Source organism: Roseateles sp. GW821-FHT09H10 (assembly GCF_059415865.1).
In genome coordinates, this window is record NZ_JBWKOB010000002.1 from 1 (window position 1) to 56,048 (window position 56,048).

Below are 56,048 nucleotides of genomic sequence, written 5' to 3' on the forward strand. Positions count from 1 at the left end.
GCCGTGGCGGCGCCCACGCCGGTTGCCGCCGCGCCTCAGGCCGCCCCTGAACCCGAGCCCGAGCGCGCACCCGTCGTGCTCGCCTCAGCGGCACCCACGCCGGCACCCGCCCCCGCGGCGCCGCTGGCCGTCGCCGCCCGAGCCGCCGAGCCGCCGCCCAAGCCCGCCGAGGAAGAGACCGAGGAGCCGCTGCGGCTGCTGGCCAAGGTCGAGCCGGCCATCCCGCGCCAGATGACGCAGGCGGGCAACTTCCGCAACGGCTTCGCGCAGGTGCAGTTCACCGTCGGCACCGATGGCTCGGTCCAGCAGGCCTCGGTCATCAAGGCCAGCCACTCACGCCTGGGCACGGCGGCCGTGGACGCGGTGAAGCAATGGCGCTTCGCGCCCATCCGCAAATCACGCGATGCCGCCGTCGAAGTCGCCTTCAAAAGCGACAGCGACTGACTTCAACTTCAGGCGTCCACGGGTTGACGCCGGGCCCAGGGCCGGGGATGCTGCTGCAGAGCCGTTAGAAGTCCTGCGGCCACCATAAGGGAGTCCCCATGTCCATCCGTTTGCTGGCCCGCATGCTTGCGGGCATTGGTCTTTGCGCTGCCGCTTTCGCAGCCTCGGCCGCCGGCCCCTATTCCAGCCTGGTCGTCTTCGGAGACAGCCTCTCCGACAGCGGCAACAACTATCTGCTGTTGTCTCAGGCCCCCGGCGGGCTGCCGCCGGTGGACATCACGGGCGACGGCTACTACAGCAAGATCCCGTCGCTGGCCGGCACCTACTCCAACGGCCCGGTCTGGACCCAGTACTTCGCCCAATCGCTGGGCCTGACCCTGGCACCTGCGCTGGCGGGCGGCACCAACTTCGCCTTCGGCGGCGCGCAGACCGGCGTGAACGGCGGCGAGATCCCGCAGCTGCCGGGCTTCCCGTACAGCATGACCACCCAGCTCGGCATGTATCTGGGTGCCACCGGCAACCACGCCGACCCCAACGCCCTCTACATCGTCGCCGGCGGCGGCAACAACATCCGTGAGGCGCTGGAAGCCATTGGCGAGGGCGCCGATCCCAACGCGACGGCGGCCGCCACGGTGGCCAGCTATGCCGCCGACATGGCCGGCATCGTCGGCAGCCTGAAGCTGGCCGGCGCCCAGCATGTGCTGGTGCTGAACACGCCCAACTTCGGCCTCACGCCGCTGGCCAACGCCATGGGCGTCGGCGTCCAGGCCTCGCAGCTGAGCTTCGCGATGGACGCAGCGCTCACCAGCGCGCTGGCCGGCAGCGGCGCGCAGATCTTCGACATGTACGGCTTCATGACGAATGCCGTGGGCAATGCCGCGCAGCTGGGCTTCAGCAACTGGACCAATGCCTGCGGCGCCACCGGCAGCAGCTGCGACCTGAACACCGCCTTGTTCTGGGACGGCATCCACCCCACCGCCATGGCCCATCAGCAGCTCGCCGCCGCCGTCTTCGCGGCGGCCGTGCCCGAGCCGGACATCGTGGCGCTGTTCGCTGTCGGCCTGGCCATCGTCGCCCTAGGCGCTCGGCGTCGGGCAGGCCTCCAGCAGGGCTGACATTGCTTCCAGGAACACCCGGGTGCGCAGCGGCATCAGCCGCCGCTCCGGGAAGACGGCCCAGGCCGTCGAGCCGGGCAGGTGCCAGTCCGGCAGCAGGCGCTGCAGGCGGCCGAACTCCAGCGAGTGCTGCACCAGCAGCCGGTCGACACCGGCGATGCCGACGCCGCGCAAGGCCATCTGCGCCAGCACGCTGGGCGAGTTGGCCTGGGTGCGCTGCACCGGCTTGACGACGACGGCCTCGCCGCTGTCCTCGCCCAGGCGGCTCAGGCGCCAGGGCACGGCCTCGCCGGTGCGGCTCATCAGCATCAGCCCGTGCATGCTCTCCAGCGCCTGCGGCAGCAGCGGCTCGCCGACACGCGCCAGATAGCCCGGCGAGGCATACAGCCCCCAATACGTCGTCGCCAGCCGCCGCGCGGCCAGCTGGCTGTCCTCGTCCAGCGCCCCCATGCGGATGGCGAGGTCGAAGCCCTCGCCGATGATGTCCACGCGGCGCGGCGTCAGGTCCAGCTCCAGCTGCACCTCGGGGTAGTTCAACGCGAACTCGGCCAGCATGCCGCCGGCCACCTGCTCGGCGAAGTCCGCCGGCATGCTGACGCGCAGCCGGCCGCTGGGCTTGCGCTGGCGGTGCAGGGCCAGGGCCAGAGCGCCATCCACCTCGGCCGCCACGACACGGGCATGCTCCAGCACGCCCGCGCCGAAATCCGTCAGCGCCAGCTTGCGCGTGGAGCGCTGCAGCAGCTTCTCGCCCAGGCGCGTCTCCAGCGCCGCAATGCGCCGCGACACCGTGCTCTTGGGCCAGTGCACGCGCTCGGCGGCGCGGCTGAAGCTGCCGGCTTCCATGACGCGGGCAAACAGCAGCAGATCATCGGCATCAGGTTCCATCTGAGTTCTCCTTGAGTCGTGGCCGTGGTGCCTGAGCTGCGGGACGAGCGACGGGCCTGCCATGGGCCAGAGGCCCATGGCCTTCCGTAGGCACAAGCAGTCCGCAGGGACTGCTTGTGTCCGACTTCAGTTCACCCAGCCGGCCCGCCTGGGGCGATGTGCTTGCCGGTCAATCCGGCAAGCATCGCCATCCCCTCGGGGGATCGGCCAAAGTCCTCCTTGGACGAGGGGCGGCGTTCCATCAGTGGAACAATCTTATGCAAATCAGCGGCTTCTGGTGCTGAGCGAGCAATCCTAGAGTTCATCCCATCGCAACCGACCCTTACCGGAGCCCCAGATGAACATCCTGCAAATCAACGCCAGCGCCCGCCGTGCCACCGACGACCAAGGTTCGGTCTCGACCCGCCTGGCCAATGAACTGACCGCCGGCCTGCGCGCCGCGACGCCCGCCGCCACCGTCACGGTGCGCGACCTGACGCTGACGCCCCAGCCCGTGCTGGACGAGGTCGCCCTGGGCGCCCTGTTCACGCCGGCCGACCAGCGCACGCCCGAGCAGGCTGCCCGCGTCGCCCTGGACGACACCCTGATCGCCGAGCTGCAGGCCGCCGACACCGTCGTCATCGGCGTGCCCATGTACAACTTCAACGTCACGGCCCAGTTCAAGAACTGGATCGACGCCGTGGCCCGCGCCGGCGTCACCTTCAAGTACACCGAGAAGGGCCCCGTCGGCCTGCTGACCGGCAAGAAGGTCTACATCGTCACCAGCCGCGGCGGCATCCACCGCGATCAGCCCAGCGACCAGATGACGCCCTATCTGCGCACCGTGCTGGCCTTCCTGGGCATGACCGATGTCGAGTTCGTCTACGCTGAAGGCATGGCCTTTGCCGCCGAACAAGGTCTGGCCAACGCCCGCGCACAAATCACCGAACTGCTTGCAGCCTGAACCTGAGGCCCCTCGTCCAAGGAGTAGCTTGGCCGGGACGGCCCGAATCAACTGAAAGGAACACCGTGAACACCGTCGCCACTTCCCTGTTGAACCAACCGCGCGAGGTCGAACGCCTTGTCGCCGGTCAGCCGACCAGCGACGGTGCCGGCGTCAAGCTCAATCGCGTGCTGACGCAGAACCTGCAGCGCCGCCTCGATCCCTTCCTGATGCTGGACGCCTTCGGCACGGACAACCCCGACGACTACATCGCCGGCTTTCCCGACCACCCGCACCGGGGCTTCGAGACCATCACCTACATGCTCAACGGCCGCATGCGCCACCGCGACTCGGCCGGCAACGAAGGCCTGATCAGCGATGGCGGCGTGCAATGGATGACGGCCGGCCGCGGCGTCATCCACAGCGAGACGCCCGAGCAGAACGCGGGCCGCATGGCCGGCTTCCAGCTCTGGCTCAACCTGCCCGCCAAGGACAAGATGCAGGCACCCTGGTACCGCGACGTCGCGAGCCACGAGGTGCCCGAGTTCGAGCGTGAAGGCGTGAAGGCCCGCGTCATCGCCGGTGCCAGCCATGGCGTGGCGGGCGCCGTGCAGCGTGACCACACCGAGCCCCTCTACCTGGACCTGCACTTCGCGCCGGGTGCGCGCTTCGAGCAGCTGCTGCCGCCCGAGTTCAATGCCTTCGTCTATGTCTACGAAGGCGCCTTGAAGTTCGACAGCGGCTGCCTGCAGCCCGAGGGCCGCATGGCCATCCTGGCCAACACGCCGGGCAGCGACGGCGTGCGCCTGCAGGCCGGTGACAAGCCCACCCGCGCCCTGCTGATCGCCGGCAAGCCGCTGGGCGAGCCCATCGCCCAGTACGGCCCCTTCGTCATGAACAGCGAAGCCGAACTGGTGCAGGCCGTGCGCGACTTCCAGGCCGGGCGGCTGGCCTGAGCGGTCCTAGCCGGCCTTGCGGGCTCCGCGCCGCGCGAGGCCGGCCAGCCCGAGTGCCAAGGGCGTCAGCAGCAGCGCGGCCGGCTCGGGGACGGCGAGCGTCGCGTTGAGGCGGAAGTCGTCCATGTGGATGCGGTCGTTGCCGCCATTCGGGAACACGCCCACCAGGATGGCCCCGTAGAAGGCCGTGTCGCTGACCAGGCCGATGAAGCCGTTGGCGGCCGAGGTGTCGATGGCCTGCAGGGCCAGGGACGTGCTGACCAGATTGATCGAATCCACATCGCCGCTCAGGTAGTTGAAGCTGAGGGCGAACACGTCGGACACGTTGAGGCGCCAGGCGAGGCTGGCCACGCCGTTGGAAGCCGAAGAGCCACCCAGGTCGGTGATGGTGTCGATGGCGTGCAGCACCGAGGTGCCGCAGCTGCCCGGCGACGACGCATCGGTGCAGCTGCCGAAGGTGGCCTCCGGCATGAAGCTCGCGCCGGAGACCGTGGCATTGGCGCCGCCCGAGAAGTCGGTGTAGGCCCGCGTGGCGCCCACGGCGGCGAGGTAGGCAGCCTCGTTGGTGTAGACCACGACGCCCGCCTGGGCGACCAGCCATGAGGCCAGCAAGGCAAGGCCCGCCAGCAGCTTGGAGAGGAAGGGCATACGGACTCCCGGTGCACGCCACGAAGGCGGCGCGTCGCCGCGATGCTCAAGGCGCTGCCCGAGAGGGTCAATCCCAAGCCAGCCAGCAACTTGACCACCCATTCAGGTGGGGCGCCGAACTTGAATCCTGCCGCTGCGTCGCCTGCGCCCCGGCGGCCACAATGCCCGGCATGGACCGTCTGCAAGCCATGGAAGTCTTCGTCGCCGTCGTCGACAACGGCGGCTTCGCCAGCGCGGCGCGCAAGCTGGACCTGTCCGCTCCCGTCGTCACGCGTGCCGTGGCCGAGCTGGAGGAGCGCCTGGGCGTGCGGCTGCTGACGCGCACGACCCGCAGCGTCCGCGTGACCGAGGCCGGTGCCCGCTATGCCGAGGACTGCCGGCGCATCCTGGCCGACGTCGGCGACTCCGAAGCCGCCACCAGCGGCAGCCGCAGCCAGCTCAAGGGCCTGCTCAGCGTCACGGCGCCGGTGCTGTTCGGCAATCTGCATGTGACGCCCATCGTGGCGGACTATCTGCAGCGCTACCCCGACGTCGATGCGCAATGCGTCTTCGTCGACCGTGTCGTCAACCTCGTCGATGAGGGCCTGGACGTGGCCGTGCGCATCGGCGAGCTGCCGGACTCGTCGCTGCGGGCCATCGGCGTCGGCCGGGTCAGGCGCATGCTGGTGGCCTCGCCCGCCTACCTGGCCGCGCACGGCCGTCCTGAGCGCCCGGAGGCGCTGGCCGGCCATCAGCTCATCCACCCCATCCAGGTGGCGCCCTATCCCGAGTGGCGGCTCGCGGAAGCCGGCCGCCCGCTGGTGCAGCGCATCCAGCCGCGCCTGCGCACGACGACCAACGATGCGGCCCGCTCCTTCGCGCTGGCGGGCCTGGGCATCGCGCGCCTGCTCAGCTACCAGGCGGCCGATGCGCTGGCGCGCGGCGAGTTGCTGCCCTTGCTCGAAGCCTTCGAGCCCGCGCCCCTGCCCGTGCACATCGTGCATCACGAGGGCCGGCACATGACGCAGAAGGTGCGCGCCTTTGTCGACCTGGCGGTGGACAGCCTGCGCGCGAATCCGGCATTGCGTTAGCGGTTCTGCGGCGCCCAGTCGCGAAAGCGCCAACGCAGGGGCAGCGCGTCGCGCAGCCAATAGCCCTCGTCCAGATGGAAGCGCCAGGCGCGCTCGGCGTTGGCGAGTCCCGCCAGTTCCGGTCCGTCCCAGACGATCTCGGCACGGCCCGTCAGCGTCAGCAGGTCGCCGTTCTCGAAGTCGATGAAGAGCAGGCCGGCGCGGCCGTCGATCTGCAGATTGCCCAGCGTCATGAACATGCGGTTGCCGGAGTAGTCGGGCACGAGCAGCGTGCTCTCATCCTCCTGCATGACAAAGCCCGCCGGACCGCCGCGATGCGACACGTCCGCGCCGGCCGTGTCCGCATGCGTGGCCACGAACAAGGTATCGGCCGCGGCAATGAACCACGCCGCATCGCCGTTCAGGCTGTCCACCCGCTCGATGGCCCGAGGTCGCGTGTCGGCGGCATCCCGCACCCATTCGAACTCGCGGCCCTGGATGTATTGCGGGCAGTTGCCCGTCGTCTGCTGCACACGCAATCGCAGGCCATCGCCACCCGCCTCCTGCAGCTCGCCATTGACGCGGTTGCGCCGCCGCGTGTGCAGCTCGATGCCCAGCAGGCCCAGCGCTGCGCCCGGCTTCATGCCGGCGGTGGCCGGGTCGCCCGCGATGGGTTGCGCGTCGAAGGTCAGGTGCCAGGCGTCCGGCGCCTGCACAAAGCCGGGCTGCCCCACCAGCAGCGTGGCCCAGGGCCGGCCGGCCGCGTCGACACTGCCCGCCAGCATGAAGGGCAGCTGCTCGTAGAAGCGCTGGTGCTGCTCGGGCATGTGGTCGCGCACGACCTTGCGGCCGATCTCGTCCATGCGCTCAGCGACGCCGAGGCGCGACTGCACGGCCACTTCGCCGGCGTGGAAAGGGGCGGTGTCCATGGCGTTCAGGCAGCGGCGCGCAGGCCGGCGGGCGTGGTCTTGAAGGGCACGAAACCCGGCAAGGTTTCGATGCGCGCCAGCCAGGCGCGCAGCGCCGGATAGGGCGCCAGGTCCACATTGCCCTCGGGCGCGTTGACGATATAGCTGTAGCCGGCAATGTCGGCCAGCGTGGCGTGATCGCCAACCAGGAAGGGTCGGCGCGACAGTTCGCCCTCCATGACCTTGAACAGGCCATGGGCACGCGCGATGACTTCGTCGGCGTTGAAGGGCGCCTTGAACACGGTGACCATGCGCGCCGCCGCCGGGCCATAGGCGATCAGGCTGGATGCGACCGACAGCCAGGCCTGCACGGCGGCGCGGCCGGCCGGGTCCTGCGGCAGCCAGCGGCCGCTGGCGTCGTATTTGCTGGCCAGGTAGACCAGGATGGCCGTGCTGTCCCAGACGGGATGGCCGTCATCCTCCAGCAGCGGCAGCTGGCCGAAAGGATGGCGGGCGATGAACTCGGGCGTCTTGTGCGTGCGGGCCGCGAAGTCCACGTCGATCAGCTCATGCGGCAGGCCCAGCAGGGACAGGGCGAGCTCGGCGCGATGGGCGTGGCCAGAGAGGGCGTGACGGTAGAGCTTGAGGGTGGGCATGGAAGGCTCCGTTGAGATGAAGCCACTGTGCCGAGTGGCGCGCCGCGGCGAAACGGCGCGCGCCGCAACTCATTCTTTCCGCCGCGGACGACAGTCCTCAGGCCAGCCGGCGCCCCACCAGCACCAGGTCCTTCTCGACGCCCTCCAGCCGCGCCACGCGCGGCATCAAGCCCCAGCGCTCGAAGCCCATGGACTCGAACAGGCGCGCGCTGGCCGTGTTGGACGAGAAGAGGGTCGCCGTCAGTGTCTCGATGCCGAGCGCGGGAGCGCGCGCGATGGCCTGTTCGAGCAGAAATCGCCCCAGCCCGCGACGCTGATAGTCGGGGTGCAGATAGATGGCCAGGTCGGCCGTGATGAAGTAGCCCGGCCTCTCGTTCATGAAATGGAAGAAGCCGAGGTAGCCGATGGCGCCCTGGCCCGGCAGCTCGCTGTCTTCGGCCACCCACAGCGGCCGGTGATCAGGCGTGTGGGCCTCGAAGGAGGCGCGGCGCTTGTCCACGGTGGTGGGATCCAGGTCGCAGCTGCACGTGCGCGTGGCGACGGCGAAGTTGTAGATCTCGACGATGCGTGGCAGGTCGTCGGCGACCGCGTCCCGGTATTGATAGGCCATCGGCCAAGCCTAGCGGCACCAGGGCAAGATGGCGCCATGGACAACCCGCAACGCCGCCACAGCCCCGCCGCCGAACGCAACGGCCCGCCCATCCTCGCGGCCCTGCAGCGCCTGCTGCCCGCCTCGGGCCTGCTGCTGGAGATTGCCAGCGGCACGGGCCAGCACGCGGCCTTCCTCAGCGCAGGCCTGCCCGGCTGGCAATGGCAGCCCAGCGATTTCGACGCCGCCGCCCCGCCCTCCATCGCCGCCTGGTGCGAAGGTCTGGAACGCGTTCGCCCGCCGGTCACGCTGGACGTGCTCGATGCCGACTGGCCTGGTGTGCCGGCTCAGGTCGATGCGATCTACTGCGCCAACATGATCCACATCGCGCCCTGGGCCTGCACGGCGGGGTTGATGCAGGGCGCCTCGCGGCATCTCGCAGCACAGGGGCTGTTGATCACCTACGGTCCGTATCTGACCGACGGCGAACCCACGGCGCCGAGCAATCTCGCTTTCGATGCCGACCTGCGCGCGCGCAATTCCGCCTGGGGCATCCGGCGCCTGGGCGACGTTGAGGCGGAAGCGGCCAAGGCCGGGCTGAAGCTGCGTGAACGCCTGGACCTGCCGGCCAACAACAAGCTGCTGGCCTGGATACGTGCGCAGCCGTGACTGCGATGTACGTTTGCGGAGCTCGCGCCCTATCGCTGCATTGCCGGGAGTCCGTCCCGGCAGCCGGGTAACTTGCTTCTGCGGAGCCAGAAGAAAGTCACCAAAGAAGATGCCCTGATCCGCACTCTGGCGAGATGGCGCCAACAGCGGCGCGCGAAAACAAGCAGCGCCATTGCGGGCCGACGCGACCCGCTTCGCTCTCGCGTCCGACTTGTCATCAGCGGCGCTCATCGCCGCATCGCACCTGTGAACGCCGGCTGCACGCCGTGCTCACGAGGAGCAGCCAACGCAGCGTCGGGCGGATTCCGGCGGCACTGCATCGGGTCGAGAGGCTCTTCACAGGGCTTCCCAGTGCATTGCATCGTTGGGGTTCACGTGGCTCACCCCAACCTACCTACGACGCAGCCAACAAGCTTCATCTTCCTGACCAGCGACAAGCCCCGCTATCTGACGGGGCAGTCGCTGGCAATGGATGGGGGCATGACGGCGACGTGAGCCGCTGCTAGCCTGTGCCGGCTCGCCGCGGCTTCAGATGCAGCGGCAGGCCGGCTGGCAGGCACAGTTCGGGCCGCATGCGCAGCCGGTGGAAACCGCTGCAGCGGCAGCCAGTTGGGTCGCGAGCGACTGGCAGCCGCAGGTGCAGGAGGCGCCGGGGCAGTTGCTGCAGCGGCAGGCGGGGGTGGTGTTGGTTTGCATGGATAACTCCGTGAGGTGAACAAGATGCGGACCGGTTTGTCCGTGGAAAGAATTCTGCGAATTGCAGGTCTTGGCGGCTTGAACGAAACGGCTGACTTGCGCGGTCGCGGCGGCATACGCTGATGGCGACGAGCAAGCCCATCGTCGGCATCGGCCGCGTGCTGCTGTGGAGTGGTGGCAGCCTGTGGATAGGCCGCGCCGGCGGGCGGGCCGAGGCCCATTCACATCACGCCATCCAGATCTCGATGGCACTCAGCGGGCGGCTTCGTCTATGCACCGGCGACCAAGCTTGGCGGGCGCACATCCTGGCAATGGTTCGCCCTCATGCGCGCCATCAGTTCGATGGCAGCGGCGAAACGGTGGCACAGATATTTGTCGAGCCTGAGACCATGCAGGGCCGGGCATTGCTTCAGCAGCATGACGCGGCGACAGCCATCGTCGATCTGCCCAGCGAGGCCATCCAGTCTCTGCTCGCGGCCTTGCTCCAGGCATTCGAAGGCAATGCGCCCGACGAGGCTCTCATTGCCATCAGTCATCGCATCGTCGCCGCACTGTGCGGGCAGGCTGCGCCTGTGCTCAGCGTGGATCCGCGCATCAGCCGGGCCATCGAGTTCATGCGGGCGCATCTGGCCGAGCGGGTGACGCTTGCGCAAACCGCCGCCGCAGCGCATCTGTCACCCAGCCGTTTCCGCCACCTGTTCGTCGCCCAGACCGGCATGTCGCTGCGCGCCTATCTGCTGTGGGCCCGCGTCGAAGCCGCCGTCGGCGCGGCGATGGCAGGGCAGTCATGGACGGAAGCGGCGCAGGATTGGGGGTTCGCGGACTCGGCCCATCTCAGCCGGACCTGCCGGAGGATGTTCGGCATTGCGCCGACGATGTTGGTCAGGCCGTAAAGGCGAACGATCGCAGCATCGCAGGCCTCACCACTGGCCGTCCGCCGGCGGCTTGATGACGGTTTTCAGGAACTCGAAGTACTTGGGCTTCTCGGCCGCGAAGATGCCCTTCCCGGCGCCCATATAGGCCCTGGTCAGCTCGTCTGCGGCACGCTCGCGGTTGCCAAGTTCAAGCTGTGCCTGCCCCAGGCGCAGGTGAATGAACGGATTGCCGATGGCATCGGGGCAATGCATCGCATCGCTCAGTGCGTTCTTCGCCTTCTCATGGTGGCCGCCCAGGAAGTTCGCATCCCCGATGGCAGCCAACAACCAGGTACAGGCCTTCCACTGCGTCTTGGGTTCGGGCAGCATGTTCCACGCTTCCACATAGCGCCCGACAGCCTCCCGGTACTTCGCTTGCGCCGCCAGCTTGTCCCCTTGATCGGAAAGCGTCGAGACCTTGCCGTGAATCTCGGTCGGCAGCTCCGGTGCGGCTTTCTTGTCGTCAGCCGATCCGAGCATCGGAGCCATCAGGAGCACCAGCGCTCCCAGCGTGCGAGTCGCGATCCCAAGCAGGTGGTTCATGGTTTCCTGGCGTGACGAGACACGCAGCTAGTCCTTGCGGCCCGCACCGAGGTAGGTCTCGATCACCCTCGGATCCGCCGCCAGTTGATCCGCCGGCCCGCTGAGCCCGAACTCGCCGGTCTCCAGCACATGGCCGTGGTCGGCGACGCGCAGGGCCGCGCGGGCGTTTTGTTCGACGAGCAGGATGCTGACGCCGGTGGCGCGCAGGTCCTCGACGATGCTGAAGATCTCGCGCACGATCAGCGGCGCCAGGCCCAGGCTGGGCTCGTCCAGCATCAAGAGCTTGGGCTGGCCCATCAGCGCGCGGCCCAGGGCGAGCATCTGGCGTTCGCCGCCACTCAAGGTGCCGGCCGCCTGCCGGCTGCGTTCCTTGAGCCGCGGGAAGCGGGCATAGACGCTCTCGAGCCCATCGCGCCAGCGCCTGTCGCCCAGCTTCTTGGGCCGCCAGCCGCCGAGCAGCAGGTTGTCCTCGACGGTCATCGTGCCGAAGAGCTCGCGCTTCTCGGGCACCAGGGCCAGGCCGGCCAGCACGCGCTCTTCCAGCGTCAGGCGGGCGATGTCTTCGCCGGCAAAACGCAGGCTCTGGCTGCGCGACGGGATCAGGCCCATCAGGGCGCCGAGCAGCGTGGACTTGCCGGCGCCGTTGGGGCCGATGACGGTGACGACGCTCTTCTCCTGCGCCGCCAGGCTCAGCCCATGCAGCACCTCGGCGCGGCCATAGCCCGCATGCAGGTCCACAACTTCGAGGAGAGCGCTCATTCGTCCGCTCCCAGATAGGCGGCGCGCACGGCCGGGCTGGCCTGCACCTCGGCCGGCGTACCGTCCATCAGATAACGGCCGAACTCCATGACGACGATTCTGTCGGTCAGCTTCATGACGAAGTCCATGTCGTGCTCGACCAGCAGCAGCGACAGGCCCTCGGCCTTCAGCTGCCTCAGCACCTCGGCGAGCGCTTCCTTCTCCTTGTGGCGCAGGCCCGCGGCGGGTTCGTCCAGCAGCAGCAGCGACGGGTCGCTGGCCAGGGCGCGGGCGATCTCGACGAGGCGCTGCGGCCCGAGGGCGAGGTTGCCGGCCAGCTCATGGGCTTGTTCGCCCAAGCCGATGCGGCGCAGCTGGCGCAGGGCCTCAGCGCGGGCCTGCATCTCCTCGGCGCGGTCCAGGCCCAGCATGGCGGCCAGCGTGCCGCTTCGGGTGCGCAGATAGCAGCCCAAGGCGACGTTCTCCAGCACCGTCATGTCGGGCACCAGCTTCACATGCTGGAAGGTGCGGGACAGGCCGGCGCGGGCGATGTCGCGGCTCTCGCGGCCGTCGACGCGCTGTTGCCCAAGCTCGACCTCGCCGCTGGTGAGCGGCAGCACGCCGGAGACGAGGTTGAAGGTCGTGCTCTTGCCCGCGCCATTGGGGCCGATGAGGCCGACGATGTCACCGGCCTTGATGGCGAAGCTGATGTCGTTGACGGCGACCAGGCCGCCGAAGGTCTTCCTGATCTTGCGCACGTCCAGCAGCGGCACACCGGGCTGCGGATGGCTGCGCGCGCTCAGGCGCGGCGCGTTCTCGTCGACCGCCTTGGCGCCACGCGCCGGCAGCCAGCGCGCGATCAGCGGCCACAGGCCATCGGGGGCAAAGCGCAACACCAAGACCAGCACGATGCCGAAGACGATGATCTCGTAGTTGCCCGAGCCGCCGAAGATCATCGGCAGCCAGACCTTGAGCTGGTCCTCGGCGAGCTTGACCAGGGCCGCGCCGGTGAAGGCGCCGCCCACCGTGCCGATGCCGCCGATGACGGCCATGAAGAGGTATTCGATGCCGAACTTGATGCCGAAGGGCGAGGGGTTCACGCTGCGCTGCATGTGCGCATACAGCCAGCCCGACACGGACGCCAGCAGGGCCGCGACGACAAACATGATGAGCTTGTAGCGGAAGGTCGAGGCGCCCATGGCCTCGGGCATGGTCGAGCCGCCGCCGCGGTTGGTATTCAGCGCGCGCATGATGCGGCCCGGCCGCGAGTCCAGCAGCCGCGTGACGCCAACGGCCGCGAGCAGGGCCGCGAGCCAGATCAGCAGATAGATGCGGCGCTCGCTCTGGAAGCTGAAATCGCCGATGGTGAGCGCCGGCAGGCCCAGCAGGCCGTCGTACTTGCCCAAGGCGTCCAGGTTGCCGATCAGGTAGTAGAGCGCCAGGCACCAGCAGATGGTGGCCAGCGGCAGGTAGTGGCCCGACATGCGCAGCGTCAGCACACCGATCAGCAAGGCCAGCACCAGCGTGATGGCGAGGCCCGCCACCAGGCCCAGCCAGGGCGACATTCCCAGCACCGTCGTCAGATAGCCCGTGGCGTAGGCGCCCACGCCGGCAAAGGCGGCCTGGCCGAAGGACGTCAGCCCGCCCACGCCGGTCAGCAGCACCAGGCCGAGCACGACGAGGGAGAACAGGCCGATGTAGTTGAGCTGGGTGATCCAGAAGTCGGGCACCGGCGCGAAGGGCAGCACCAGCATGACGACGGCGGCGACGGCCGCAAGGACGGAGCGATTCATCGTTCAATGCTCCTCGTGGTGCGGGTCCACGAAGGACCGCCAGAGGAGGATGGGCAGGATCACCGTGAAGACGATGACCTCCTTGAAGGCGCTGGCCCAGAAGGAGCCGAAGCTCTCGATGAGGCCGACGCCGAGGGCGCCGGCCAGCGCCATGGGAAAGCTGGCCAGGCCGGCGAAGACCGCGGCGACAAAGCCCTTGAGGCCGATCAGGAAGCCGGTGTCGTAATAGATGGTGGTCGACGGCGAGATCAGCAGGCCCGACAGCGCGCCGATGAAGGCGGCCATCGTGAAGCTCAGGGAGCCGGCGGCATCGCCCGAGATGCCCATCAGCCGTGCGCCGGTGCGGTTGACCGAGGTCGCGCGCAGGGCCTTGCCCACCAGGGTGCGCTCGAAGAAGACGAACAGGGCCACGATGAGAGCGATGGAGGCGCCGAAGATGATCAGCGTCTGGCCGGTGAAGCTCAGCGGGCCGACGTCAAAGCGCGCCTCCCAGAAGGCCGGCGTGCGATAGCCCTCGGCGCCGAAGAAGACCAGGCCGATGCCCGTCAGCGCGAAGTGCACGCCGACGGAGACGATCAAAAGGGTCAGCACGCTGGCCGCCGACAGCGCCCGGTAGGCCACACGGTAGAGCAGCGGCCCCATGGCCGTGACCAGGGCCAGCGTCATCAGCACCTGCACAAGCAGCGGCGCCTGCTGCGGCGCCATCCAGCGCACGAAGGCGGCAATCAGCAGCGGCGGGAGCACACCCGCCAGCAGCCGCGTGGCGATGCGTCGCGCCGGCCAGCGCTCGCGCACCGCCTGGATGCAGTCCAGCACCGCCGCCGCCGCCGCCAGCATCACCAGCAGCCACACCGTGCCCGGCACCTTGCCCATCTGCAGCGCCGCCAGCGTCAGCGCGCCGAAGGCGACGAACTCGCCCTGGGGAATGAAGATGACGCGGGTGACCGAGAACACCAGCACGAGGGCCAGCGCGACGAGGGCGTAGATGGCCCCGTTGGTCAGGCCGTCGAGGCCGAGGATGGCGGCAATGGTCAGGTCCATGGCGGCAGGTCGTGAAAGGCCTGCCCATGGTATCGGCGATTTGCCGACCGAACGGTCGGGAAATCACCCAGTGACGTCAGTCACCCGATTTGTCGGGGTGCTCGCGCGGCGTCTTGGCCAGCGTCCAGCGGCCGCCGCCGGTCAGCTTCAGCACGTGGCGGTGGAAGCCCGCCACGGCGGCACGGTGGGCGATGCTGATCAGCGTCGTGCCGCGCTCGGCCAGGCGCTGGTAGAGGCGCTTCTGGTTGGCGTCGTCCAACGCGCTGGTGGCTTCGTCCAGGATGGCCAGGCGCGGCGCATGCACCAGCAGGCGGGCGAAGGCAAGGCGCTGCTGCTCGCCGCCGCTGAGCAGCTTCTCCCAGTCCGCGCTGCGGTCCAGGCCGGCCTCGGCCTCGGCCAGGTGGCGCAGCTGCACCTCGTCGAGGATCTTCAGCAGGGCTTCGTCGTCGAGCTCGCTCTGGGTGCGGGGGTAGATGAGCTGGCTGCGCAGGCTGCCGGTCTGCAGATAGGGCCGCTGCGGCAGGAAGAAGACGTCCTCGCGCGGCGGATGCGAGACCTGGCCGCTGCCCTGGGTCCACAGGCCCGCGATGGCACGCAGCAGCGAACTCTTGCCGCAGCCGCTGGCGCCGGTGATGAGCAGGGAGCCGCCCTCGGGCACCTTCACCGACAGCTTCTCGACCAGCACGCGGTCACTGCCCGGCGCATGCACGGTGAGGTCCTTGATGTGCAGCTCCTTGCCCTCCTCGCGGGCGATGCCGGCCTCGGGCGGCGCGGCCTCGAGCACCTCGGCCATCACATGCAGGCGGTCGATGCCGGCGACGAAGCGCGACAGGCTCTCGAAGTTGTCGATGATCAGCGACACCGCGCCCAGCACGGCGGCGAAGGCGCCGCCCGCCTGCACGGCCTGGCCCACTTCCAGGCGTCCGCCGAGCACGTCGGCGGCCAGCACGACGGCGGGCACCAGCAGGCTGACCTGGCTGAAGCCGCGCTGGAAGAGATTGAGCGCGAACTGGGCGCGGATGAGCTTGCGCGTGTTCAGCAGGGCGGCACGCAGGCGCTGCTGCAGCTGGTGGCGCTCCTGTTCCTCGCCGCCGTAGAAGGCGATGGACTCGGCGTTCTCGCGCACCCGCATCAACCGGAAGCGGAAGTCGGCCTCGCGCTTGAGCTGCCAGTAGTTGAGGCGGATCAGCGGCCGGCCGAACAGGCCCAGGGACAGCAGGGTCCCAGCCAGCGCATAGACGACGAGGAAGCCGACCAGGGTGTGAGACAGCCCCCACAGCACCGCACTGAATGCCACCAGCTGCATCAGGGAGCCCAGCAGGATGAGCAGGAAGTGCAGGGAGCGGCTGGTGAAGGTGTTGATGTCGTCGGCGATGCGCTGGTCGGGGTTGTCGATCTCGTCGGCGGCCAGATGGAAATAGCGCCGCTCGCGCAGATAGCCGTCCAGGAAACGCTGCGTCAGCCATTTGCGCCAGTCATTGGCATAGGCGTCGCGGGCGTAGTAGTAGATGGCGAAGACGGGAACGGCGAAGGCGATGACCCACAGCATGTTGCGCACCGCGGTCCAGAAGCGGTCTTCATCGCGCGCGGCCAGCGCGGAGGTCAGCTCGCCCGTCTGGTTGTTCAGCAGCACCGCCAGCTGGGTCTCGGCCAGCATCAGCACGATCAGGCCAACGAGGAAGGCCCAGGCCCAGCGGCGCCGGTCGCCCATCCAATAAGGCTTGGCCACGGTCATGAAGCGTTGCAGCGCGGAGACGGGAGCGGCCATGAGAGAAGCTGTGAGTTATGTAATGAAGGCTAGCGAGCGCCAGGGCGCGCCCCTGTCGGACGGCACGCCGCGGCGAGCAAAGCAAAGGCGCTCTTGTGGGAGCGCAAAGCAAAGGCGCCCTCGTGAGGGCGCCTTCTTGCGGGTGTGAGGTCTGCGGCTCTTAGCCGGCGCGCGTCACCACCAGCTGGTTGTTGACCTGCTTCACGCCGTCCACGGCCTGGGCCAGCGTCGTCGCGCGTTCACGCGACTGCGGGTCGGGGGCCTGGCCGGACAAGGTCACCTGGCCGTCGCGGGTATCGACATTGATCTGCGTGGCCTTGAGCTTGTCGTCCACGGCCAGCGCCGCATTGACCTTGGCGGTGATGTTCATGTCCGACGAGACTTGGGCGGTGCGGTCCGCGGCCTGGCGCGCCGACATCTCGGCGTCGGCCACCAACTCGCGGCTTTCGCGCTTGGCATCGGCCACGGCGTTGTCGGCGCGCTGGCCGGCGCTCAGTTCATCGTCGGGCTGGCGGCTGCAGGCGCCCAGGGCGGCAGCCACGGTGAGGGCAGCCAGCAGCGGCAGGCGGGTGGTGAGCTGTTTCATGGCACGTCCTTTCAGTGCAAGGCCAGGAAGGCCGGTCTCCCAACTTTGGGCGCTGCGGGCGCCGCTGGATTTCGGCCCAGGCGCCGAATGCCTGTCGGACCGAGCCGACAAGGCCGGGTGCCAGCCGGTGTCCTACAGGCATGGAGGCCTTCGTCCCACATCGGCCGGCCTACCCCACCGCGAGCATCAGTCCATGAAAGTCGCCGTCAAAGTCGCCGGCGCCGTCGTGCTGGTCGCCGTGGTTGCCGTTGTCGGCATGGATCTCGCCGGTTGGCCCGGCTTGGCACCCTGGTTGGCCAAACGGGCCGACCGCGGCCTGGACATCGACAAGGGCGCCCGCGTTCACCTGCTGTGGAATCCCCGCGCGGAAGCCGGCGAGCTGCGCCTGCAAGGCAGCCGCGGCGAGAAGCTGGCCGAGGCCGGCACCGTTCGCGTGCAATGGTTCTGGCGCGACATCTGGGCTTGGCGCCACGGCGAGCCGCTGCGTCTGCGCCTCGTGCAGGCAGACACCCTGTCGCTGAACTGGCAGCGCGACGACGCCGGCCGCACGGCCTGGCCGGTGCAACCGCGTGGCGGCACCAGCCACGAGCCGGCGCCGCTGCCCAAGATCGACCATCTCGTGATCCGCCAGGGCACGGCCCGCATCGATGACGCCCCGCTGCAGCTGACGGGCGACGCCCGTTTCGCCACCCAGGCCGACGGACACTGGACCGCCGAGCTCAAGGGCAAGCTGCGCAAGCAGCAGCTGGCTCTGAAGGCCCAGGCCAGTGCGGGCCTCGCCCTGCTGGCGCCGGCGGAAGCCGACCAGCCCCCGGTGCGCCTGCGCGCCGAGCTGACGCAGGGCGACGGCCGCATCGCCTTCGACGGCACCGCGTCATCGCTGCTCGACGCCCGCGCGCTGGATGGCCAGTTGCAGGTGCGCGGCAACTCGCTGGCCGACATCGGCCGCCCCTTCGGCGTCACCTTGCCGAACACGCCGCCGGTGGACCTGGCCGGGCGGCTGCAGCATGCCTCTGGCGTCTGGCAGCTGAGCGGCACCAAGGCGCGCGTCGGCCGCAGCAATCTGGGCGGCGACTTCGCCTTCGACACCCGCCCGGCCCGGCCCCAGCTCAGCGGTCTGCTGCGCGGCGGCCCGCTGCGCCTGGCAGACCTGGGCCCGGCCGTCGGCACCGATGCGCCGCCCAGCCGCCCGGGCCGCGTGCTGCCCGACCGCCAGCTGGACATCCCGTCGCTGAAGGTGATGGACGCCCGCGTCGCCATCGCGCTCAGCCAGCTCGACCTCGGCACCGCCAACCTCGCGCCGCTGGCGCCCGTGAATGCCAGCCTGGTGCTGGAAAACGGCGTGCTGAACCTGAGCAACATCAACGCCGGCATCGCGGGCGGTGAGTTGTCCGGCTCCGCGCAACTGGACACGCGCGACAGCCCGCCGCTGTGGACCATAGGCCTGGACGTGCGCAACATGGCCATCGAGCAATGGCTGAAGTTCCAGACCAAGGCCCTCGCCGACAACCCCGTGACGGGGCGCCTGCGCGCCGACATCGACGTGAAGGGCCGCGGCCGCAGCACCGCCGAGCTGCTCGGCAGCCTGAGCGGTCCGGTGCGCCTGGAACTCGCCCGCGGCAGCGTCTCCCACCTGCTGACCGAGGCCGCGGGGCTGGACATCGCCCAAGGCCTGGGCGTGCTGCTGCGCGGCGACAAGAAGCTGGAACTGAACTGCGCGCGGCTGGACGGCAATTTCAAGGCCGGCGTGCTGCGCCCTCGCTCCGCCCTCATCGACAACAAGGACAGCCGCATCGACATCGACGGCCGCCTGAGCCTCAGCGACGAGACCCTGGACCTGCGCGTCGTCGCCAAGCCCAAGGATTTCTCGCTGCTGAGCCTGCGCTCACCAGTGCGCGTGCAGGGCACGCTGGGCGATCCGCGCGTGGCCCTGGAAGGCAAGGCCCTGGGCGGCAAGGCCATCGCCGCCATCGCCCTGGGCGCGCTGACGCCGCCGGCCGCCCTGCTGGCCTTCATCGACCCCGGTGAAGACCTGCCGCCGGTGAGCTGCGACGGGCCGGCGCCCGAAGCGCGGGCCGACGCCGCCCGGCCAGCTGTAACAGCGTCGGCGGCTTCCTACCCGGCAGCGCGGCAGAAGCCGGCACCCCGTCCCCAGGCCGCGCCCTAGATTAGCGATGCCAACAGCCCAAGGAGAAACCTCATGCTGCGTTACGCCATCATCTTCTTCGTCGTCGCCCTCGTGGCGGCCCTGTTCGGCTTTGGCGGCATTGCCGCCAGCGCCGCAGGTATTGCCCAACTGCTGTTCTACGGCTTCATCATCCTGGCCATCATCAGCCTGGTGGTGGGCCTGATCCGAAGGTAGCGAGTGAAGCGAAGCAAGGCGGCCCTGAGAATTCAGGGCCGCTTTGCTTGTCTGCCAAGGGATTTGAGTTGCGGGCCGAGCGCCGGGCCGCTCCCTAGCCGGCCCGCCTTGGGCGATGTGCTTGCGGCTCAATGCCGCAAGCATCGCCGTCCCCTCGGGGGACCGGTCAAGGTACTCCTTGGACGAGGGGCTTCAGGTCAGCGCCCGCGGTGAGGCTGCTCGTGGACGGCGTCCAGGAACTCGCGCAGCGTGCCGTTGCAAGGGCCCTGCGGGCACAGGAACAGGCCTTCGGCTTCGGCCGGAACATCGCTGGGGAAGCCCAGGGTACCCAGGGAATTCAGTGCATCGCCGCACAGGGCCACGGTGCGGCCGCAGCGCCAGGCCATCTTCAGCAGGGCTTGCAGGCGGGCGCAGCCGGTGGGCGCGGCCCAGGCGTCGGAGTTCAGCACGATGAGGCCGTCGGCCCAGTCGGCCGCGACCGGCGGTTCGCCGAACTCGTCGTCCAGGCGCCAGTCCAGCCGGTGCACGCGGCGGTCGCCCGCCAACACCTGAAGGTCGTCTTCGCAGGTCTGCATGACGTCCGCCGTGCCGATGACGCAGATCAGCACATCGCCCGCCTGAGAGGGAGCCTTCCGCAGTTCGGGCGGGCAATCCGTGGTGATGTTCATGGTGGTCTCCGCAGCATGAGGATGCTGCAACTCTCGCGCCGCCCTCTCGCCCACCCCGTGAGCCTGCGGCGCGACGCCGCGTAGGACGGCATGCCAGCGCTGCTGACAGGCTTTGGGCAGCTTCTCCCGCACACTGTCATCCCATGCCTGAGACCACCGCCGCCGCCCGCTTCACCCCTTACCAGCGCTTTGCCACCGGCCTGCTGACGCTGCTGCAGTTCGCCGTCATCCTGGACTTCATGATCATGTCGCCGCTGGGCGCCATGATCATGCCGGCCATGGGGATGACGGCGCAGCAGTTCGGCCTCGTCGTGTCGGCCTATGCCTTCAGCGCTGGCATCTCCGGCATCCTGACGGCCGGCTTCGCCGACCGCTTCGACCGCAAGAAGCTGCTGCTGTTCTTCTATGCCGGCTTCCTGCTCGGCACGCTGTGGTGCGGCCTGGCAACCAGCTTCGAGTCCCTGCTGCTGGCGCGCATCGTGACCGGGCTGTTCGGCGGCGTCATCGGCTCCATCGTCATGGCGATTGCCGCCGACCTCTTCGAGCCGGCGCTGCGCGGCCGCGTCATGGGCCTGCTGCAGGGCGGCTTCGCGGCAAGCCAGGTGCTGGGCCTGCCCTTCGGCCTGTATCTCGCCACGCACTGGGACTGGCACGCGCCTTTCCTGGCCCTGGTGGCCTTCGGCGCCGTCGGCGGCCTGTTCATCGCCTGGAAGATGCAGCCGGTGGACGCCCATCTGAAGCTGAGGAACGACCGCAGCGCGTTCGCCCATCTTTGGCACACGGTGGCCGTGAAGCGCCATCTGCATGCTTTCCTGATCACGGCCCTGCTGACGACGGGCGGCTTCATGATCATGCCCTTCGCCAGCGCCTTCTCGGTGGCCAACGTGGGCATCGACCTGGAGCACCTGCCCATCGTCTACCTCGTTACCGGCATCAGCACCATGTTCGTCGCGCCTCTCGTGGGGCGCCTCACCGATCGCCTCGGCCCGCTGCCGGTCTTCCTGACGGGCAGCGCCGTCACCATCGCGATGGTTGCCATCTACACCCGGCTGGGGCCCTCATCGCTGACGACACTGGTCGTCATCAACGTCGTCATGTTCGCCGGCATCTTCTCGCGCATGGTGCCTTGGCAGGTCATCGTCGCCGGCATCCCGGCGCCCGAGCAGCGCGGCGCCTTCACGGCCATCAACGCGGCGCTGCAGCAGCTGGCCGGCGGGCTGGCGGCCCTGATCTCGGGCCATATCGTGACGATTGCGGCCGACGGCAGGCTGGAGCAGTTCCCCGTGGTGGGCAATGTGCTGATAGCCACGACGCTGATCGTCTGCGTGCTGCTGTGGCAGCTGCAGAAAAGCGCGCCTAAGAAAAGTCCACGGTGACGAGCAGGCCGCGCCCATCCGGGCCGCTGTCCAGCGCGATGCTGGCGCCATTGCGGGCCGCGGCCCGCTCGGCAATGGCCAGGCCCAGGCCGCTGCCGCTCTGGGCTTGGCCGGGGATGCGGTAGAAGCGCTCGAAGACGCGCTGGCGCAGGCCTTCGGCGATGCCCGGCCCCTGGTCGCTGAAGCTCAAGGAGCAGGCACCGCTCCCCCGCGCCGCGAGGCGAACCGCGATGCGGCCGTTCTCCGGCGAATACTTGATGGCATTGCTGATCAGGTTGTCCACCAGGGCCCAGACCGTCTCCTGGTGCAGGGGGCGCTCGCAGGGCGAGTCGGCGTGGAAATCGATCTCGATGCCGCGCTGCAGGGCCAGCGGCGCTGCGGCAGCGAGGCGGTCGCGCACCAGGGTCTCCAGCGACAGCAGCGGCAGGGCCTCGTCCTTGTCCGAGCGCGCCCGCTCCAGCGACAGCAGCTGCTGCACCAGATGATTGGCCCGCGCCACGCCGTCGCGCAGGCCGGCGCTGACTTCGGCATGGCGCTGCGCATCGCCATTGGGCGATTGCAGCAGATGGGCATTGATCTGGATGGCCGCCAGCGGCGTCTTCAGCTCATGGGCCGCATCGGACAGGAACTCATGCTCGTGCTCGATGCGCCGCCGCAGCCGCGCCATCAGGTGGTTGATGGCCGTGACCAGGGGCGAGAGTTCACGGTAGGTCGAATCCGGCAGGGGCGTCAGGTCCTGGGCCGAGCGGTTCTCGATGGCCGAGGCAAAGGCCCGCAGGGGTTTCAGGCCCATGCCGATGATGAACCAGGCCGGCAGCAGCAGCAGGGGCAGGCTGAAGATGGTCGAGCGCAGCAGGAAGCTGACGCCCGAGAAGCTCAGCATCCAGCGGTCGTCCACTTCATGGCTGCGCTCGACGACCAGGCCGCTGGCCGCGTCACGCTCGACGGCCTGCACCCAGGCATTGCCCTCATGGTCGGTCCCCGGCAGGGGCAGCGCATCGGGCAGCGCCGGCATGGAGTTGTAGACCAGTTCGCCGCCCCGCCAGACGCGCACGCGCACCTGGGAGTGGTAGTCGAGCTGGCGGAACATCTCGGCGCGCACGGCCTCCAGCCCCTCGGCGGCGGGCCGCAGTCGCGCCGGACGGTCGGCGATGTCGGCCAGGTGCATCAGCAGCTCGCGCGCATGGGCCGAGTTCTCGCTGGCCGTGCGCGAGCGCTGGGTCTCGCGCGCCTCCCAGGCCACATAGAGGAAGCCGCCGAGAGCGACAAACAGGATGACCGCGCTGAAGCCGAACAGCAGGCGCCGGAACAGCGACTGCTCAGCCGGCACGGTCGCTCTGCATCATGTAGCCGACGCCGCGCACGGTGCGGATGTGGCCGTCGCCGATCTTCTTGCGCAGATTGGAGATGTGCACGTCCAGCGTCGCGCCGTCGCTGAAGGGCAGCACGCGGCGCTCCAGCTCGGCGCGGGTCAGCACGCGGTCGCTCTGCTTCATCAGCGTCAGCAGCAGCGCGTACTCGGTCTTGGACAGGGTGATGGCCGTGCCGTCCAGCGTCACGCGCATGCGCTTCTCTTCCAGCGCCAGGTTGCCGAAGTTCCACAGCGCCTCGGCCTCGCCATGGGCACCGCTGCGGCGCAGGATGGCGCGCAGCCTCACCAGCAGCTCGGGGATCTCGAAGGGCTTGATGAGATAGTCGTCGGCGCCGTTGTCGAAGCCCTTGAGGCGGTCCTGCAGGCCGTCGCGCGCCGTGATGATGAGGACGGGCACCGTCAGGCCCGCGGCGCGCAGGCGCTTGAGCACCTCGTTGCCATCGCCATCGGGCAGGCCGAGGTCGAGCAGCACGGCGTCGAAATCCTCGGCCTGCAGCCGCTCGACGGCGTCATTCGCCATGCGCACCCAGACCACCTCGTGGCCCTCGTCCTTGAACACCGTCAGCAGGGCCTGGCCGATGTTGAGGTCGTCTTCGATCAGATAGATCTTCACGCCAAGAAGTCTAGCGGCGCATGCCCTGACTGTGGCTTGGGCGAAACGCGCAGCCGGCCGCGCCGACGGCCCACAAAGCCGATGGATAAAGGCCAAACACAGAATCTTCAGGATTTCTTCAGCGCCGTTCGATTGTTTTCTATAGGCCGGCTTCAGCGGCTCACGCTCCGGATTGCGCGGCATCCTTGCAACCCGGAGCATCGCGGCCGTTCGCTCTCCCATCGAGCAGAACCGGACCGACCACTACAACATTCGAGAGGCAAACCATGGCTCAACTGCCAGCCGCACGAGCGCCGCGCCAGCCGCGCACTCGCGGGCTCCACCCCATCGCCCATGCCTGCGTGCTGCTGCTCATCGGCAGCAGCGCCGCCCAGGCCCAGCAAGCCCAGCCACAGACGCTGGACACCGTCGTCGTCACCGGCATCCGCAAGGGCGTGGAAGACGCCATCGCGACCAAGCGCAACAGCAGCTCCATCGTCGAGGCGGTGTCGGCCGAGGACATCGGCAAGCTGCCCGACGTGACGGTGGCCGAGTCGCTCGGCCGCATCAGCGGCATCGCCGTGCAGCGCAGCAAGGTCAACGGCAAGGCCGCCGGCGTCAGCGTGCGCGGCATGGCGCCGGCCTTCGGCGGCTCGCTGTTCAACGGCCGCGAGCTGGCCTCCACCAGCGACGCGCGCAGCCCCGAGTTCGATCTCTTCCCCGCCGAGCTGCTGAGCAGCATCCTGATCTACAAGACGCCCGACGCCAGCCTCGTCGGCCAGGGCCTGTCGGCGACGGTGGACATGCGCACCATCCGGCCGCTGGACTACGGCCGCCGCACGCTGGCGGTCAACGCGCGCAAGGAGCGCATCGGCGTCGATTCCGGCGTCGAGGTGGGCTCGGGCCACCGCGGCAGCCTGGTCTATGTCGACCAGTTCGCCAACAAAACCCTGGGCGTGGCGGTGGCCATCAGCAGCCTGCGCGAGGACAACGGCGGCGAGCAGCGCTTCGACAGCTGGGGCGGCTGGGCGCCGCAGATCGACCACAACGGCCAGCAGGTCACCGTGCCGGGCGGCTTCAAGTACGAGACCCAGCGCCGCGAGAGCACGCGCGACGGCGCTGTCGTGACGCTGCAGTACAAGCCCAACAACGAGTTCAAGACCACGGCCGACATCTTCTACGGCGCCGGTACCGAGAAGACCAAGCAGACCGGCCTGGAGGGCGCCATCGCCTTCGGCGCCGGTATCTACGACCCCAACGGCGTCCTCTCAAACGCCACCATCGCCAACGGCGTGGCCACCAGCGGCACCCTCAGCAACTACAAGGGTGTGGTGCGCAACCACATGTTCTCGAACAAGGACCGCCTGCTGTCCCTGGGCCTGAACAGCGAACTGAAGGCCGGCGACTGGCGCTTCGAGGGCGATGTATCGCGCTCGCATGGCGTCAAGAACATCAGCAACTTCGAGACGACGGCCGGCCAGGTCGGCAACACGCCGCAGGCCCAGCTCGCAACCATCAGCTGGACGGGCTTCAACGGCAGCAACTTCGCCGACGTGAAGTACACGACCAGCGGCAATTTCGCCGACCGCAACTTCGCGCTGCTGACCGACGTGGACGGCTGGGGCGGTGGCCCGGCCACGCCGCAGGCCGGCTATGCGGCCCTGCCCACCATCGATGACAAGGTCACCAGCCTGCGCTTCACGGCCCACCGCGACGTGGACTGGGGCCCCATCACCGGCACCAAGTTCGGCATCAACCTGAACCAGCGCGACAAAGCGCGCATCGGCGACGAGGGCCGCCTTTCCATCCTCAACGGCACCGACGGCTATGCCGGCATCAAGATGCCCGGCGAAGCCACCGCCCTGGCCGGCGCCTCGGGCATCTCCGTCGCGTCCTGGGATCCGACCGGGTCGCTGGGCAGCATCTATGCGCTGAACCGCTGGGTGGACGCGACCGTGCTGTCGCGCAACTGGACCGTCAACGAGAAGGTCGCAACCGCCTACGCCGTCGCCGACGTCGGCGGCGAACTGGGCAGCATCCCCTACAGCGGCAATATCGGCCTGCAGCTCGTCAACACGCGCCAGAACTCCAGCGGCAACCAGGTCGATCTGGCCAAGTGCACGGGCATCACGATCGAGACCTGCCCCTATGTCGTGCGCAGTGACGGTGCCAGCTACAACCACCTGCTGCCCTCGCTGAACCTGACCTTCGAGCTGGGCAACCAGCAATTGCTGCGCATCGGCGCCGGCAAGCAGGTGGCGCGCGCCAACCTGGACAACATGAAGGCCAGCATGGACTTCGGCGTGCAGAACGCCACCGCGGTCGCACCGGCGCTGACGGGCTTTGCGGGCAACCCCAAGCTCAAGCCCTACGCCGCCAAGGCGCTGGACGTGTCCTACGAGAAGTACTTCGACAAGCACGGCTACATCAGCCTGGCCGGCTTCTTCAAGAAGCTGGACAACTACGTCATCAACTCGCCGCGCGAGTTCGACTTCAAGCCCTTCACCAGCCCGACGACGCCGCTGCCGCAGACCGGTCCCTACAAGGGCTCGACCGTCGGCTTCCTGACCCAGCCCGTCAACGGCAACGGCGGCAATATGCATGGCTACGAGCTGACCGTGAACCTGCCCGGCCGCATGCTGTCGAGCTGGCTGGACGGCTTCGGCAGCCAGGTCAGCCACTCGCACACGGCCAGCTCCATCCGCTTGCCGACCGCGGGCTTCGTGTCGCCGCAGAACGGCCCGGTGTTCAAGGACGTGGTGAGCGAGATCGGCCTGCCGGGCCTGTCCAAGAACGTCACGACGCTGCGCCTGTACTACGAGAAGCACGGCTTCCAGCTCGCCTGGGCCGCGCACAAGCGCTCGGACTTCATCGGCCAGATCCTGGACTACCGCAGCGACTCGCAGTTCACCTTCATCAAGGGCGAGACCATCGTCGGCGCCCAGGTCGGCTACGAGTTCCAGGGCGGCTGGCTGAAAGGCCTGTCGGTGCTGCTGCAGGGTCACAACATGACCAACGAGCCCTTCCAGGAATACACGACGGACCGCAACATCGTGACCAACAAGGTGGTGTACGGGAAGACCTATCGACTGGGTCTGAACTACAAGTATTGATGTGACCCCCTCGTCCAGCTCGCCCCGCTGAACGCGGGCGAGTCTGGCCGGTCCCCCGAGGGGACGGCGATGCTCGCGGCATCGAGCCGCGGGCACATCGCCAGCGCGGGCCGGCTCGGGAGCGGCCCAGCGCTCGGCCCGCAACGGGGCACTACGCCCGCCTACAGAAGTCGAAGTCCGAATCGTGAACACCATCCTTCGCGCGCTCACCGCGGCACTGCTGTGCACTACCGCCGCATTTGCTGCCCCGCCGCTCAGCGTCGACCAGCCCAAGCCCTATGTCCACGTCCAGCACCCGGCCTGGGCGCGCAGCGCGACGATCTACCAGATCAACACGCGCCAGTTCACGCCGGAGGGCACATTCCGCGCCGCCGAGGCCCAGCTGCCGCGGCTCAAGGAACTCGGCGTCGGCATCCTGTGGCTGATGCCCATCCACCCCATCGGCGAGGTCAACCGCAAGGGCTCCCTGGGCAGCCCCTATGCGGTGAAGGACTACCTCGCCGTCAACCCGGAGTTCGGCACGCTGGCCGACTTCAAGCGCTTCGTCGCCACCGCCCACTCGCTCGGCCTGAAGGTCATCCTCGACTGGGTCGGCAACCACACCGCCTGGGACAACGTGCTGGCCAAGCGCCACCCCGACTGGTACGACCGCGACGAGGCCGGCCAGTTCCGTCCCACGCCCTGGTATGACTGGGACGACATCATCGACCTCGACTACGACAAGCCCGGCCTGCGCCGCTACATGACGAACGCGATGCTGTACTGGGTGCGCGACGTCGGCGTGGACGGCTATCGAGTGGATGCCGCCGGCCTGTCGCCGCTGGACTACTGGGAGCAGACGGCCAAGGAGCTGCGCGCCGTCAAGCCCGTCTTCATGCTCGCCGAATGGGAAAGCCGCGACATGCATGCGCGCGCCTTCGACGCCAGCTATGCCTGGACCTGGTGGGACACGATGAAGCTGATCGCCGAAGGCCGCGCCGACGCGACCGCTCTCTATCCCTATTACGCGTGGCACCGCAAGTTCTACCCGCGCGAGGCCTACCGCCTGCTCTACACGACCAACCACGACAAGAACGCCTGGGAGGGCACCGATCACGAGATCTTCGGCGCCGGCGCCGAGGCCGCGACGGTGCTGAGCTTCATCAGCGAGGGCATGCCGCTGGTCTACAACGGCCAGGAGGCCGGCCTCGCCAAGCGCCTGGCCTTCTTCGAGCGTGACCCGATCGCGTGGAAGGACGCCCCTGAAGGCGAGCTGCTCAAGCGCCTCATCGCGCTGAAGAAGCGCAACACCGCGCTGTGGAACGGCGCGGATGGTGCCGTCATGGAGCCGGTGGGCAACAGCGCGCCCAAGCAGGTCTTCAGCTTCGTGCGCGGCAACGGCAAGGACAAGGTCGTCGCCCTTTTCAACCTGTCCGCCAAGCCGGCGGACGTGAGGCTGAAGGGCCGGCACCACGCCGGCCGCTATCTGGACTTCAACGGCGGCGGCGAGGTCAAGCTCGACGACGACGCCAAGCTCAGCCTGCCGGCCTGGGGCTGGCGCGTGCTGGTTCAATGATGCAGCCGCTGAAGAACATCGTCATCGTCGGCGGAGGCACCGCCGGCTGGATGACAGCCGCCGCGCTGGCCAAGGTGACGAATGGGTGCGTGAGCATCCAGCTCGTCGAGTCCGAGGAGATCGGCACGGTTGGCGTGGGCGAGTCGACCATCCCGATGATCCGGCACTTCAACCAGCTGCTCGGCATCGATGAGAACGAGTTCATGCGCGAGACGCAGGCCTCGTTCAAGCTCGGCATCGAGTTCCGCGACTGGGGCGCGCTGGGCGACCGCTATCTGCACGCCTTCGGCCAGATCGGCCATCGCTCCACCACCCTGCCCTTCCACCACTACTGGCTGCGCATGCACCGGGCCGGCCGGGCGCCCGACTTGTGGGCCTATTCCATCAACGGCGCGGCCGCGCGCGCCCATCGCTTCATGCGGGCCGATCCCGCCCAGGGCCGCTCGCCGCTGGCCGAGATCGTCCACGCCTTCCACATCGACGCCGGCCTGTACGCGCGCTATCTGCGCCGCTATGCGCAGAAGCTGGGTGTACAGCGCCTGGAGGGCCGCATCCTCGACGCGCAGTTGCACGAGAACGGCCATGTGCGCTCGGTGCGCCTGGCCAGCGGCGCCTTCGTCGAGGGCGACTTCTTCATCGACTGCTCGGGCTTTCGAGGCCTGCTCATCGAGCAGACGCTGAAGACGGGCTACGAGCACTGGAACCACTGGCTGCCCTGCGACCGCGCCGTCGTCGTGCCCAGCGCCTCAGGCCCGGACCTGCTGCCCTTCACCCGCGCCACCGCGCGCCCGGCGGGCTGGCAGTGGCGCATCGGCCTGCAGCACCGCGTGGGCAACGGCCACGTCTACGCCAGCGGCGCGATGAGCGACGACGAGGCCGCGGCCCTGCTGCTGCGCAACCTCGATGGCGAGGCCCTGGCCGAGCCGCGCGTGCTGCGCTTCGAGAGCGGCCGGCGGCGCAAGGTCTGGAACCGCAATGTCGTCGCCATCGGCCTGGCCAGCGGCTTCATGGAGCCGCTGGAATCGACCTCCATCCACCTCGTGCAGTCGGCCATCGCCCGCCTCATCCAGTTCTTCCCCGACTCGGGCTTCAACCCCGCCGACATCGCCGAGTTCAACCGCCAGAGCGACTTCGAGACCGAGCGCATCCGCGACTTCCTGATCCTGCATTACCACGCGACGACGCGCAGCGACAGCGCCTTCTGGAACCACTGCCGCACGATGGAGGTGCCCGACTCGCTGCAGCACAAGCTCGACCTCTGGCGCGCCAGCGGCCGCATCTCCCGCCAGGGCGACGAGCTGTTCGCCGAGGTCGGCTGGCTGCAGCTGCTGCATGGCCAGGGCATCCGGCCCCAGGGCCATCACCCGCTGGCCGACGCGCTGCCGGAAAGTGAAATCAACGACTATCTGGATGACACCCGTGCGGTCATCCAGCGCTGTGTGGCGCAGATGCCGACGCATGCCGAGTTCATCTCGGCCCACTGCGCAGCCAAGGATCTCGAGACATGCTGACCCGCCGCCTGTTCGCCCTGCTCTGCTTCGTCCTGTGCACCAGCGCGCAGGCCGACGACACCCTCGCCACCGTCACCTCTCCCGACAAGCAGCTCGTCGTGACGCTGCAATTGACCGGCGAGGGCCGCCTGGCCTACCGCGTCGACCGGGCAGGCAAGCCGCTCGTCAACGCATCGCGCCTGGGCCTGCTGCTGGCCAATGCCCACCAGCTCGACGGCGGCTTCAAGCTCCTCAGCCAGCAGACCCACGAACACGACGAGACCTGGGAGCAGCCCTGGGGTGAAAGCCGCCGGGTGCGCAGCCACTGCCGCGAGCTGATCGTGGAACTGGCCCAGCCCGACCAGGGCGGCCGCCGCATGGCCCTGCGCTTTCGCGTCTTCAACGACGGCTTCGGCTTCCGCTACGAGCTGCCCGAGCAGGCCCAGCTGCCGCTGGCCCGCATCAGCGACGAGCTGACCGAGTTCGACATCGCCGAGCCCGCCACGGCCTGGTGGATCCCGGCCGGCGAGGCCCTGGTGCTGGAGTACGTCACGCAGCGCACGCCGCTGGCCGAAGTGGGCCTGGCCAACACGCCGCTGACGATGCGCACCAGGAGCGGCGTCCATCTGGCCCTGCACGAGGCGGCGCTGGTGGACTACGCCTCCATGTGGCTGCGCCGCAGCGGCGGCCAGAAGCTGCGCGCCCAGCTTGCACCCGGCGCCGCGGGCGCGGCGGTCGAGAGGCAGGGCGCTTTCACGACGCCCTGGCGCACCCTGCGCGTGGCCGCTTCCGCGGCCGCGCTCTACGAATCCAATCTCGAACTCAATCTCAACGAGCCCAACCAGCTCGGCGACGTCGGCTGGGTGCAGCCGGGCAAGTTCGCCGGCGTCTGGTGGGAGATGCACCTGGAGAAGTCCAGCTGGAACAGCGGCGCCAGGCATGGGGCGACCACCGCGAATGCCAAGCGCCACATCGACTTCGCTGCCAGGCACGGGCTGCGCGGTGTGCTCGTCGAGGGCTGGAACCTCGGCTGGGACGGCAACTGGGTCGGCAGCGGCTCGGCCTTCGACTATCTGAAGTCCATGCCCGACTTCGACCTCGCTGAGGTCGCCGCCTACGCCAAAGCCAAGGGCGTGCGCCTCGTCGGCCACCACGAGACCGGCGGCAATGTCGCGCGCTATGAGCAGCAGATGGACGCGGCCTACGCCCTGTACGCCGGGCACGGCGTGGATGTCGTCAAGTCCGGCTATGTGACCGACGCCGGCACCGCGCAGTTCGCCAACACCAGCGGCGGCGGCACCCACTTCGGCTTCACCGAATCGCAGGAAGGCGTGCGCCACATGCTGAAGGCCGTGCAGGAGGCGGCACGGCACCGGATCGCCATCGACACCCACGAGCCCGTCAAGGACACCGGCCTGCGCCGCACGTATCCGAACTGGGTCTCCCGCGAGGGCGCGCGCGGCCAGGAGTTCAATGCCTGGGGCGACCCCATCAACCCGGTGGATCACGAGGTCAACCTCGTCTTCACGCGCATGCTCAGCGGGCCGATGGACTACACGCCCGGCGTGCTGAGCCTGGACGGGGCGCGCGGCCGCAAGCTCAATTCCACGCAGGCCAAGCAGTTGGCCCTCTATGTGGTGCTGTACTCGCCCGTCGCCATGGTGCCCGACCTCATCGAGCACTACGAGCGCTGGCCCCGGGCCTTCCAGTTCATCAAGGACGTGCCGACCGACTGGGAGACGACGAAAGTCATCCACGGCGAGCTCGGCGAGGTCGCGACCATCGCCCGCAAGGACAGGCGCAGCGAGGACTGGTATGTCGGCGCCATCACCAATGGCGACGGCCGCCGCCTGACGCTGCCGCTCGGCTTCCTCGACCCCAAGCGCCGCTACCGCGCCGAGATCTACCGCGACGGCGACAAGGCCGACTACCGCGACGCCAAGACCCGCTTCGACCTCGTCGTCGAACAGGCCACCGTCAAGTCCACCGACACCCTGCCGCTGCGCCTGGCGCCAGGCGGTGGCCAGGCGATCCGATTCACCCCTTTGCAGAAATGATGCCCCTCGTCCAACGACTACGTTGGCCGGTCCCCCGAGGGGACGGTGATGCCTGCCGGATTGACCGGCAGGCACATCACCCCAGGCGGGCCGGCTAGGGAGCGGCCCGGCGCTCGTCCCGCAATACCTCCATGCATAACTGAAAAGCCCACCATGTCCGTGCCTTCCTCCGCCCTGCCGCTGCCCGCGCAGAGCCGCGCGCCGCTCGCCGTCGTCACCCTGCTCTTCTTCATGTGGGGCCTGCTGACGGCGCTCAACGACGTGCTGATCCCGCATCTCAAGGCCCTCTACACGCTGAGCTATCTGCAGGCCATGCTGGTGCAGTTCTGTTTCTTCGGCGCCTACTTCCTGGTGTCGCTGCCGGCTGGGCGCCTGATCCAGCGCCTGGGCTACCAGCGCGGTGCGGTGGCCGGCCTGGTCGTCGCGGCCGTGGGCTGCCTGCTCTTCCTGCCTGCGGTCAGCGCCGGCTATGCCCTCTTCCTCTTCGCCTTCTTCGTGCTGGCCGCCGGCATCACGGTGCTGCAGGTCGCCGCCAATCCCTATGTGACGGCCCTCGGCGACCCGCGCACGGCCTCGCGCCGGCTGACGCTGACCCAGGCCTTCAACTCCCTGGGCACAACCGTCGCGCCGCATCTGGGCGTGCTGATCCTGCCCGAAGGCGCGGCGGGCAACGTGCAAGGCCCCTATCTGGCGCTCGCGCTGGCCCTGCTGGCCCTGGCCGGCTTCTTCGCGCTGGCTCGCCTGCCACGCATCGTCGACGAGGCCGCGCCGGTCACGGCGCCCGCCTCCACCGTCGCCCGCGCCCATCCGCATCTGGCGTGGGGCATCGTCGCGATCTTTCTCTACGTCGGCGCCGAGGTCAGCATCGGCAGCCTGCTGATCAACTTCATGCAGGAGGCCGCGGGGCTGACGGCCGCCGCCGCCTCGCACTATCTGAGCCTGTACTGGGGCGGCGCCATGGTCGGCCGCTTCATCGGCGTGGCCCTGATGCGCTTCATGGCGCCGGGCCGGCTGCTGGCCGTGCACGCGATCCTGGCCGTGGTCCTGATCGGCGTCGGCGTGAGCACCCACGGCCCCGTCGCGATGTGGGCCCTGCTGGCCGTCGGCCTGTGCAACTCCATCATGTTCCCGACCATCTTCAGCATGGCCGTGCATCGCCTGGGCGGGCAGACCACGCAGGGTTCGGGCCTGCTGTGCATGGCCATCGTCGGCGGCGCCCTGCTGCCCCTGGTGCAGGGCCATGCGGCCGACGTCATCGGCCTGCAGGCCTCCTTCGGCGTGCCGGCGCTCTGCTATGCGGGCATCGCCTGCTATGGCTGGCGCTTTGCCGGCCTCTTCAAACACTGATGGACGCCCAACCCTGGCCCCGGCTGCTCGCCTGCTGGCGGGACGGCTGGCTGCGCACCCTGCTGCTGCATGCCGATGGCCGCCGCGCCCATGCGCACGAGGAACCCATCCACGACGGCACGCAGCTGGCGCCCGCGCTGGCCGACGCCCTCGCCGCCCTGCATCGCCCCGTGCACCATGCCGTGCTGATGACGGACAGCGAGCTGGCCGCCGACTCGCTGGGCCAGCGCCTGGGCCTGGCCACGCTGTGCACCCTGCCCTGGGCGCGCGCGCTGCGCCTGGCGCCTGAAGACGAGACCGGCTGGACCGGCGCCGCCCGTGCGCTGGACCTGGCCCTGCACACGCCCGCCAGCAGCGGTGCCGTCTGCGCCCGCATCCGCAACGCCTATGCCCAGCTGACGCGCTGCGAGCGACGCGTCGCCGATGTCGTGCTCGCCAATCCCCGCGCGGCGCTGGAGACGGCCACGGCCCGCCTGGCCGAGTCGGCCCAGGTCAGCCAGCCCCAGGTCATCCGCTTCTGCCGCGCCCTGGGCTTCGACGGCGTGAAAAGCCTCAAGCGGGCCCTGGCCGAGAGCCTGGGCAGCGACCGCGATGCACCGGCCGGCCATCCGCTGCTGACGCGCAGCACCCAGGCCCTGCGCAGCCTGGACGGCGCCACGCTGGCGCGCGCCGCCGCGACGCTGGCCGGCGCGGCCCAGATCGACGTACTGGCCGACGCCGCCCACGCACCACTGCGCGACGTCGCCCTGCACGGGCTGTGGCGGGCCGGCATCCCCGCGCGCCCGCTGCTGCCGGGCGACCTGGCGCCGCCCCAGCCCGCCGTCTGCCTCGCCCTCGGCACCGCGGCGCGGCCCCGGTCCGATGCGCCCGGTGTGTGGATCACCGAGAGCGCGCAGGTCCATGCGGCCCTGCAGCTCGTCACCGGCCCGGAGGCCGAGCTGGCGCCCGCCCTGCTCGCCACGCTGGCCCTGCAGCTGCTGCTGGCCGACGTGGCCGCGACGCGGCGCAGCGGCCGCCTGCCCATGACCTTCAGCTGACCCGCGGCGCAAGCCGCGTTGCCGCCGTCGGATCGCTGCGTTATCGTGCAGCGACCAGGTCACCGTTGGGAGGGTGCATGGGCATGTCGACCAGCCGGGCTTGCTGCACCGCAGCAGCCGCGCTATGTCTGACCCCGGCGGCGGCCCAGGCCCCGCTCGTCGACCTCAGCCTGGAAGAGCTCGGCAACGTCACCATCACGTCCACCGCCAAGCGCGAGCAGCGCCTGAGCGACGCGCCGGCCTCCCTGTTCGTCATCACGGCCGATGACATCCGCCGCTCCGGCGTCACCCGCCTGCCCGAGGCCCTGCGCCTGGCGCCCAATCTGCATGTCGCCGAGGTCTACACCGGCGGCTATGCGATCAGTGCGCGCGGCTTCAATGCCAACTCGGCCAACAAGCTGCTCGTCCTCATCGACGGGCGCTCGGTCTACACGCCCTTGTTTGCCGGCGTGTTCTGGGATGTGCAGGACGTGGCCCTGGAGGACGTGGAGCGCATCGAGGTCAGCAGCGGCCCGGGCGGCACGCTGTGGGGCGTGAACGCCGTCAACGGCGTCATCAACATCATCACCCGCAGCGCCACCGCCACGCGCGGCACCCTGGCCTCGCTGGCCGCCGGCCCCCAGGAGCGCGCCGCCATGCTGCGCCATGGCTGGTCGCTGGGTGGCGACGGCGCCATGCGCCTCTACCTCAAGCACAGCAGCCAGGACCGCACCGAAACGGCCGCCGGCCAGCGCGTGGAGGACGCCGGCCACATGCTGCGCGGCGGCTTCCGCGCCGACTGGGGCGGCGACGGCGCCGAGCGCATCACGCTGCAGGGCAATGCCTACCGTGGCAACCATGGCCAGCCCCTGCCGGGCAGCATCGCGCTGACCGGCATCAAGTTCGCGCTGGACACCATCACGCTGTCGGGCGCCAACCTGCTGGCGCGCTGGCGGCAGCCGCTGGGCGCGGGCGAACTCAGCGTGCAGGGCTATCTGGACCACACCGTCCGCGTCACGCCGCCGACCTTCGACGAGAGGCTGAGCATCGCCGATCTCGAGCTGCAATACACCATCAGGCCCGCGCCGGCCCATACCGTCGTGCTGGGCGCCAATCACCGCCGCTCGCGCGACCAGGTGGGCCACGGCGCGCCGGAGTTCGCCTTCCTGCCGGCCCGCCTGCACCAGGCCTGGAGCAGCCTGTTCGCCCAGGACGAGATCGCCCTGGCCGACAGCCTGCGCCTGACGCTGGGCGCGCGCGTCGAGCGCAACGACTACACGGGCAACGAATTCCTGCCCAGCCTGCGCCTGGCCTGGAAGCCCTCGCCCGCCCATCTGTGGTGGGCCTCGGCCGCCCACACCGTGCGCGCGCCGACGCGGCTGGACCGCGATGCCTATGTGCCCGCCCAGCCGCCCTTCATCCTCAATGGCGGCCAGGGCTTCCGCTCCGAGACGGCCGACGTGCTGGAGCTGGGCTATCGCGGCCAGCCCCTGCCCACGCTGACCCTGTCCGCCACCGCCTTCCACGCCGCCTACGATCATCTGCGCACCCAGGAGCTGGCGCCCAGCCGCACCTCGGTCTATTACGGCAACGGCATGAAGGGCCATGTCAGCGGCCTGGAGGCCTGGGGCAGCCTGCAGGCCGCCAGCTGGCTGCGCCTGCACGGCGGCGTGACGCTGCTCAGGCCGCATCTGGCGCTCAAGCCGGGCAGCATAGACACCGGTGGCTCCGTGGGTTCAGCCGAGGGCGCCATGCCGCGCCGCATGTGGCAGCTGCGCGCGGCCTTCAATTTGCCGCGCGAAGGCGAGCTGGACCTGATGCTGCGCCATGTCGGCGCGCTGAGCGCGCCCGAGGTGCCGGCCTACACGGCCGTGGACCTGCGCCTGGGCCGGCGCATCAGCGCCGACACGGAGTTGTCGCTGACGGCGCTGAACCTGTTCGGCAGCCATGGCGAGTTCACCGACGTCAAGACGCGCACCGAGCTGGGCCGCAACCTGATGCTGCAACTGCGCATGCGCTTCTTCTGATGACCATGGCCGCCCCCCTCGCCCGCCGAGCGCTGCTGCTGGCAGCGCTGGCCGCTGCGGGTGGCGCGCGGGCCGGTGACGACGACGCTCTGGTGGAGTACCAGGTCAAGGCGGCCTTTGTCTGCAAGTTCGGCAACTACATCGAATGGCCAGCCCAGTCCCTGGGCGCGGCCGGCGAGCCTTTCCGCATCGGTGTGCTGGCCAGCGAGGCCGTCGTCGAGGAGTTCCGCCGCACGGCCACGGCCAGCTCGGTGGCCGGGCGGCCTGTCGAGGTGAGGCGGCTGGCGCGGGGCGAGGCGCCCGACGGCGTGCATGCCCTTTTCGTGTCGCGCGGCATGGCCGGGCAGGCGGCCGGCCTGCTGGCGGCCCTGCAAGGCCGGCCGGTGCTGACCGTCACCGAGCTTGACCCCGGCGGCGCCATGGGCATGATCAATTTCGTCATCGTCGACGACAAGGTGCGTTTTGACATCCTGTTGCCCCCGGCGACGCAAAGTGGCCTCAAGATCAGCGTGCGCCTGCTGGGCGTGGCGCGGCGGGTTGAAGGCAGGTCATAGATGTTCCGACTTTCGCTTCAGAGACGGGTGCTCGGCGTCACCATGCTGACGTGCCTGGTGGCGCTGTTCGTCGCGCTGGGAGCGATGGTGGCCTACGACCTGCGGGCCTATCACAAGGGCTGGGTGGCCGACCTCGAGGCTCAGGCCGAGCTGCTGGGCCATTCGACGGCGCCGGCGCTGGAGTTCGACGACGTCAAGGTCGCCAGCGAGAACCTCGCGCTGCTGCGCCTGCAGCCGCGCGTGCGAGCCGCCGCCATCTATGGCGCCCAGGGCGAACGCTTCGCCTCCTACACGGCCGCCGGTGCGGACGCGCCGCTGCCGGCCCGCATCGACGTGCGCGGCGTGCAACGCGCCGACCGCGACATCGCCATCGCCCTGCCCATCGTGCAGGACGGGCGCACCGTCGGCAGCGTCTATCTGCGCGCCGAGTACGCCCTGGTCGACCGCGTGCTGACCTACCTCGGCATCGCCGGCGTGGTCGCCCTGGCCGCCCTGGGCATCGCCTTCCTGTTCTCCATGCGCCTGCAGCGCACCATCGTGCGGCCCATCCTGGCCATCGGCGACGTGGCCCGCGATGTCACGCAGCGCCAGGACTACTCGCGCCGCGCCCCCAAGATGACCGACGACGAGGTGGGCGTGCTCGCCGATTCCTTCAACGGCATGCTGGGCGAGATCGAGAAGCACGCGCAGGAGGTCATGCGGCTCAACGAACAGCTGGAAGAACGCGTGCGCGACCGCACCGCCCAGCTGCAGGCCTCCAACGAAGAGCTCAGGCTGGCCACCGCGACGGCCGAGAAGGCCAACCGCGCCAAGTCGGAGTTCCTCTCCAGCATGAGCCACGAGCTGCGCACGCCGCTGAACGCCATCATCGGCTTCGGCCAGCTGCTGGGCACCAACATCGCCGACGCCAAGCCCGAGCGGCGCCAGGAGTTCGTCGACCACATCGTCGGCGCGGGCAAGCATCTGCTGACGCTGATCAACGAGATCCTCAACCTCGCGCGCATCGAGAGCGGCCATGTCGAGCTGTCCGTCGAGCCGGTGCCGCTGGACGACGTGCTGGCCGAGTGCCGCAAGATGATCGAGCCCATGGCCAGCCAGCGCGGCATCCAGGCGCAGTTCGCCAGCAGCAGCGGCTGCGTCGCGCTGGCCGACCGCATGCGGCTCAAGCAGGTGGTGCTCAACCTCGTCAGCAACGCGATCAAGTACAACCGCGCCGGCGGCTCGGTGCGCGTGGACTGCGACCGGGTCGACGCCCAGCATGTGCGCATCTCGGTGAAGGACACCGGCGCCGGCCTCAAGCCCGAGCAGATCGCGGCCCTGTTCCAGCCCTTCAACCGCCTCGGCCAGGAGGGCGGGCCCGAGCAGGGCACCGGCATCGGCCTGGTCGTCACCCAGCGCCTCGTCGAGCTGATGGGCGGCTTCATCGGCGTGCACAGCGTGCCGGGCGAGGGCAGCGTGTTCTGGGTCGACCTGCGCGCCAGCGAGCTGCCCGCCATGCCCCATGCCGAGACCGACTGGGGCGGCCTGACCGGCTTGTCGCCCACGCCAACGGCCGGCGAGGCGCCGGCCACGGTCCTCTATGTGGAAGACAACCCGGCCAGCCGCCAGCTCGTCGAGGAGCTGCTGGGCGCGCGTGGCGGCATCCGGCTGCTGTCGGCCCATGACGGCCAGAGCGGCGTCGAGATGGCGCGCCAGTACATGCCCGATGTCATCCTGATGGACAACAACATGCCGCGCATGACGGGCCGCGAGGCCCAGGCCATCCTGCACAAGGACCCGCGCACGGCCCACATTCCCATCATTGCACTGACCGCCAACGCCATGCCCGACGCGGCGGTGGCCGGCCTGGCCGCGGGCTTCTTCCGCTACCTCACCAAGCCCCTGGAGCCGCGGCGCCTGCTGGAGGCGCTGGACAGCGCCCTGGCCACCAGCAGATCCAGGCGCTAGGCAGGCCTTCGCTGGCGGGCGCGAAAGCGCCGCAGGGCCAGCACCAGCATGCGGCCATAGGACACGGCGGGGCGCGGCACGGGCTTGTCGAGCAAGGGCGGGTTGTTCATGCGAAGTCCTGGCTGAGGTCAACCGAAAGTGAAGGCATAGGCCCGCGCGCCGGGCGCGTCGAAGCGGATCTCGAAGATCCGCTCCCGCACCGGGCCGCGCTGGCGAATGAGCTGGTAGAGGCGCTCGCCATTGGCCAGGCCGCGGCCGTCGGCATCGACGTCAATGCCGGCGTCGGGGCCGGGTGGCTTGCCATCCAGCGTGACGCGAAAGGGCAGCGGCTTGCCGTCCACGCCGGGGCCGAGCACCAGGTGCACGTCGCGGGCATGGAAACGCAGCGCGACGCTGCCGCTGGTGCCGGACAGCTCGGCGTACTCGGGCCTCACGGTCCAGTCGCCGGACAGCGCCCACTCATTGAGGCGCGGGTTGCCGCCGGTGTAGCGCTTCAGGCGGTCGGGCAGGATGCCGCGCGGCGCGCCATGGGCATGGCCGAGATAGGTCTCGGGAGAGCGCAGCTGGGCCAGATCCGGGGCGGCGCCGATGCCGTTCAGCGCGACCTCGGCCATGCCGGCGTCGGGCGCCCGGCCGGCCTCGCGCAGCAGCTCGCGGATGAGCTTCTCGGCGCGTTCGTAGTCGCCCTCGCCGAACTGCTGGTGGCGCACGCGGCCCTGGGCATCGATGAAGTACAGGGCCGGCCAGGCCCGGTTGCTGAACGCCCGCCAGATGGCGAAGTCGTTGTCCAGCACGATGGGGTAGTCGAGGCGGCCGTCCATGGCCGCCTGGCGCACCCGCTTCACGTCGCGCTCGAAGCCGAACTCGGGCGCATGCACGCCGATGACGACCAGGCCCTGGGAGCCGTACTTCTGCGACCAGGCGCGCAAGTACGGCAGGGTGCGCAGGCAGTTGATGCAGGAATAGGTCCAGAAGTCGACCAGCACGACCTTGCCACGCAGCTGGGCCAGCGTCAGCGGCGGCGAGTTGATCCATTCGCCGCCACCGTCCAGGCGGGGTTGGGCGGGCGCGGATGCCGTCATGAAAAGGGCGAGCAGCAGGGAGAGAAGTTGTTTCATTTCAGTTGCGGGATTGCGCCAATCTTGCGGGCCGAGCGCCGGGCCGCTCCCTAGCCGGCCCGCCCTGGCGATGTGCTTGCGGCTCGATGCCGCAAGCATCGTCGTCCCCTCGGGGGACCGACCGGACTCGCTCGCGTTCAGCGACGCGAGGATGGGCGAGGGGCAGCTTCATGTCAGATCAATCGCAGCGTCATGGCCTTGAGGGTGGCGGCGGCCCGCGTCGAGCATTCGAGCTTGCGGAAGACGCTTTCCAGATGGGCGCGCACCGTGCTCGGGCTGATGCCCAGCACGCGGGCCGCCTCCTTGTTGCTTTCGCCCTGGGCGATGCGGCTCAGCACCTGGACTTCGCGCTCGGTCAGCGGCGAGGCGGCGGGCGTCGCGCGCGCTTGCAGGGGTGCGCCGGTCAGGGCGTCCACGGTGGTGGCGTCGAGCCGGCCGGCTTCGGCCTCGGTGCGCAGGCGCTGCAGCATCGCGGCCTCGTCGAGGGCACTGGCACCGGGACGCGCCGTCTGCAGCGCGACGGCGCAGGCGGCCGTGGCGAGCACACGCGCTTCCTGCGCAATGCCGTCGCCGCACACGCCGCGGTAGTGGCCGGAGCCGTCGAGGCGCTCTTCGATGAAGGAGGCCAGCAAGGCCTCGTCGCGCAGGGCCTCGATGCGGCGGCCGGCGCGCTCGGCCCAGTAGGGCACGAGGCGCAGCTTCTCCTGGTCGGCCTCGCCCAGAGGGCGGGTCGCTTCGATGACGTTGTTCGGCACGGACGAGCGGCCGATGCCATGGATCAGCCCGGCGCGGTAGACGCGGCCCTGGGCGGCTTCATCCAGGCCCAGATGCGCTGCGCAGCGCCGCGCCGTGTCGGCCACGCGGCGCGACAGGCCCAGCATCCAGGGCAGCTTGAGGTCGATGACATCGGCCACCAGTTCCAGCGCGGCCGCACGGCCGTCAGCGCCGAAGGCGGCCTTCATCGCCTCGCTGCTGGCGGCACCGCGATCCAGGGCGTCCAGCCAGTCGGCGCCCTGCTCGCGCGCCAGATCGACAAGCCGGGCCGGGTAGCGGTGGTCGGCGCGCTCGGCCAGGGTCTGCAGCGCGCTGTGCAGGCCATAGGTGCGCGACAGGATTTCCAGGTCGCTGGCCAGGGCGACGAGGTAGACGGTGGGCGGCACGGCGTCGCCGCTCAGGCCGGCGGGCTGGCCCGTGCCGTCGAAGGCCTCGAAGCAGTGGCGCAGCGTGGCGCGCACCTCATCGGGCAGGGCCAGCGTGCGGGCGATGTCCTCGGCCACTTCGCAATGGATGCGGGCCATGGGGCCGACGCTGCCGATGACGCGGGCTATCTCCGTTGGCGAGGTCAGGGCCAGCATGGCGCGCCGGCCGCCGACGTCGTCACCCATCAGGTCGGCGAACTCGGGCGCATTGGCCGTGCAGCCCGACCAGCGCAGCAGCGCTGCCCATGCCGCATCGACGCGGGCTTGCGGCCCGCAGCCGCTGGCCTCGGCCAGGCGAGCCGCCAGCCAGGCCGTGCGCGCGGAATGATCCACAGGCTGGCCCATGCTGAGGTCGCCGACGAAGGCGAGCGCGCAGATGGCGTCGAAGACGGGAATGGAGGCGCTGCTGGGGTTCATCGTTATTGGGAATGCTTGACGGCGTCCAGGATGGTCGCCGCGACCTGTGCCGGCGCGGACTGCTGCGGCACGTGGCTGGTCTTGACCTCGCTGACCTTGGCGCCGATGAGCTTGGCGAAATCGCGCTGCAGGGCGGGCTGGATCATCTGGTCATTGCCGGCGACGAGATACCAGCTCGGCTTGGTCTTCCAGGCCGCGACGCTGACCTTCTCGCCGAAGACCTTGCCATGCACCGGGCGCTGGGTGGCGGCCATGACGGCGGTCTGGGCGGCCGGCAGGTCCTGGGCGAAGTATTTGCTCATGCCGACGTCGGTCAGGCGCAGGAAGCCGGCGGCGTCGGACTGGATGTGGGCGAAGCCGGCGGGCGCCGGGTAGTTCTTGCCCAGTTCGCCCACGGCCTGGCCGGCGTCGGGCGCGAAGGCGGCGACATAGACGAGGCTTGCGACCTTGTCGTTCGCGCCGGCCTGGGTGATGACGACACCGCCCCAGGAGTGGCCGACGAGGACGACCTTGCCCGGCGCGGCGTCGATGGCGCGCTTGGCGGCGGCGACGTCGTCGTCCAGCGAGGTCAGCGGGTTCTGCACGGCCGTCACGCGCACACCCTTGGCCTGCAGCAGCGGGATGACCTTCGCCCAGTCGGAGCCGTCGGCAAAGGCGCCGTGGACGATGACGACGGAGGGCTGCTGGGTTTCTGCGGCCTGAGCGGCGAAGCCGAGTGACAGGGCAGCGGCGGCGATGGAGAGCTTGACGAAGTTCATGGTGTGTTTCCGGGTGGGTTGGGGACGGAACGAACTGTCCTTTTTCCCCACCCTGGCGAACATTGGACGAATGTCCGATCAGGCCGCCTTGCTGACGTCGACGACGGCCTGCACGAAGGCGGCCGGCGCCTCCTGCGGCAGGTTGTGGCCGATGCCGCCCTTCAGTTCGCGGTGCTCGTATGCGCCGGAGAAGCGCTTGGCGTAGGCGGCCGCCGGCGGATGCGGTGCGCCGTTGGCATCGCCTTCCAGCGTGATGCTCGGCATGGCCACGCTCTGCACCGTGGCCAGCCTGGCTTCGAGCGCGTCATAGCGCGCCTCGCCCTCGGCCAGACCCAGCCGCCAGCGGTAGTTGTGCACCGTGATGGCGACATGGTCGGGGTTGTCGAGGGCCGGGGCCGAGCGCGCGAAGGTGGCGTCGTCGAAGCGCCATTCGGGCGAGGCCTGGCGCCAGATCAAGCGGGCGAAGTCGCGGTGGTTCTTCTCGTAGCCGGCGCGGCCGCGGTCGGTGGCCAGATAGAACTGATACCACCAGGCGAGTTCGTCGGCCGGCGCCAGCGGCAGAGGGCCGGCCTTGACGTTGGTGACCAGATAGCCGCTCACCGAGACCAGGGCCTTCACGCGCTGGGGCCAGAGCGCCGCCATCACACAGGCGGTGCGGGCGCCCCAGTCGCAGCCGGCGACGGTGGCCTGCGGGATGCCCAGCGCATCCAGCAGCGCGATGGCGTCGGCGGCGATGGCCGTCTGCTGGGCGTTGCGCGGGGTGGCGTCGGACAGGAAGCGCGTCGCGCCATAGCCGCGCAGGAAAGGCACGACGACGCGCCAGCCCTGCTCGGCCAGGCGCGGCGCCACTTCTTCATAGGTGTGGATGTCATAGGGCCAGCCGTGCAGCAGCAGCACGGGCGGGCCGTTGCGCGGTCCGAGGTCGGCGTAGCCGATGTTCAGCACGCCGGCGTCGATCTGGCGCAGTTCGCCGAAACCGCGCGGCGCAGCGGCCAAGCTCGGAAGGGAAGCCGTGCCGGCAACAGCGGCGGTGGCGGCAAGGAAGCTGCGGCGATGGAGGTTCATGTCGGGGACCTTGGGGTGGCGAGATCGTTGGCAGTCATTATTCTTGACTGATCGTTCAAAAACAAGTTTAATTTGATCCATGGCAAGACCTTCCGAATTCGACAGGGACGAAGTCCTCCTCCGCGCGATGGAGGTGTTCTGGTGTCAGGGCTATGAGGCCACCGGCATGCCGGCCCTGGTCGAGGCCATGGGCATCGGCCGACAGAGCCTCTACAACGCCTTCGAGAGCAAGCGCGGCCTCTTCCTGGAGGCCCTCCAGGTCTACCAGGCCGAACGCGCCAAGTCACTGCAGAAGGTGTTGAAGTCGGCTGACTCGCCGCTGGGCGGCATCGAGGCCCTGCTGACCTCCATCGCCACGTCGACCGGCGTGGCGCGCACGCGCGGCTGCCTGTCGGTCAACACCGCCACCGAGATCGGCGTCAGCGACGACGAGGTGGCCGACATCCTGCGCCGCGGCGCCCAGCAGTCCAAGGCCGACCTGGCCGCCGCCCTCGATGCCGCCAAGGCCATGCACGAGCTGCCCGGCCAGCTGGACAGCCAGGCGGCCGCCGAGTTCCTGCTGGCCGTCATGCGCGGCCTGCGCGTCAGCGCCAAGGCCGGCGCCGCCGTCAGCGAGACGCGCAATGTCGCGCGCATGGCCCTCGCGGCCCTGCGGCATGCCTCCTGACCCCTCTCCAACCCGGAAGCCCGTCATGCGCACCATCGAGAAAGTCGTCTACACCGCCCACACCCACACCGCCGGAGGCCGCGAAGGCAGCGGCAAGTCCAGCGATGGCCAGCTCGACGTCAAGCTCAGCCCACCCGGTTCCAACAAGCCCGGCACCAACCCCGAGCAGCTCTTCGGCATCGGCTACTCGGCCTGCTTCATGGGCGCGATGCGCCGCGCCGGCGCGCCCCTGGGTATCCGCGTGCCGGACGAAGTCAGCATTGACGCCGACGTCTCCCTGGGCACGACGGCCGACCAGGGCTTTGCGCTGGCGGTCAAGCTGACCATCAGCCTGCCCGGCCTGGACGCCGCGCAAAAAAAGCAGCTCGTCGACGGCGCCCACCAGCTCTGCCCTTACTCGCATGCGACGCGGGGCAATATCGACGTGCGCTTCGAGATCCTCTAGGCGTTCGCACTCAACAGGAAGTCGACAAAGCACCTCACCCGCAGTGGCACGAAACGCTGGTGCGGGTAGAGCAGGTTGAAGGGCCGCGAGCGGCCGCCGAAGGGCTTGAGCAGCTCGACGAGGCGGCCCTGGCGCAGCTCTTCCTCGACCGTGAAGCGGTAAGCCTGGAAGATGCCGGCACCATGCAGAGCCAGCGTCACGCCGGCCAGCACCTCGTCCGAGCAGCTGGTGCCGCCCGTGGTCAGCCTCTCTTCGTCCCTGCCATCGACACGGAACAGCCAGGGAATGGTGCGGCCGCTGCTGGGCAGCTCGAACTGGATGCAGTCGTGCCGATCCAGTTCGTCGAGTGACTGCGGCTCGCCGCGGCGGCGCAGATAGTCGGGCGCGGCGACCAGCACCAGTTCGGCGTCCTCCAGGTGCCGGGCGATCAGCGTCGAGTCGGCCGGCGCGCGCACGCGCACGGCCAGGTCATAGCCCTCGGCCGCGAAGTCGATATTGCGGTTGCTGACGTGCACGTCCACGCGGATGTCGGGAAAGCGCTCGCGGAAGGCCGGCAGGCGCGGCAGCAGGCGGTGGTGGCCATAGGTCGTCGGCACGCTGATGCGCAGCAGGCCGCTGGGCGAGACCTGGCGGCCGCTGACCTCGCGCTCGGCCTCCACCAACTGGTTCAGCACCTGGCGGCATTGCTCGTAATAGGCCTGGCCGGCTTCGCTGAGGCGGATCTGGCGCGTCGTGCGCACGAAGAGGCGCACGCCCAATCTGTCCTCCAGCCTCGCCACCGTGCGGCTCACCGCCGCCGGCGTGACGCCCGCCGCCGTGGCCGCGGCCGTGAAGCCGCCCAGCTCCGCCGCCGTGCAGAAGAGCTCCAGGCTGCCCAACATCAGATCGTCGAATTGCCGGTTCATGACACACGATGTAAAGAATGAAGTGCCGCCGATCTTATTTATTGATCCCGACGTCGCCAATAGATTGGATACCACCGCAACCCAACGGAGTCATCCATGAACCGCTCTTCCCGTACCGTCATCGTCACCGGCGCCTCCAGCGGCATCGGCCTCGCCATTGCCGCCGCCTTCCTGAAGCAAGGCGACCGCGTCGTCGGCAATGCCCGCAACGCCGAGCGCCTGCAGCAGGCCGCCGCGTCTCTCGGCGCTCATGGCGACAACTTCCTCGCCGTCGCCGGCGACGTGGCCGACCCGGCCACCGGCACCCGCCTCGTGCAAGCAGCCGTCGAGCGCTTCGGCGGCGTCGACGTGCTGGTCAACAACGCCGGCATCTTCAACGCCAAGCCCTTTGTCGACTACACGCCGGCCGAACTGGACGCCCTGGTCGACACCAACCTCAAGGGCTTCGTCTACCCGTCTCAGGCGGCCGCGCGCCACATGGTCGAGCGCAAGGCCGGCCACATCATCAACATCACCGCCGCCATCGCGGCCCAGCCCATCCAGGGCGTGCCGGCCGTGCTGCCGGTGCTGATCAAGGGTGGCATCAACCAGGCCACGCGCGCACTGGCGCTGGAGCTGGCACCGCACAACGTCCAGGTGGCTGCCGTCGCGCCCGGCATCGTCGACACGCCGATGTACACGGCCGACATGCATGGCTTCCTGAACACGCTGCAGCCGGCCGGCCGCATCGCCAGCGTCCAGGAGATCGCCGACGCCGTCCTCTACCTGGCCGGCGCCGCCTTCACGACCGGCGTCGTGCTGCCCGTGGACGGTGGCATGAGCTCGGGCAAGTGGTGAGCGCGGCCATGAACGACCGCGACGCCCTGCTGGCGCTGCTGCAGCGCTACTTCGACGGCCTCTACCGCGGCGACGTGGACCTGCTGGCCGAGGTCTTCCACAGCCAAGCGCGGCTCTATGGCGAGGTCAGCGGCCAGCGGCTGCTGCGCGATGTGGAGCCCTGGCTGCAGGCGGTGGCCACGCGGGCCAGCCCGCAAAGCCGCGGCGAGGACCAGCGCATGCAGGTTCAGGCCCTGCGCATCGACGGCACCATCGCGCTGGCGACGGCGCGCTGCGAGATGCTGGGCTTCGACTACCTCGACCAGCTCAGCCTGCTGAAGGACGACGCGGGCCGCTGGTCCATCGTCGCCAAGCTCTACACCCATCAGGAGCCATGACATGCCCTATATCCGCATCGAGGTCACACGCGAAGGCGTGACGCTGGCGCAGAAGAAGCAATTGATCGCCGAGGCGACGGAGCTGATGGTCCGCGTGCTGGACAAGGACCCGGCCACGACCTTCGTCGTCATCGACGAGATCGATACCGACAACTGGGGCGTGGCCGGCCGCACCGTCACCGAGCTTCGGCAGCAGCAAAAAGGTGAGAGGCCCGCCTAGCCCGGCGGGCGCTCTCACCGAACCGCGAGCGGGCCACACCCGGACCGCTTGCGGAGACACACGCGGGATCAGAAGCTGGCGCGCAGGCCCACCTGGTAGGTGCGGCCCGGCTCATAGATCGCATAGGGCGCGTTGGCGAACTGGAAGTTGGTGCGCTGCGAGCTGCGGGTGACGTTGAACACGTCGAAGGTCGCCTGCAGGTCCTTCTTCCAGCCGATGACCTCGCCCAGGTTCAGGCGCGACGTGAAGTCCACCTGGGCATAGTCCAGGCCGTAGAAGGCCGCGGCCGTGATGCCGTTCTGGCCCGTGCCCGAGGACTGCGTGCCCTTGGTGAAGTTCTTGGTCACGCGGAAGCCCCCGAAGCGCCCTTCGTAGTAGGCCGCCAGGTTGTAGGTATAGGGCGGCACGCCGATGGCCACGTTGGCGCCCGACTGCTTGACCTTGGTGTAGTTGGCGCTGACGCCGAAGCCCTTCAGATAGGACGTCAGCACGTCAAGCGGCTGCTGGATGGTGAACTCCAGCCCCTTGATCTTCAGCGCGTCCGCCGTGTTCTGCACCTGCGACAGCACGATGGGCAGGGCGTTGATCTTGGCCATGTCGGCGGCGGAAGGCAGCGCATCCAGGTCGGCCGGCACCGGCAGGCCGGCGCTCTTGTAGAGGTTGGTGCGCTGGTCGCGGGTCAGCGTGTTGTTCCAGAGGATGTTGAACTGGGACAGATAGCTGAAGGGTACGGTGAAGGTGCGCGTGGCCGTGAAGCCGGCGATGCTCTTCTGGAACCAGGCCAGGGCCACATAGCCTTCGCGGCCCGTGTACCACTCCAGGCCCAGGTCGATGTTCTTGGACTGGTAGGGCTTGAGGTCAGGATTGGTCAGCGTGCCGTTCTGGGCCGAGGGATCGGTGAAGGTACCGGTCAGCGCGCGCAGCGAGGTCGGGTCGGCGCGCGTGATGGTCTTGGACATCGAGGCCCGGGCCAGCAGGTCAGGACGGATGTTGTAGGCCAGGCTGCCCGAGGGCAGGAAATTGCCATAGGTCGTCGTCGTCAGCGCCTCGACGACCTGCGTCGGGAAGCGGCCACCATCGGCCAGCGTGGCATTGCGCGGATCGGCCGGCGTGCTGAGCGAAGCGAAGGTCTGCTCCGTCGTCGCGTAGCGCATGCCGGCGTTGTAGCGCAGCGTGTTGCCGAAGAGCTGGGTGTCGCCATTGGCCTCGACGAAGACCGACGTCACCTTCTCCTGGAAGAAGCCGGGGTTGACGCCGGTGTTGGTGCCGCCGGTGCCGGGCACGGCGGTGTCATGGGCCGCGGCGTAATTGCTGTCCTTGGCGAAGCGGGCCCAGTCCAGCGCGACGAAGCCGCGCGAGTTGGCCGACAGATAGCCCGGGATGGCCGCGTTGGGAATGGCCGAGCCGAGGTATTGCAGCGGCGTCGTCGCGCCGGCGGTGTAGCCGGTGCCGTAGCCCGGGTAGTCGGCCGCGGCCGAGCCTGCAGCGCCGGTGCCGTTGCAGCCGTTCTTGTTGGTGGTGTTGGGTCCTGGCAGGAAGACGTTGAGGTTGCGGCCGCAGGCGATGTTGGACCAGTAGTTGTCGTTGTTCAGAGAGTCGATGCGGCGCGACACGTTGTCGTAGGCGCCGCCGACCTTGAAGTCGACGACATCGGCGTCGATGTCGATGCTGCCGCGCAGGCCCGAGGTGCGGACCTTGCGCTTCTCCTCCTGCACGTTGACGCGGCCGCCGTTCCAGCCGAAGGCGCCCGGGGTGTTCAGGATGTCGGAGGCGCCGGTCAGCGAGTTGGTCGCCTTCAGGATGGGAATGCCGCTGCTGTTGTCGTATTCCGTCGTGATGCCCGAGCCCAGCACGGTCTGGAACAGCGCCGTCGGCGACTGGCGGTGGAAGTCGCTGCGCGTGGCATTGGCCTGCACGTCAACGCTGATGGCATCGGTGATCTTCAGGTTGATGCCGGGGTTGATGCTGTGGAACTTGGTGTCCTCGGTATAGGGCCGGTACTCGAGGAAGTACTGCGAGTTCGCGAAGGTGCCCTTGGTGACGACGCAGCCGTTGGCGCAGTCGCTGCGGTCCACCGTCATGTTGACCGGGATGGACGAGCCGTTGCGGCCGACCCAGTTCATGTCGCTGCGCTCGAACTCGTTCTTCTTGTGGCCGTAGATGGCGTCCAGGAACATCTTCACCGAGGCATTGGGCCGCGCCTCCAGCGACAGGATCGCGTTCTGGCGGTCGCGGCTGCCCTCGGCCACCATGGCGCGCCCCAGGCGCGGGATGATGGCGTTGTCGATCTGCTGGATGCTCAGGCCCGGGTTCTTGGCCAGCAGGAAGGCCTCGTCGATGGTGGCCCCCGTCGTCAGCCCGTTGCCGGCGTTGGCGGGCACCGTGCCCGGGATGGTCCAGTTGCCGCCGCCGGTGTTGTTGCGCGTCGTGCTGCTGCTCTGCGTGGCCAGCAGGTTGGCATTGGTCCAGCCGATGGATTCGAAGCCGGTGGTCTTGACCTTGTTGGTCGACCAGGCCACGCCGGCCAGCACGCCGAAGGTGTTGCCCCAGGTGTTGCTGACCAGGGCCGAGCCGCGGTTGCCCCAGTCTTCGGCCTGCTGGTTCTTGGTGCCGGTCAGCGTGAAGGCGGTGCGCAAGCCCTTGCGGTCGAAGGGGCGAGCGCTGCGCATGTCGACGATGCCGGCCGCGCCGCCTTCCAGCATGGAGGCGGTCGGGCTCTTGACGACGGTCACGCGGCTGAAGAGCTCGCCGGGGAGGAAGTCCATGTCGACTTCGCGGTTGGCGCTGCCCGAATCGACGCGGCCCGTCGAGGCCGACGCCACCGGGGCGCCGTTCAGCAGGATGCGGGTGAAGTTGGTGCCCAGGCCGCGGATCTGGATCTGCAGGCCTTCGCCGGTGATTTCGCGGGTCAGCGTGACGCCCGGGATGCGCGAGATCGACTCGGCCACATTGCTGTCCGGGAACTTGCCCATGTCCTCGGAGCTGATCGAGTCGATGAAGCCGACCGCGTTCTTCTTGGCATTGGCCGAGCTTTCCAGCGAGGCGCGGATGCCGGTCACGACGACGGTGTCCAGCTTGTTGTCCTGGGCCGGTGCCGCCGTCTGCGCATAGGCCTGGGCGATCAGGCCTGCCAGCAGCGTGCTGCCCACGGCCAGCTGTCGACGGGCGCGGTGGTTCGGCCGCGGAGGGATCTTGCTCATCTTCGTTGTCTCCTGATTGGTTTTCTCGCCGCATCCACCATGAAATGGTAGCGCACACATTTTCAATTTACGCCGCCGCCCAATCCGCCGTCAACGAGGGTGTGTACTAATGTATTAGTTACGGACGGCGCCGAAAGTCGCCGCCAGCCGTGGCGCGGCGAGGCCGGCGCCCGGGCTCCCGCATCGCGATGACAATGCCGCCCTGCCTTCGCGCATCAGCAGCAGATGGGGCCTTCGACTTCTCTGATGAACTTCACGCTAGATCCCACGCGCCACGCGGCGCCCCAGGTTGTCGAGGCGCTTCGCGCGGCCATCATTTCGCTGGAACTGGCGCCCGGCAGCGCGCTGGACCGCGGCGTGCTCGCGCAAAGCTTCGGCGTCAGCCAGACCCCGGTGCGCGACGCGCTGATGCGCCTCAGCGAGGAAGGCCTGGTCATCGTGCGCGCCCAGGCCATGACCCAGGTCAGCCGCATCGACGTCCCAGCCGCGCGCGAGGCCCATTTCCTGCGCCGCTCCATCGAGATCGAGATCGCGCGCCTGCTGGCCCTCTCGCACGAGCCGGGCGTCATCGACGAGCTGCGCGCCCAGCTGTCACGCCAGGCGGAGCTGGCCGAGGCCCGGGACTTCCTCGGCTTCATCGCGGCCGACAAGGAGTTCCACCGCCTGATGTATGGGGCCGCCGGCCTGCCGCGGCTGTGGGCCGTGGTCACGCGCATGTCCGGCCATGTCGACCGGCTGCGGCTGCTGCACATCCCGAGCAGCGGCAAGACGGAATCCATCCTGGCCGCCCACCTGACCATACTCGAGGCCATTGCCTCCGGCGACGCCGAGGCCGCCCAGCACGCCGTCCGCGACCACCTGTCCGGCACCCTGGCTTCGGTGGACGCGATCCAGCAGAAGTATCCGGAGTACCTCATCGTCTGATGGCGGGCGCGCCCGCGCTTGGCGGCGATTCAGGTAGCGCTCACAATTCGGCCGAACTTGCTTCGAGCCGCATGACCGCCCTCCTTGACTCCCTGCTTCCCGCCGACGCCTCGCGCGCCTTGCTGCTTGGCCGCATCTGGCGCCCCGACACCGGCGGCCCGGCCCTGGTCACCGTGCGCGACGGCCGCCTGGTCGATCTCTCGGCCCACGCGGCCACGATGGCGGAGCTGCTCGACCATCCCGAACTGCTCTCCCTCGTCCGCCACGCGTCCGGCCCCACGCTGGCCGCCACCCTGAACGCCGAGACCCGGCTGCTGGCGCCCTGCGACCTGCAGGCCATCAAGGCCTGCGGCGTGACCTTTGCGGTCAGCCTGCTGGAGCGCGTCATCGAGGCCCAGGCCGGCGGCGACGCGGCGCGGGCCCACGCACTGCGCGCCCAGCTGCACGAGAGCATCGGCGGCGACCTGTCCAGCATCCGCCCCGGCTCGGCGGCCGCCGCCAGGCTGAAGGCCGAGTTCCTGGCCCGCGGCGCCTGGTCGCCCTATCTGGAAGTGGGGCTGGGGCCGGACGCCGAGGTCTTCACCAAGGCCCAGCCCATGTCGGCCGTCGGCTGCGGCGCCGCCGTCGGCCTGCACCCCGATTCGCAATGGAACAACCCCGAGCCCGAGGTCGTGCTGGCCGTCAACGGCCGCGCCGAGATCGTCGGCGCGACGCTGGGCAATGACGTCAACCTGCGCGACATCGAGGGCCGCAGCGCCCTGCTGCTGGGCAAGGCCAAGGACAACAACGCCTCCTGCGCCATCGGCCCCTTCATCCGCCTGTTCGACGAGCACTTCACGCTGGACACGGTGCGCCAGGCCGAGGTCAGCCTGCGCATCGAAGGCGAGGACGACGGCTTTGTGCTGGAGGGTGTCAGCCGCATGCAGGAGATCAGCCGCGACCCGCAGGAGCTGGTGGGCCATGCCTGCGGCCCCCACCACCAGTACCCCGACGGCTTCATGCTCTTCCTCGGCACCATGTTCTCGCCCATCCAGGATCGCGGTGCGCCGGGTGCCGGCTTCACGCACCGCCTCGGCGACCGCGTGACCATCGCCAGCCCGGCCCTCGGCACCCTGGCCAACACCGTGCAGCGCAGCGACGCCCTGCCGCCCTGGACCTATGGCGTCGGCGCGCTGATGAAGCATCTGCACAGGCGCGCGGCATGAAGCGCCGCCTGCGCTCGCAAGACTGGTTCGACAACCCCGACCATGTCGACATGACGGCCCTCTATCTGGAGCGCTTCATGAACTACGGCCTCACGCCCGAGGAACTGCGCTCGGGCCGGCCCATCATCGGCATCGCGCAGAGCGGCAGCGATCTGAGCCCCTGCAACCGCATCCATCTCGAGCTGGCCCGGCGCGTGCGCGACGGCATCCGCGACGCCGGCGGCATCGCGATGGAGTTCCCGCTGCATCCCATCTTCGAGAACTGCCGCCGCCCCACCGCGGCGCTGGACCGCAACCTCGCCTATCTCGGCCTCGTCGAGATCCTGCACGGCTATCCGCTGGATGCCGTCGTGCTGACAACGGGCTGCGACAAGACGACACCCGCCCAGGTCATGGCAGCGAGCACCGTCGACATCCCGGCCATCGTGCTGTCCGGCGGGCCGATGCTGGACGGGTGGTTCGAAGGCCAGCTGCTCGGCTCGGGCGCGGCCATCTGGGCGGGCCGGCGGCGGCTGGCGGCCGGCGAGATCGACGAAGAGACCTTCATCCAGATCGCCGCCGCCTCGGCGCCCTCGGCCGGCCATTGCAACACCATGGGCACCGCGTCGACGATGAATGCGCTGGCCGAAGCCCTGGGCCTGTCGCTGACCGGCTGCTCGGCCATCCCGGCGCCCTACCGCGAGCGCGGCCAGATGGCCTACGAGACGGGCAGGCGCATCGTCGCGATGGCGCGCGAGGACCTGCGGCCCTCGCACATCCTCGGCCGCGACGCCTTCCTGGACGCCATCGTGGTCAACGCGGCCATCGGCGGCTCGACCAATGCCCAGCCGCATCTGGCCGCCATGGCCCGGCATGCCGGCGTCGAGCTGACGGCGGCCGACTGGACCGAGGTCGGCCAGCACGTGCCGCTGCTGCTGAACATGCAGCCTGCCGGGCAATTCCTCGGCGAACGCTTCCACCGCGCGGGCGGCGTGCCGGCCCTCATGTGGGAGCTGCAGCAGGCCGGCCTGCTGCGCACCGAGAGGCCCACGGTGACGGGCCGGTCGATGGCCGCCAATCTGCAAGGCCGCGAGACGCAGGACCGCGAGGTCATCTTCCCGGTCAGCGCACCGCTGAAGCCGGACGCCGGCTTTGTCGTGCTGAGCGGCAATCTGTTCGACTTCGCCATCCTGAAGGCCAGCGTCATCTCGCCGGCCTTCCGTGCGCGCTATCTGCAGGACGGTGCCTTCGAGGCCCGCGCCATCGTGTTCGACGGCGCGGACGACTATCACGCCCGCATCAACGACCCGGCCCTGGGCGTCGACGAGGACTGCATCCTGGTCATGCGCGGCGCGGGCCCGGTCGGCTGGCCGGGCTCGGCCGAGGTCGTCAACATGCAGCCGCCGGACGCGCTGATCCGCCGCGGCATCACCAGCCTGCCGACGCTGGGCGACGGCCGCCAGTCCGGCACCTCGGACAGCCCGTCCATCGTGCACGCCTCGCCCGAGAGCGCCGTGGGCGGCGGCCTGGCCTGGCTGCGCACCGGCGACCTCATCCGCATCGACCTGAACGCGGGCCGCTGCGATGTGCTGCTCAGCGACGAAGCGCTGGCGGACCGCCGCAGCGAAGGCCCGCCGGCGCTGCCGGCCAGCCAGACGCCCTGGCAGCAGCTCTACCGCTCGACGGTGGGGCCGCTGTCGACGGGCGCCTGCATGGAGCTCGCCCTGCCCTACCGCGGCATCGTCGACACGCCGCCGCGCCACAACCACTAGCGGGCGCCCATGGCCGGCCCGGCTCAGGCCGGCTCAGGCCGGCGCATCCAGCGCCGCCAGTGTGCGGGCCGACTCGATGATGTGCGGCGCCAGCGCGCAGGCTCGGCGGCGCTGCATGTCCAGGTGCAGGCCCGTGATGGCGGTACGCGCCGCGACCTGGCCGGTCTCGTCATTCACCATCTCGTGCTTGAAGGCGATGAGCTTGTCGCCCACCCCGGTGATCGTGGAGCGGATGCTCACGACCGAGCCGGCATGCAGCTCGCGCAGGTAGAAGATCTGCTGCTCGACGGCGGCCATGCTGCGCTTCGCCTCGGCCAGATAAGAGCGTGTCAGCCCCACTTCATGGAACAGGGCCCAGGTGGCCTCGTCGAATTTGCTGACGTACCACATGACATTCATGTGGCCGACGTGGTCGCAGTGCCAGGGGTAGACGGTGCCGCGGTAGGTGAGCAGGGGCTGGGTCATCGTTGGACAAGGTTTCAGGGAGAGAGAGGAAAGGCGGTCACTGCAGCTTGCTGCGCACGGCCCGCATGGCCAGGACCAGCGTGACGACGGCGATGCAGGCCATGGGCCAGGCGTTGGCCCACAGTTCCGCGGCCGGCATGGCCTTCAGGAAGCTGCCGCGCAGGATGATGAGGAAGTGCTTGAGCGGCAGCGCCTCGGCGGCCCACTGCAACACCTCGGGCATGTTCTCGACCGGCGTCGCGAAGCCGGACATCAGCACCGCGGGCACGGCCAGCGCGAAGGTGCCGAGGATGGCCTGCTGCTGCGTGGAGCAGGCGGCGGAGATCATCAGCCCGGTGCCGACCATGGACAGGATGAAGAGCAGCAGGCAGGCGAACAAGCCGCCGAAGGAGCCGGTGAACGGGATGCCGAAAACCAGGATGCCGGCGCCCACCATCACGGTGGCCAGCACGGTGCCGATCAGGAAAGCCGGCAGCATCTTGGCGACGATGATTTCCATCGGCGTGCAGGGCGACACCAGCAGCTGGTCGAAGGTACCCAGCTCGCGCTCGCGGGCGATGGACAGGGCCGTGACCAGCAGCGTGATGAAGGTGACCAGGATGCCCGCGAGGCTGGGCACGACGAACCAGCGGTAGACGAGGTTGGGGTTGAAGGCATGGCGCAGCGCCACCGGCTCGGCCTGCGGCTGGCCGGCCAGCGTGGCATTGCTGCGCGCCGTGATGGCCTGCAGATAGCCCAGGGCCACCTGGCTGCTGTTGGCTTTGCGGCCGTCCAGCAGCAGCTGCGCCTCTGCCGGGCGCCCGGCAGAGCGCTCGCGCGAGAAGTCCTCGGGGATGACGAGGGCGGCCAGCACCAGCTGGCGGTCGATCAGCGTCGCGATCTCGGCCTCGCTGCTGGCCGCATGCACGCGCTTCACCAGCGGCGCGGCGGCGATCTGCTGCACCAGCTCCTGGCCGCTGCGGCCGGCGTCGCGGTTGTAGACGGCCACATCGATGTTGCGCACCTCCAGCGTCGCCGCGAAGGAGAACACCAGCAGCTGGATGATGGGCGGGCCCACCAGCACCATGCGGCTCTTGGGGTCGCGCAGCACGCACAGCAGCTCCTTGACCATCTGCGCGCGCAGCCGGCCGAGCACGGGCCCAAATGTTGACCGCCAAGCGGCCAGCCAGGTCTTGAACATCAGGACACCTCCAGGCTCTTGCGCGTCTTGGCGCGCACCGCCGCAAAGAAGAACAGGCCGATCAGCGCCAGAGCGCCGAGCTGGCGCAGCAGCAGCGGCCACACGTCGCCGGCCAGGAATAGCGTCTGCAGGCCGCTGTTGAAGTAGCGCGCCGGCACCACATAGGTCAGCCACTGGATGACGCGCGGCATGGACGCGATCTCGAACAGGAAGCCCGACAGCAGCATGGCCGGCAGAAAGCCGGTCAGCAGCGCCACCTGGGCGGCGACGAACTGGTTGCGCGTGACGGTCGAGATCAGCAGGCCCTGGCCCAGGGCCGGCAGCAGGAAGACGGCCGCCAGCAACATCAGCGCGCCCCAGGAGCCGCGCAGCGGCACGCCGAACAGGCCGACCGCCAGGCCGGCGCCGATCAGCGTGGCCAGCATGCCAAGGCCAAAGTAGGGCAGCAGCTTGCCGACCAGGATCTCGACGACGCCGGCCGGCGTGGACAGCAGGCCTTCCATCGTGCCGCGCTCCCATTCACGCGCGACGACCAGGGCCGTCAGCAGCGTGCCGATCATCGTCATGACGATGGCCAGGGCGCCGGGCACCAGCGCGCGGCGGCTCTCCATCTCGGCGTTGAACCAGAAGCGCGGCTGCAGCTGGATGCCGCCGGTTTGGCCGCGCCGCTCGGCCAGCCAGGACTGCACGACGCCCTGGGCGTAGTTGGCGACGAAGTTGGCCGTGTTGGGCTGGGAGCCATCGGTGACGACCTGCACCAGCGCATCTCCGCCACGTTCCAGGCGCTGCGCGAAGTCGGCCGGGATGACGACATAGCCGCGGATGCGCCCGCCCACCAGCGCACTGCCCAGCTCGCGCCGGTCGCGCGCCGGCTGCACGGCGAAGAAGCGGCTGCCACCGAAGGCCGCCGCCAGCTCGT

Annotated in this window: 50 protein-coding genes (1 of these 50 running past the window's edge); 27 read left to right on the forward strand and 23 right to left on the reverse strand. The window is 69.3% G+C overall.

Annotated elements, in window-relative coordinates; translation table 11 throughout:
- On the forward strand, window positions 1-444 hold a 444-nt coding region (locus tag AC07OY_RS07875; RefSeq protein WP_495041998.1), incomplete at its 5' end, for a TonB family protein.
- Window positions 445-542: 98 nt separating this feature from the next.
- Window positions 543-1,559: an SGNH/GDSL hydrolase family protein gene (locus tag AC07OY_RS07880; RefSeq protein ID WP_495041999.1), complete on the forward strand. Its 1,017-nt coding sequence runs from the start codon at window positions 543-545 to the stop codon at window positions 1,557-1,559.
- Here the strand turns inward: AC07OY_RS07880 and AC07OY_RS07885 are convergent.
- The gene (locus AC07OY_RS07885) at window positions 1,521-2,444 is read right to left on the reverse strand and encodes a LysR family transcriptional regulator (protein ID WP_495042000.1); all 924 of its coding nucleotides are present in this window, start codon (window positions 2,442-2,444) and stop codon (window positions 1,521-1,523) included. The two genes, AC07OY_RS07880 and AC07OY_RS07885, sit on opposite strands and share 39 nt — an antisense overlap.
- A gap of 337 nt (window positions 2,445-2,781) precedes the next feature.
- On the opposite strand from AC07OY_RS07885, the gene AC07OY_RS07890 reads away from it, so the two are divergent.
- Together AC07OY_RS07890 and AC07OY_RS07895 are read left to right on the forward strand one after the other, a co-directional pair.
- Window positions 2,782-3,387, forward strand: coding sequence for an FMN-dependent NADH-azoreductase (locus tag AC07OY_RS07890; protein WP_495042001.1), 606 nt, complete (start codon window positions 2,782-2,784; stop codon window positions 3,385-3,387).
- 65 nt (window positions 3,388-3,452) lie between these two features.
- Window positions 3,453-4,322, forward strand: a complete 870-nt coding sequence (locus AC07OY_RS07895; RefSeq protein ID WP_495042002.1) for a pirin family protein — start codon at window positions 3,453-3,455, stop codon at window positions 4,320-4,322.
- A gap of 6 nt (window positions 4,323-4,328) precedes the next feature.
- Here the strand turns inward: AC07OY_RS07895 and AC07OY_RS07900 are convergent, their stop codons facing one another.
- The gene (locus AC07OY_RS07900; protein ID WP_495042003.1) at window positions 4,329-4,970 is read right to left on the reverse strand and encodes a hypothetical protein; all 642 of its coding nucleotides are present in this window, start codon (window positions 4,968-4,970) and stop codon (window positions 4,329-4,331) included.
- A gap of 170 nt (window positions 4,971-5,140) precedes the next feature.
- Here AC07OY_RS07900 and AC07OY_RS07905 point away from each other — a divergent pair, with 170 nt between their 5' ends.
- Window positions 5,141-6,040, forward strand: coding sequence for a LysR family transcriptional regulator (locus AC07OY_RS07905; RefSeq protein ID WP_495042004.1), 900 nt, complete (start codon window positions 5,141-5,143; stop codon window positions 6,038-6,040).
- On the opposite strand, the gene AC07OY_RS07910 is transcribed toward AC07OY_RS07905, so the two are convergent.
- The 3 genes from AC07OY_RS07910 to AC07OY_RS07920 all read right to left on the reverse strand — a co-directional run bounded on the left by AC07OY_RS07910 (window position 6,037) and on the right by AC07OY_RS07920 (window position 8,193).
- Complete coding sequence (locus AC07OY_RS07910) at window positions 6,037-6,948, reverse strand: pyridoxamine 5'-phosphate oxidase family protein (protein WP_495042005.1); 912 nt, start codon at window positions 6,946-6,948, stop codon at window positions 6,037-6,039. The two genes, AC07OY_RS07905 and AC07OY_RS07910, sit on opposite strands and share 4 nt — an antisense overlap.
- A gap of 5 nt (window positions 6,949-6,953) precedes the next feature.
- Window positions 6,954-7,583 (reverse strand): glutathione S-transferase family protein, encoded by a 630-nt coding sequence (locus AC07OY_RS07915; RefSeq protein ID WP_495042006.1) that lies wholly within the window; start codon window positions 7,581-7,583, stop codon window positions 6,954-6,956.
- A 97-nt stretch (window positions 7,584-7,680) separates the two neighbouring features.
- A complete protein-coding gene (locus AC07OY_RS07920) occupies window positions 7,681-8,193 on the reverse strand; it encodes a GNAT family N-acetyltransferase (RefSeq protein WP_495042007.1) in 513 nt (170 codons plus the stop codon).
- A gap of 36 nt (window positions 8,194-8,229) precedes the next feature.
- Between AC07OY_RS07920 and AC07OY_RS07925 the strand changes: the two genes are divergently transcribed.
- Both AC07OY_RS07925 and AC07OY_RS07930 read left to right on the forward strand, forming a co-directional pair.
- Entirely contained in the window at window positions 8,230-8,841 is a 612-nt protein-coding gene (locus AC07OY_RS07925; RefSeq protein ID WP_495042008.1) for a DUF938 domain-containing protein, read from the forward strand.
- Window positions 8,842-9,659: 818 nt separating this feature from the next.
- Window positions 9,660-10,430 carry a helix-turn-helix domain-containing protein gene (locus AC07OY_RS07930; RefSeq protein ID WP_495042009.1) on the forward strand — a complete coding sequence of 257 codons (771 nt, stop codon included), beginning with the start codon at window positions 9,660-9,662 and terminating at the stop codon, window positions 10,428-10,430.
- Between the two features lie 27 nt (window positions 10,431-10,457).
- Here the strand turns inward: AC07OY_RS07930 and AC07OY_RS07935 are convergent, their stop codons facing one another.
- The 6 genes from AC07OY_RS07935 to AC07OY_RS07960 all read right to left on the reverse strand — a co-directional run bounded on the left by AC07OY_RS07935 (window position 10,458) and on the right by AC07OY_RS07960 (window position 16,920).
- On the reverse strand, window positions 10,458-10,994 hold the full coding sequence (locus AC07OY_RS07935) for a tetratricopeptide repeat protein (protein ID WP_495042010.1): 537 nt from the start codon (window positions 10,992-10,994) through the stop codon (window positions 10,458-10,460).
- A 27-nt stretch (window positions 10,995-11,021) separates the two neighbouring features.
- A complete protein-coding gene (locus AC07OY_RS07940; RefSeq protein WP_495042011.1) occupies window positions 11,022-11,753 on the reverse strand; it encodes an ABC transporter ATP-binding protein in 732 nt (243 codons plus the stop codon).
- Window positions 11,750-13,525, reverse strand: a complete 1,776-nt coding sequence (locus AC07OY_RS07945) for a branched-chain amino acid ABC transporter ATP-binding protein/permease (protein WP_495042012.1) — start codon at window positions 13,523-13,525, stop codon at window positions 11,750-11,752. Before AC07OY_RS07945 ends, AC07OY_RS07940 begins: the two co-directional genes overlap by 4 nt.
- A gap of 3 nt (window positions 13,526-13,528) precedes the next feature.
- Complete coding sequence (locus AC07OY_RS07950) at window positions 13,529-14,566, reverse strand: branched-chain amino acid ABC transporter permease (RefSeq protein ID WP_495042013.1); 1,038 nt, start codon at window positions 14,564-14,566, stop codon at window positions 13,529-13,531.
- A gap of 76 nt (window positions 14,567-14,642) precedes the next feature.
- Window positions 14,643-16,334 carry an ABC transporter ATP-binding protein/permease gene (locus tag AC07OY_RS07955; RefSeq protein ID WP_495042014.1) on the reverse strand — a complete coding sequence of 564 codons (1,692 nt, stop codon included), beginning with the start codon at window positions 16,332-16,334 and terminating at the stop codon, window positions 14,643-14,645.
- 160 nt (window positions 16,335-16,494) lie between these two features.
- The gene (locus tag AC07OY_RS07960; RefSeq protein ID WP_495042015.1) at window positions 16,495-16,920 is read right to left on the reverse strand and encodes a BON domain-containing protein; all 426 of its coding nucleotides are present in this window, start codon (window positions 16,918-16,920) and stop codon (window positions 16,495-16,497) included.
- A gap of 193 nt (window positions 16,921-17,113) precedes the next feature.
- Here AC07OY_RS07960 and AC07OY_RS07965 point away from each other — a divergent pair, with 193 nt between their 5' ends.
- Both AC07OY_RS07965 and AC07OY_RS07970 read left to right on the forward strand, forming a co-directional pair.
- Window positions 17,114-19,087, forward strand: coding sequence for an AsmA family protein (locus tag AC07OY_RS07965; RefSeq protein WP_495042016.1), 1,974 nt, complete (start codon window positions 17,114-17,116; stop codon window positions 19,085-19,087).
- 33 nt (window positions 19,088-19,120) lie between these two features.
- Complete coding sequence (locus tag AC07OY_RS07970) at window positions 19,121-19,282, forward strand: DUF1328 domain-containing protein (protein WP_310264112.1); 162 nt, start codon at window positions 19,121-19,123, stop codon at window positions 19,280-19,282.
- Between the two features lie 197 nt (window positions 19,283-19,479).
- Here the strand turns inward: AC07OY_RS07970 and AC07OY_RS07975 are convergent, their stop codons facing one another.
- Window positions 19,480-19,950, reverse strand: a complete 471-nt coding sequence (locus AC07OY_RS07975; RefSeq protein WP_495042017.1) for a hypothetical protein — start codon at window positions 19,948-19,950, stop codon at window positions 19,480-19,482.
- Between the two features lie 143 nt (window positions 19,951-20,093).
- Between AC07OY_RS07975 and AC07OY_RS07980 the strand changes: the two genes are divergently transcribed.
- Complete coding sequence (locus AC07OY_RS07980; RefSeq protein WP_495042018.1) at window positions 20,094-21,326, forward strand: MFS transporter; 1,233 nt, start codon at window positions 20,094-20,096, stop codon at window positions 21,324-21,326.
- Here AC07OY_RS07980 and AC07OY_RS07985 read toward each other — a convergent pair.
- The gene (locus AC07OY_RS07985; RefSeq protein ID WP_495042019.1) at window positions 21,307-22,656 is read right to left on the reverse strand and encodes an ATP-binding protein; all 1,350 of its coding nucleotides are present in this window, start codon (window positions 22,654-22,656) and stop codon (window positions 21,307-21,309) included. The genes AC07OY_RS07980 and AC07OY_RS07985 overlap by 20 nt on opposite strands.
- Window positions 22,646-23,311 carry a response regulator transcription factor gene (locus AC07OY_RS07990; RefSeq protein ID WP_495042020.1) on the reverse strand — a complete coding sequence of 222 codons (666 nt, stop codon included), beginning with the start codon at window positions 23,309-23,311 and terminating at the stop codon, window positions 22,646-22,648. The genes AC07OY_RS07985 and AC07OY_RS07990 overlap by 11 nt, the downstream gene beginning before the upstream one ends.
- Before the next feature lie 266 nt (window positions 23,312-23,577).
- Between AC07OY_RS07990 and AC07OY_RS07995 the strand changes: the two genes are divergently transcribed.
- The 9 genes from AC07OY_RS07995 (at window position 23,578) to AC07OY_RS08035 (ending at window position 38,396) form a co-directional block, all read left to right on the forward strand.
- Window positions 23,578-26,403, forward strand: coding sequence for a TonB-dependent receptor (locus AC07OY_RS07995; RefSeq protein WP_495042021.1), 2,826 nt, complete (start codon window positions 23,578-23,580; stop codon window positions 26,401-26,403).
- A gap of 184 nt (window positions 26,404-26,587) precedes the next feature.
- Complete coding sequence (locus AC07OY_RS08000; protein WP_495042022.1) at window positions 26,588-27,958, forward strand: alpha-amylase family glycosyl hydrolase; 1,371 nt, start codon at window positions 26,588-26,590, stop codon at window positions 27,956-27,958.
- On the forward strand, window positions 27,955-29,469 hold the full coding sequence (locus tag AC07OY_RS08005) for a tryptophan halogenase family protein (protein ID WP_495042023.1): 1,515 nt from the start codon (window positions 27,955-27,957) through the stop codon (window positions 29,467-29,469). The genes AC07OY_RS08000 and AC07OY_RS08005 overlap by 4 nt, the downstream gene beginning before the upstream one ends.
- Window positions 29,463-31,505 (forward strand): glycoside hydrolase family 97 protein, encoded by a 2,043-nt coding sequence (locus AC07OY_RS08010; protein ID WP_495042024.1) that lies wholly within the window; start codon window positions 29,463-29,465, stop codon window positions 31,503-31,505. The genes AC07OY_RS08005 and AC07OY_RS08010 overlap by 7 nt, the downstream gene beginning before the upstream one ends.
- A gap of 153 nt (window positions 31,506-31,658) precedes the next feature.
- Entirely contained in the window at window positions 31,659-32,852 is a 1,194-nt protein-coding gene (locus AC07OY_RS08015) for a sugar MFS transporter (RefSeq protein WP_495042025.1), read from the forward strand.
- Window positions 32,852-33,889: a MurR/RpiR family transcriptional regulator gene (locus tag AC07OY_RS08020; protein ID WP_495042026.1), complete on the forward strand. Its 1,038-nt coding sequence runs from the start codon at window positions 32,852-32,854 to the stop codon at window positions 33,887-33,889. Before AC07OY_RS08015 ends, AC07OY_RS08020 begins: the two co-directional genes overlap by 1 nt.
- 83 nt (window positions 33,890-33,972) lie before the next feature.
- Window positions 33,973-35,895, forward strand: a complete 1,923-nt coding sequence (locus AC07OY_RS08025; RefSeq protein WP_495042027.1) for a TOL_0244 family TonB-dependent receptor — start codon at window positions 33,973-33,975, stop codon at window positions 35,893-35,895.
- A 5-nt stretch (window positions 35,896-35,900) separates the two neighbouring features.
- Window positions 35,901-36,449 carry a TOL_0243 family YfiR-like periplasmic protein gene (locus AC07OY_RS08030; protein ID WP_495042028.1) on the forward strand — a complete coding sequence of 183 codons (549 nt, stop codon included), beginning with the start codon at window positions 35,901-35,903 and terminating at the stop codon, window positions 36,447-36,449.
- Entirely contained in the window at window positions 36,450-38,396 is a 1,947-nt protein-coding gene (locus AC07OY_RS08035) for a sensor histidine kinase, YfiR-like protein-associated (RefSeq protein WP_495042029.1), read from the forward strand. It abuts the gene before it with no gap.
- A 128-nt stretch (window positions 38,397-38,524) separates the two neighbouring features.
- On the opposite strand, the gene AC07OY_RS08040 is transcribed toward AC07OY_RS08035, so the two are convergent.
- The 4 genes from AC07OY_RS08040 to AC07OY_RS08055 form a co-directional block, all read right to left on the reverse strand.
- On the reverse strand, window positions 38,525-39,514 hold the full coding sequence (locus AC07OY_RS08040) for a thioredoxin family protein (RefSeq protein ID WP_495042030.1): 990 nt from the start codon (window positions 39,512-39,514) through the stop codon (window positions 38,525-38,527).
- A gap of 173 nt (window positions 39,515-39,687) precedes the next feature.
- A complete protein-coding gene (locus AC07OY_RS08045; RefSeq protein ID WP_495042031.1) occupies window positions 39,688-41,130 on the reverse strand; it encodes an HD domain-containing phosphohydrolase in 1,443 nt (480 codons plus the stop codon).
- A 2-nt stretch (window positions 41,131-41,132) separates the two neighbouring features.
- On the reverse strand, window positions 41,133-41,888 hold the full coding sequence (locus tag AC07OY_RS08050; RefSeq protein WP_495042032.1) for an alpha/beta fold hydrolase: 756 nt from the start codon (window positions 41,886-41,888) through the stop codon (window positions 41,133-41,135).
- A gap of 78 nt (window positions 41,889-41,966) precedes the next feature.
- Entirely contained in the window at window positions 41,967-42,953 is a 987-nt protein-coding gene (locus AC07OY_RS08055) for an alpha/beta fold hydrolase (protein ID WP_495042033.1), read from the reverse strand.
- A gap of 79 nt (window positions 42,954-43,032) precedes the next feature.
- On the opposite strand from AC07OY_RS08055, the gene AC07OY_RS08060 reads away from it, so the two are divergent.
- Both AC07OY_RS08060 and AC07OY_RS08065 read left to right on the forward strand, forming a co-directional pair.
- The gene (locus tag AC07OY_RS08060) at window positions 43,033-43,620 is read left to right on the forward strand and encodes a TetR/AcrR family transcriptional regulator (RefSeq protein WP_495042034.1); all 588 of its coding nucleotides are present in this window, start codon (window positions 43,033-43,035) and stop codon (window positions 43,618-43,620) included.
- 25 nt (window positions 43,621-43,645) lie between these two features.
- Window positions 43,646-44,065, forward strand: coding sequence for an organic hydroperoxide resistance protein (locus AC07OY_RS08065; RefSeq protein WP_495042035.1), 420 nt, complete (start codon window positions 43,646-43,648; stop codon window positions 44,063-44,065).
- On the opposite strand, the gene AC07OY_RS08070 is transcribed toward AC07OY_RS08065, so the two are convergent.
- Window positions 44,062-44,970: a substrate binding domain-containing protein gene (locus AC07OY_RS08070; protein ID WP_495042036.1), complete on the reverse strand. Its 909-nt coding sequence runs from the start codon at window positions 44,968-44,970 to the stop codon at window positions 44,062-44,064. The genes AC07OY_RS08065 and AC07OY_RS08070 overlap by 4 nt on opposite strands.
- Before the next feature lie 96 nt (window positions 44,971-45,066).
- On the opposite strand from AC07OY_RS08070, the gene AC07OY_RS08075 reads away from it, so the two are divergent.
- The 3 genes from AC07OY_RS08075 to AC07OY_RS08085 are packed head-to-tail and all read left to right on the forward strand — an operon-like array spanning window position 45,067 to window position 46,404.
- Window positions 45,067-45,807 (forward strand): SDR family NAD(P)-dependent oxidoreductase, encoded by a 741-nt coding sequence (locus AC07OY_RS08075; RefSeq protein WP_495042037.1) that lies wholly within the window; start codon window positions 45,067-45,069, stop codon window positions 45,805-45,807.
- 8 nt (window positions 45,808-45,815) lie between these two features.
- Window positions 45,816-46,184, forward strand: coding sequence for a nuclear transport factor 2 family protein (locus AC07OY_RS08080; protein ID WP_495042038.1), 369 nt, complete (start codon window positions 45,816-45,818; stop codon window positions 46,182-46,184).
- A gap of 1 nt (window position 46,185) precedes the next feature.
- Window positions 46,186-46,404, forward strand: a complete 219-nt coding sequence (locus tag AC07OY_RS08085; RefSeq protein WP_495042039.1) for a tautomerase family protein — start codon at window positions 46,186-46,188, stop codon at window positions 46,402-46,404.
- Window positions 46,405-46,472: 68 nt separating this feature from the next.
- On the opposite strand, the gene AC07OY_RS08090 is transcribed toward AC07OY_RS08085, so the two are convergent.
- Window positions 46,473-49,604: a TonB-dependent receptor gene (locus AC07OY_RS08090; RefSeq protein WP_495042040.1), complete on the reverse strand. Its 3,132-nt coding sequence runs from the start codon at window positions 49,602-49,604 to the stop codon at window positions 46,473-46,475.
- A gap of 246 nt (window positions 49,605-49,850) precedes the next feature.
- On the opposite strand from AC07OY_RS08090, the gene AC07OY_RS08095 reads away from it, so the two are divergent.
- The 3 genes from AC07OY_RS08095 (at window position 49,851) to AC07OY_RS08105 (ending at window position 53,484) form a co-directional block, all read left to right on the forward strand.
- Window positions 49,851-50,528, forward strand: a complete 678-nt coding sequence (locus tag AC07OY_RS08095; protein WP_495042041.1) for a GntR family transcriptional regulator — start codon at window positions 49,851-49,853, stop codon at window positions 50,526-50,528.
- 71 nt (window positions 50,529-50,599) lie between these two features.
- The gene (locus AC07OY_RS08100) at window positions 50,600-51,733 is read left to right on the forward strand and encodes a fumarylacetoacetate hydrolase family protein (RefSeq protein WP_495042042.1); all 1,134 of its coding nucleotides are present in this window, start codon (window positions 50,600-50,602) and stop codon (window positions 51,731-51,733) included.
- A complete protein-coding gene (locus tag AC07OY_RS08105) occupies window positions 51,730-53,484 on the forward strand; it encodes an IlvD/Edd family dehydratase (RefSeq protein ID WP_495042043.1) in 1,755 nt (584 codons plus the stop codon). The genes AC07OY_RS08100 and AC07OY_RS08105 overlap by 4 nt, the downstream gene beginning before the upstream one ends.
- A gap of 33 nt (window positions 53,485-53,517) precedes the next feature.
- Here the strand turns inward: AC07OY_RS08105 and AC07OY_RS08110 are convergent, their stop codons facing one another.
- The 3 genes in view from AC07OY_RS08110 to AC07OY_RS08120 are tightly spaced (at most 37 nt apart) and all read right to left on the reverse strand, a layout consistent with a single transcriptional unit that may run on beyond the window.
- A complete protein-coding gene (locus AC07OY_RS08110; protein ID WP_495042044.1) occupies window positions 53,518-53,949 on the reverse strand; it encodes an acyl-CoA thioesterase in 432 nt (143 codons plus the stop codon).
- Between the two features lie 37 nt (window positions 53,950-53,986).
- A complete protein-coding gene (locus AC07OY_RS08115; RefSeq protein ID WP_495042045.1) occupies window positions 53,987-55,129 on the reverse strand; it encodes an ABC transporter permease in 1,143 nt (380 codons plus the stop codon).
- A protein-coding gene (locus AC07OY_RS08120; protein ID WP_495042046.1) for an ABC transporter permease crosses the window boundary here: on the reverse strand, window positions 55,129-56,048 show its 3' portion. 187 nt of this gene lie beyond the right edge of the window; only the last 920 of its 1,107 coding nucleotides appear in the window; its start codon lies off the right edge, out of view; it ends in the stop codon at window positions 55,129-55,131. The genes AC07OY_RS08115 and AC07OY_RS08120 overlap by 1 nt, the downstream gene beginning before the upstream one ends.

Coding starts and splice junctions, on each gene's coding strand:
- AC07OY_RS07880 (WP_495041999.1), top strand. CDS start 543: ATGTCCATCCGTTTGCTGGCCCGCATGCTTGCGGGCATTGGTCTTTGC.
- AC07OY_RS07885 (WP_495042000.1), bottom strand. CDS start 2,444: ATGGAACCTGATGCCGATGATCTGCTGCTGTTTGCCCGCGTCATGGAA.
- AC07OY_RS07890 (WP_495042001.1), top strand. CDS start 2,782: ATGAACATCCTGCAAATCAACGCCAGCGCCCGCCGTGCCACCGACGAC.
- AC07OY_RS07900 (WP_495042003.1), bottom strand. CDS start 4,970: ATGCCCTTCCTCTCCAAGCTGCTGGCGGGCCTTGCCTTGCTGGCCTCA.
- AC07OY_RS07905 (WP_495042004.1), top strand. CDS start 5,141: ATGGACCGTCTGCAAGCCATGGAAGTCTTCGTCGCCGTCGTCGACAAC.
- AC07OY_RS07910 (WP_495042005.1), bottom strand. CDS start 6,948: ATGGACACCGCCCCTTTCCACGCCGGCGAAGTGGCCGTGCAGTCGCGC.
- AC07OY_RS07915 (WP_495042006.1), bottom strand. CDS start 7,583: ATGCCCACCCTCAAGCTCTACCGTCACGCCCTCTCTGGCCACGCCCAT.
- AC07OY_RS07920 (WP_495042007.1), bottom strand. CDS start 8,193: ATGGCCTATCAATACCGGGACGCGGTCGCCGACGACCTGCCACGCATC.
- AC07OY_RS07925 (WP_495042008.1), top strand. CDS start 8,230: ATGGACAACCCGCAACGCCGCCACAGCCCCGCCGCCGAACGCAACGGC.
- AC07OY_RS07930 (WP_495042009.1), top strand. CDS start 9,660: ATGGCGACGAGCAAGCCCATCGTCGGCATCGGCCGCGTGCTGCTGTGG.
- AC07OY_RS07935 (WP_495042010.1), bottom strand. CDS start 10,994: ATGAACCACCTGCTTGGGATCGCGACTCGCACGCTGGGAGCGCTGGTG.
- AC07OY_RS07940 (WP_495042011.1), bottom strand. CDS start 11,753: ATGAGCGCTCTCCTCGAAGTTGTGGACCTGCATGCGGGCTATGGCCGC.
- AC07OY_RS07945 (WP_495042012.1), bottom strand. CDS start 13,525: ATGAATCGCTCCGTCCTTGCGGCCGTCGCCGCCGTCGTCATGCTGGTG.
- AC07OY_RS07950 (WP_495042013.1), bottom strand. CDS start 14,566: ATGGACCTGACCATTGCCGCCATCCTCGGCCTCGACGGCCTGACCAAC.
- AC07OY_RS07955 (WP_495042014.1), bottom strand. CDS start 16,334: ATGGCCGCTCCCGTCTCCGCGCTGCAACGCTTCATGACCGTGGCCAAG.
- AC07OY_RS07960 (WP_495042015.1), bottom strand. CDS start 16,920: ATGAAACAGCTCACCACCCGCCTGCCGCTGCTGGCTGCCCTCACCGTG.
- AC07OY_RS07965 (WP_495042016.1), top strand. CDS start 17,114: ATGAAAGTCGCCGTCAAAGTCGCCGGCGCCGTCGTGCTGGTCGCCGTG.
- AC07OY_RS07970 (WP_310264112.1), top strand. CDS start 19,121: ATGCTGCGTTACGCCATCATCTTCTTCGTCGTCGCCCTCGTGGCGGCC.
- AC07OY_RS07975 (WP_495042017.1), bottom strand. CDS start 19,950: ATGAACATCACCACGGATTGCCCGCCCGAACTGCGGAAGGCTCCCTCT.
- AC07OY_RS07980 (WP_495042018.1), top strand. CDS start 20,094: ATGCCTGAGACCACCGCCGCCGCCCGCTTCACCCCTTACCAGCGCTTT.
- AC07OY_RS07995 (WP_495042021.1), top strand. CDS start 23,578: ATGGCTCAACTGCCAGCCGCACGAGCGCCGCGCCAGCCGCGCACTCGC.
- AC07OY_RS08005 (WP_495042023.1), top strand. CDS start 27,955: ATGATGCAGCCGCTGAAGAACATCGTCATCGTCGGCGGAGGCACCGCC.
- AC07OY_RS08010 (WP_495042024.1), top strand. CDS start 29,463: ATGCTGACCCGCCGCCTGTTCGCCCTGCTCTGCTTCGTCCTGTGCACC.
- AC07OY_RS08015 (WP_495042025.1), top strand. CDS start 31,659: ATGTCCGTGCCTTCCTCCGCCCTGCCGCTGCCCGCGCAGAGCCGCGCG.
- AC07OY_RS08020 (WP_495042026.1), top strand. CDS start 32,852: ATGGACGCCCAACCCTGGCCCCGGCTGCTCGCCTGCTGGCGGGACGGC.
- AC07OY_RS08025 (WP_495042027.1), top strand. CDS start 33,973: ATGTCGACCAGCCGGGCTTGCTGCACCGCAGCAGCCGCGCTATGTCTG.
- AC07OY_RS08030 (WP_495042028.1), top strand. CDS start 35,901: ATGGCCGCCCCCCTCGCCCGCCGAGCGCTGCTGCTGGCAGCGCTGGCC.
- AC07OY_RS08035 (WP_495042029.1), top strand. CDS start 36,450: ATGTTCCGACTTTCGCTTCAGAGACGGGTGCTCGGCGTCACCATGCTG.
- AC07OY_RS08040 (WP_495042030.1), bottom strand. CDS start 39,514: ATGAAACAACTTCTCTCCCTGCTGCTCGCCCTTTTCATGACGGCATCC.
- AC07OY_RS08045 (WP_495042031.1), bottom strand. CDS start 41,130: ATGAACCCCAGCAGCGCCTCCATTCCCGTCTTCGACGCCATCTGCGCG.
- AC07OY_RS08050 (WP_495042032.1), bottom strand. CDS start 41,888: ATGAACTTCGTCAAGCTCTCCATCGCCGCCGCTGCCCTGTCACTCGGC.
- AC07OY_RS08055 (WP_495042033.1), bottom strand. CDS start 42,953: ATGAACCTCCATCGCCGCAGCTTCCTTGCCGCCACCGCCGCTGTTGCC.
- AC07OY_RS08060 (WP_495042034.1), top strand. CDS start 43,033: ATGGCAAGACCTTCCGAATTCGACAGGGACGAAGTCCTCCTCCGCGCG.
- AC07OY_RS08065 (WP_495042035.1), top strand. CDS start 43,646: ATGCGCACCATCGAGAAAGTCGTCTACACCGCCCACACCCACACCGCC.
- AC07OY_RS08070 (WP_495042036.1), bottom strand. CDS start 44,970: ATGAACCGGCAATTCGACGATCTGATGTTGGGCAGCCTGGAGCTCTTC.
- AC07OY_RS08075 (WP_495042037.1), top strand. CDS start 45,067: ATGAACCGCTCTTCCCGTACCGTCATCGTCACCGGCGCCTCCAGCGGC.
- AC07OY_RS08080 (WP_495042038.1), top strand. CDS start 45,816: ATGAACGACCGCGACGCCCTGCTGGCGCTGCTGCAGCGCTACTTCGAC.
- AC07OY_RS08085 (WP_495042039.1), top strand. CDS start 46,186: ATGCCCTATATCCGCATCGAGGTCACACGCGAAGGCGTGACGCTGGCG.
- AC07OY_RS08090 (WP_495042040.1), bottom strand. CDS start 49,604: ATGAGCAAGATCCCTCCGCGGCCGAACCACCGCGCCCGTCGACAGCTG.
- AC07OY_RS08095 (WP_495042041.1), top strand. CDS start 49,851: ATGAACTTCACGCTAGATCCCACGCGCCACGCGGCGCCCCAGGTTGTC.
- AC07OY_RS08100 (WP_495042042.1), top strand. CDS start 50,600: ATGACCGCCCTCCTTGACTCCCTGCTTCCCGCCGACGCCTCGCGCGCC.
- AC07OY_RS08105 (WP_495042043.1), top strand. CDS start 51,730: ATGAAGCGCCGCCTGCGCTCGCAAGACTGGTTCGACAACCCCGACCAT.
- AC07OY_RS08110 (WP_495042044.1), bottom strand. CDS start 53,949: ATGACCCAGCCCCTGCTCACCTACCGCGGCACCGTCTACCCCTGGCAC.
- AC07OY_RS08115 (WP_495042045.1), bottom strand. CDS start 55,129: ATGTTCAAGACCTGGCTGGCCGCTTGGCGGTCAACATTTGGGCCCGTG.